Raw genomic sequence first — 57,405 nt, 5'->3', positions numbered from 1 at the left:
CTGCGGCATCGGGCCGTCGGTGGCGGCAACCACGAGGATCGCGCCGTCCATCTGAGCGGCACCGGTGATCATGTTCTTGATGTAGTCCGCGTGACCCGGGCAGTCGACGTGCGCGTAGTGGCGCGCCTCGGTCTGGTACTCGACGTGCGCGATCGAGATCGTGATGCCGCGCTGACGCTCCTCGGGAGCCTTGTCGATCTGGTCGAAGGCCGAGGCCTCGTTCAGGTTCGGGTACTTGTCGTGCAACACCTTGGTGATCGCCGCGGTCAGCGTCGTCTTGCCGTGGTCGATGTGACCGATCGTGCCGATGTTGACGTGCGGCTTGGTCCGCTCGAACTTCGCCTTAGCCACTGGGGCTCCTCCTGGTTGGGTTTGTACTTGAACTCATGGGTGTGGGACGGGTGGTGCTGGACCGAGGGTCCGGATCGAGCTACTCGCCGCGGACCTTCTTGATGATCTCTTCGGCGATGTTCGACGGAACCTCGGCGTACGAGTCGAACTCCATCGAGTAGGACGCCTGACCGGAGGTCTTGGACCTCAGGTCGCCAACGTACCCGAACATCTCGGACAGGGGCACAAGGGCGTTCACGACCATGTCGCCGTGACGCTCCTCCTGCGCCTGGATCTGGCCACGGCGCGAGTTGATGTCGCCGATGACCGTGCCCAGGAAGCTCTCCGGGGTGGTCACCTCCACGGCGAACATCGGCTCGAGCAGCACCGGCTTGGCCTTGCGTGCGGCCTCCTTGAAGGCCTGGTTGCCGGCGATCTTGAACGCGAGCTCGGACGAGTCGACGTCGTGGTAGGCGCCGTCCTCGAGGGAGAACTTCACGTCGACCATGGGGTAGCCGGCGAGCACGCCGAACTCCATGGCCTCCTGGCCGCCCTGGTCGACCGAGGGGATGTACTCCTTCGGCACCCGGCCACCGGACACGTTGTTGACGAACTCGTAGCCCGCACCCTGACCGGTCTCGGGGTCGATGTTGGGACCGAGGTTGACGACAACCTTGGCGAACTGACCCGAACCACCGGTCTGCTTCTTGTGGGTGTAGGAGTGCTTCTCGACCGTGTTGCGGACGGTCTCGCGGTAGGCGACCTGCGGCTTGCCGACGGTCGCCTCGACGCGGAACTCGCGCTTCATCCGGTCGACGAGGATCTCCAGGTGGAGCTCGCCCATGCCGGCGATGATGGTCTGGCCGGTCTCTTCGTCGGCCTTGACCGTGAAGGTCGGGTCCTCGTCGGAGAGGCGCTGGATCGCGGTGCCGAGCTTCTCCTGGTCGCCCTTGGTCTTGGGCTCGATCGCGACCTCGATCACCGGGGCCGGGAACGTCATCGACTCGAGCACGACCTGGTTGTTGGGGTCGCAGAGCGTGTGACCGGTCTTGGTGTCCTTGAGACCCATGACCGCCACGATCTGGCCGGCGCCGACCGACGCGATCTCCTCACGCTTGTTGGCGTGCATCTGGTAGACCTTGCCGATCCGCTCCTTGCGGCCGTTGACCGAGTTGACCACGGTCGAGCCGGCCTCGAGCTTCCCGGAGTAGACGCGGACGTAGATCAGCTTGCCCAGGTGGGGGTCGGAGGCGATCTTGTAGGCGAGGCCGGAGAACGGCTCGTCGTCGGACGGCTGGCGAACGATGACCTCGTTCTCGTCCTTGACCGAGTGGCCCTGGATGCCGTCGATGTCGAGCGGCGACGGCAGGAACTTCACGACCGCGTCGAGCAGGGGCTGGACGCCCTTGTTCTTGAACGCGGTGCCGCACAGGACCGGGTTGAGCTTGTCGGCGAGCGTGGCGCGACGGATCGCGGCCTCGAGCTCCTCGACGGTGAACTCACCCTCGTCGAGGAACTTCTCCATGATCTCGTCGTCGGCCTCGGCCAGCGTCTCGAGGAGCTTCTCGCGGTACTCCGCTGCCTGCTCGGCGAGGTCGGCGGGGATCTCCTCGACCTCGTAGTCCTCACCCATCGTGGTCTCGCCACGCCAGGTCAGGGCACGCATGCCGACCAGGTCGACGACACCGAGGAAGTCGGACTCGGCGCCGATGGGCAGCTGGAGCACGAGCGGGGTGGAGTTGAGGCGGTCGACCATCATGTCGACGCAGCGGAAGAAGTCCGCGCCGGTGCGGTCGAGCTTGTTGACGAAGCACATGCGGGGGACGGAGTACTTGTTGGCCTGACGCCACACCGTCATCGTCTGCGGCTCGACGCCGGCGACGCCGTCGAACACCGCCACGGCGCCGTCGAGGACGCGCAGCGAGCGCTCGACCTCGGCGGTGAAGTCCACGTGGCCGGGCGTGTCGATGATGTTGATCTGGTGGTCCTTCCACCAGCAGGTCGTCGCGGCGGACGTGATGGTGATGCCGCGCTCCTGCTCCTGCTCCATCCAGTCCATCGTGGCGCCACCCTCGTGGACCTCACCGATCTTGTAGGTGATGCCGGTGTAGAAGAGGATGCGCTCGGTGGTGGTGGTCTTGCCGGCGTCGATGTGCGCCATGATGCCGATGTTGCGGACCTTGTTGAGGTCGGTGGTGATGTCGACAGCCACGTCTGTGTCTCAGTCCCTCGAAGTAGTGGGGTTGTGGGGGTGAGAGGCCGTACGCCGCGCAACGCGGGTCGTACGGCCTCTCGTCCTCACCAGCGGTAGTGGGCGAAGGCCTTGTTGGACTCGGCCATCTTGTGGGTGTCCTCGCGCTTCTTCACAGCGGCACCGAGGCCGTTGCTCGCGTCGAGGATCTCGTTCATGAGGCGCTCGGCCATGGTCTTCTCGCGACGGTCGGCGGCGTAGCCCACGAGCCAGCGCAGGGCCAGCGTGGTGGAGCGGTTGGCCTTGACCTCGACGGGGACCTGGTAGGTCGCACCGCCGACGCGGCGGGACTTGACCTCGATGGCCGGCTTGACGTTGTCGAGCGCGCGCTTGAGCGTGACGACCGGGTCGGTGCCGGTCTTGTCGCGGCAGCCCTCGAGGGCGGTGTAGACGATGCGCTGGGCAACGGCCTTCTTGCCGTCCTGCAGGACCTTGCTGACGAGCTGGGTGACCAGCTGCGAGCCGTAGACGGGGTCAGAGACGAGAGGGCGCTTGGGAGCGGGACCCTTGCGAGGCATTACTTCTCCTTCTTCGCGCCGTAACGGCTACGGGCCTGCTTGCGGTTCTTGACACCCTGGGTGTCGAGCGTGCCGCGGATGATCTTGTAGCGGACACCGGGAAGGTCCTTCACACGGCCGCCGCGCACAAGCACGATCGAGTGCTCCTGCAGGTTGTGACCGACACCCGGGATGTAGGCGGTGACCTCGACGCCACTGCTCAGGCGCACGCGGGCGACCTTGCGGAGGGCGGAGTTCGGCTTCTTCGGGGTGGTCGTGTAGACGCGGGTGCAGACGCCACGGCGCTGCGGGGATCCCTTCAGGGCAGGCGTCTTGGACTTCGACACCTTGTCCTGGCGGCCCTTGCGGACCAGCTGGTTGATGGTGGGCACCTGGTGGTTCCCTCTCTCTGTCTTCTCGTCTCGGACCGGCGCGGTGCCGGACTCGGGTGTGTTGCCTTCGTGCGTGTGCCTGTTCGCTGGCTGGCTGGCCGTCTCAGAGACTGAGCAACGGTGTGCGAGCATGCGCATGGGTCTGGTCGTGCCAGACACAAGGAACGAGGCTACTCGGGCGCCACGACCGGGTCAAAATGCCGCGGGAGCCGCTTCGGCGGCCCGTCCGCCGGTCGGGACGTCACGCTCAGCCCGCGCTCGCTCCAGGCGCAGGAACACCAGCGCGGAGATCGCCACGCCGGCGATGGTCAGCAGCCCTCCGCCCAGCAGCGTCCAGCGGGCGCCGTACTCGTGACCGATCCAGCCGATGATGGGCGCGCCCACCGGCGTGCCGCCCATGAAGATCATCAGGTAGAGCGCCATCACGCGGCCGCGGACCCCGGCGTCGGTGTGCAGCTGCATGTAGGTGTTGGCGCTGGTGATGAAGGTCAGCGCGGTCAGCCCGGTGATCGGGGCGAGGAGGGCGAAGGTCAGGTAGGTCGGCATCAGGCCGGCCAGCACCACGGTGGCACCGAAGAGGAGTGCGGAGCCCACGACGAGGCGGTGGCGGACGTGGGGCCGGCGCGCCGCGAGGAGGGCGCCGGTGAGCGAGCCGACTGCGAGGAACGAGCCGAGCAGGCCGAACTCCTCGGGTCCCTTGCCGAAGACCTCGGTGGCCATCAGGGCGGAGGTGATCTGGAAGTTGAGGCCGAAGGTGCCCGCGAAGAAGACCAGGCTCAGCACGAGCACCAGGTCGGGGCGGGCGCGGACGTAGGCGATGCCCTCGCGGATCGCGCCGGGGCCACGGTTGGCCGGGGCGGCGTCGATCCGGCTGACGTCGAGGTGGCGCAGCGACCAGATCGGAGCGGCGTACGAGACCGCGTTGAGGAGGATGACCCATCCGGTGCCGACCGCTCCCCCGCCCAGTGCGGCGATGAGCACGCCGGCCAGGCCGGGACCGACCAGGCGCGCGGCGTTGAAGCTGGCCGAGTTGAGGCCGACCGCGTTGGTGAGGTCGCCCGGGTCGACGATCTCTGAGACGAAGGACTGGCGCGCGGGGGCGTCGAAGGCCGACGCCGAGCCGAGCAGGAAGGCCAGGATGTAGACGTGCCAGACCTCGGCGGTGCCGGTGACCGCGAGCACACCGAGCACGGCGGCGGGCAGGGCCATGCCGAGGTTGGTCAGCTGGAGCAGGCGCTGCTTGGGCATCCGGTCGGCGACCAGGCCGGCGATCGGGGTCAGCAGGAGGAACGGGAGGAACTGCAGGCCGGTGGTGATGCCCAGCGCTGTGGCACCGGTGCCGGCGGCGAGCTCGAGGACCAGCCAGTCCTGGGCGACGCGCTGCATCCAGGTGCCCGTGTTGGACACCACGCCGCCCGCGGCGTAGCGGCGGTAGTTGGCGTTGGCGAGGGAGCGGAACGTGGGACTCGTGGTGACTCCTCAGTCAGTCAGTCAGTCGGTCAGGGCAAGTCGGGCGAGGATCGGAGCGGCCTCGCGCAGGGTGGCCCGCTCGGCGGGCGTGAGGTGGCGCAGCTGCTGGGCGAGCCAGGCGTCGCGGCGCTGCCGGTCGGCGAGGACCGCGGCGCGACCCGCGTCGGTGAGCGAGACGACCACCTGGCGGCCGTCGGTCTCGTGCGGGCGGCGCTGGACGTAGCCGTCGGCCTCCAGGCAGTTGACCGTGCGGGTCATCGACGGCGGCTGTACGCGCTCGGCGCGGGCCAGGTCGCCGACCGTCTGCTCCCCCAGGCGCACGAGCAGCCCCAGGACGACCATCTGCCCGATGCTCAGGTCGTTGTCGGGGTGGCGCTCGGAGACCAGGCGTCGGCGCATGCGCATCACGGCGGCGCGGAGCTCGGAGGCGAGCCCGGCGTCGGTGCGGAGGTCAGCAGTCGGCATGGTAGTTAGCATAACTCATTACCTGTGCTAACCATTCCCGACCGGGCACCTTCTCGCGCCAGTACGGGGAAGTGCCCGGTCGGTCTCAGGTGAGCCAGGAGGTGAGCGGGTCGATCGCGAAGTAGACCAGGAAGAGCGCGGCGACGATCCACAGGAGCGGGTGGACGTCGCGGGCCTTGCCGAGGACGAGCTTGATCAGGACGTAGGCCAGGAAGCCGGCGCCGATGCCGACACTGATCGAGTAGGTGAAGGGCATCAGCACGATGGTGAGGAAGGCTGGGATGGCGATCTCGAGGTCGTCCCAGTCGATGGCCTTCACCTGCTGCATCATCAGGAAGCCGACCAGCACCAGTGCGGGGACGGCCGCCTCCGACGGGATCGCCTCGACGACCGGCGCGAGGAACGTCGTCAGCAGGAACAGCAGGCCGGTCACGATCGACGCGAGGCCGGTGCGGGCGCCCTCGCCGACGCCGGACGCCGACTCGATGTAGGACGTGTTGGAGGAGACCCCCGCGGCCCCGCCGGCGATGGCGCCGACCGAGTCCACGATGAGGATCCGCTGCGAGTGGGGTGGGATGCCGTCCTCGTCGTTGAGGCCGGCCTCGGCCCCGATCGCGGTCATCGTGCCCATCGTGTCGAAGAAGTCGGCGAGCAGCAGGGTGAAGGCGAGCAGCACGGCGGCCAGCACGCCGACCGAGGAGAACGCTCCGAAGAGGGAGAACTCGCCGAGGGTGCCGAAGTCGGGCACCTCGACGAAGCCGTTGAGCTCGGGGACGTTGAGCGACCAGTTGCCCGGCCCGTCCTGGGCGACCGAACCGAGGTCGAGGGCGGCCTGGACGACGAACGCGAGCACCGTGGTGGCGACGATCGAGATCAGGATCGCCCCGCGGACGCGACGTACCCAGAGCGCGACGACGAGGATGACGCCGATCGCGAAGACGAGCACCGGCCAGCCGGTCAGGGTGCCGCCGTTGCCGAGCTGGACCGGGACGGTCGTCTGGAACGCGTCGGGGATGCGGGTGACGAACCCCGCGTCAACGAAGCCGATCAGCGCGATGAAGAGGCCGATACCGACCGAGATCGCGATCTTGAGCTGCTGGGGCACGGCGAGGAAGACGGCCTTGCGGAAGCCCGTGAGCACGAGGACGAGGATGATGAGCCCCTCGAGCACGATCAGGCCCATCGCGTCCTCCCACGTCGACCGAGTGGCGATGGCGTTGGCCACGAACGCGTTGAGGCCGAGCCCCGTCGCGAGCGCCAGCGGGAAGTTCGCCACCGAGCCCATGAGGATCGTCAGCACGCCGGCGACGAGCGCGGTGCCGGCCGCGATCACCGGGAGGTTGGACCCGTCACCGGGTCCACCACCGAGGAACGCCCCGGTGGAGTCCGGGACGAATCCGAGGATCAGCGGGTTGAGGACCACGATGTAGGCCATCGTCAGGAACGTGACGACACCGCCGCGGACCTCGCGCCCGACGGTGGAGCCTCGCTCGGTGATCTTGAAGAATCCGTCGAGGCCGCTGGCCCGGCCCGGTCGCGGTGCGGTCTGGGTGTCGTCGCTCACGAAACGGAGTCTGGCAGAAGACTGCCGCGTCCCATGCTCGCGCCACGGCTCGCGTGTAGCGTTCTGGACGTGGACCTGGGCGACGAGCAGCCGACGAAGCACGAGATCGGCAACCGCACCTTCATCGTCGCGCAGGTGGAGCCACTCGACGTCGACGGCGTGCGCACCACCGAGGTGGGGACCGCGCTGTGGCTGCTGGGCTTCCTCGGCCTGCTGCCGTTCTGGGGCGCCCTGGAGGACAGCGGTCGTACGTGGTGGCTGTGGACCTGCCTCGCGGGCTTCGGCCTCGGGCTCTGCGGGCTCGAGTACTGCCGCCGCAGGCGCAAGGAGCGCGCTGCCCAGCAGGCGCGCCCATGAGCACGCCGCGGGGACCCCGCATGAGCACCCCACGACGTTCTTCTCCTCCGCTGCGCTCCCCCGAACAACGCCGCGGGGACCCCGCATGACCCTCCCGCCGACTCGATGGGAGCTCGCCGGCGAGGCCAACCGGGGCTACGGCGAGACCTTCGCCCAGCGCGTGGCCGAGGGCGCGGACATCGATGGTGAGGCCCGGTTGGCGGACGCGCTGGCCCCGCGGGGGGCACGCGTGCTCGACGTCGGCTCGGGCATGGGCCGGGTCGCCGCCGCCCTGCAGGCCCGCGGCCACCGGGTCGTCGCCACCGAGCCGGACCCCGCGCTGCGCGCCCAGTCGCGGGCGACATACCCCGACCTGGATGTCCTCCCCCACCAGGCGCTCGAGCTCGACCCGGCCGAGCTCGGCTCCTTCGACCTCGTGGCGGTCGTCGGCAACGTCATGCTCTTCCTCGGCGAGGGGACCGAGCGCCGGGTGCTGGAGCGCGTGCGTGACCTGCTCGCCCCGGGTGGTCGGGTGCTCGTCGGGTTCCACCTGACCCCGATCAAGGCCGGCAGCCGCACCTACCCGGCCGACGAGTTCGTCGCCGACGTGACGGCCGCCGGGTTGCGCGTCGTGCACCGGTTCGGCAGCTACGAGCTGCACGAGCCTGCCGACGACTACGCCGTCTGGGTGCTCACGCGGGACTGACCGCGGCTGTGCGGCTCAGATCGTCTCGAGGTCGTCGTCGGTGAGGGTGTCGAAGGCGTGGTCGGGCATCGGCAGCGGCTGCTGCTTGCGCGCGAGCTTGACCTCCGAGTGTGCTCCGCAGCCGTGGTCGAGGCTGACGACCCTGCCGTCGTCGTTGGCGTTGCCGTTGGCGCAGACGCCGAAGGTCTCCGACAGCGAGCCGTTGAGCCGCATCAGGAACCCGCACGTCGTGCAGGTGTCGGGTGCGCTCTTCGCCAGCGGCGCGTCCGGTCCGCCGTCACCGGCGTACCACCGCTCCGCGGCCATGTCGATGCCCTCGCGGCTCAGGGTCCGCACGCGCCCCAGGCCGAGGTCCTCGGCCACGCGGCGCACCTGCGCCTTGGCGTCGGCGTCCATCGGAGGATCCAGCGGGTCGTCGCCGAAGAGGTAGGTGGGGACGAGCCGGACGTCCTCGTCCTCCACGGGCAGCAGATCGCCGGGCGACAGGTCGCCGGGCTGGAGCCGCTCCTTGTAGGGGACCCACGGCGGGGCGACGATCGCGTCCTCGCCGGGCAGCAGCACGACCTCGTTGACCGTGGGGTCCTTGGCGCGCTTGGCACGGGTCAGCGTCACCGACCAGTACCAGCCCGGGTAGCCCGGGCGCAGGCAGGCGAAGTGGTGCGTGACGAGGCGTTCCCCCTCGGCGCGGGCGCCCAGGTGCTCGCCCACCTCCGACGGCTCGGCGACCTCGAGGACGACGTCCCGTGCGAGGTCGACGGCCTTGGCGAGGGCCGAGTCCGGCTTGCCGGCGCGCGGCACGAGAGAGATCACGCGTGCATCATCGCAAACAGTCGGTGATCCTGTCCCGTCGGGACGGCAGGCGGGACGTCGTACGCGTCGTGTCGGGCCGGTAGTCCAAGATGGTGCCCGTGACCCACGACCGCCCCGACCCGTCCCCGGGGCAGCAGTCGGAGCGGTCCGCCAGCACGCGTTCCCAGGTCTCCTCCGGCGTACGCCGCTCGCTGGCGGGTGCCGCCCGCGGGATCCGCGCCGCCGGCCGCGGAGCGCGCGTGGCCGGTCGGGGCGCCGGCACCGCCGGCCACTACGCGGTCACCCAGGCGCGGCGCGCGGCGCGAGCCGAGGGCGCCGGTGACTCCGGCCTGTCCCGGCTGATCGAGCTGCACGCCTTCAACGCCGCCGGTGACGCCGCGGTGGCGATCTCCCTTGCCGGCACGCTGTTCTTCCAGGTACCCACCGGCGAGGCGCGGGGCCAGGTGGCCCTGTTCCTGGGCCTGACGATGCTTCCGTTCGCCATCGTGGCACCGCTGATCGGACCCTTCCTCGACCGGTTCAGCCACGGCCGCCGCTGGGCGATCGGGGCCACCATGGCGACCCGTTGCTTCCTGTGCTGGGTGCTCGCCACGGCGGTCGTCACCGAGTCGGGGTGGCTCTTCCCGGCGGCGCTCGGCTGCCTGGTGGCGTCCAAGGCGTACGGCGTCACCCGGGCGGCTGCCGTGCCGCGCCTCCTGCCCCCCGACCTGACCCTGGTCAAGGCCAACGCCCGGGTCTCCCTCGCCGGTGTGGTCGGCGCCGGCATCTCTGCGCCGCTCGCCATCCTCGCCTCGACGTTCGGGCCGGAGTGGTCGCTGCGCTACGGGTTCGTGGTCTTCGTGCTCGCGACCATCTGGGCGATCCGCCTGCCCGAGAAGGTGGACGCCAGCCAGGGCGAGGGCGAGCTGGTGCTGACCGGCTCGACGACCCCCACCAGCACGGGTCGTCGGCCTCGCACGCGGATCCCCGCGGCGGTGGCGTTCGCGCTGCGCGCCAACTGCGGGCCACGCTGGCTGTCGGGCTTCCTCACGATGTTCATGGCCTTCCTGCTGCGCGACAACCCGATCGGCGACTGGAGACCCGAAGTGCTCCTGGGCCTGGTGATCGGCGCCGCCGGGGTCGGCAACACCCTCGGCATCGCCGTCGGCTCCATGCTCCGGCGGCTCAACCCTGCCCTCACGGTGGTGCTCGCCCTGCTGGCCGACGCGGTCGTCGCCGTGGTGGCCGCCCTGTTCTACGGCCTGCCAACGCTCGTGCTGCTCGGCCTCACCGCGGGGCTGGCGCAGGCGCTGGCCAAGCTGTCCCTCGACTCGACCATCCAGCGCGACGTGCCCGGCCGGATCCAGGCGAGCGCCTTCGCCCGGTCCGACACCACGCTCCAGCTGGCGTGGGTCATCGGCGGCTTCGTCGGCATCGCGATGCCTCTGATGCCGCAGCTGGGCCTGGGCGTCGCCGGTGCCGTGCTGGCGGCGTGGGCGACGTTCGTGCTGGCCACCCGGCCGCGGCACACGCCGTCGCGTGCACCCGGTCGGTCGACCTAGATCTCGAGCTCGTCGGCGAGGGCGCGCAGCACCTTCGCCGTGCCGCGGGCGGCGGCGCGCTCGGGGTGCCGGCCGCGGCGGTAGGTCTCCTCGACGCCCTCGAGCATCTTGATCAGGTCCTCGACGATGGTGACCATCGCCTCCGGCTGCTTGCGCTGCGCGTTGCGCTGGTTGCGGGTGACCGAGGCGGGCGCGTCGACGACGCGCACCTGCAGTGCCTGGTCGCCACGTCGACCCTGGGCGATCCCGAACTCGACCTTGGTGCCTGCCTTGAGCGTCGCGATGCCCTCGGGCAGGGCGTCAGAGTGGACGTAGACGTCCGGGCCGTCCTCCTGGGACAGGAAGCCGAAGCCCTTCTCCGCGTCGAACCACTTCACCTTGCCACTGGGCACGGGTCTTCTCCACTCAACTCAGCTCACGACACCACGTGGTTTCACGGGCGCGGCACAGGATAGGCGTCCGCCCCTACTCGCCACCAACAGGTTGTGCCGCCCGCCGTTGATCGGCGGCACCACTGCTGCCACCATGGGCGCGGGAGCTCGGCAGCACGGCAGGTGCGAAGGAGGTGGGGGGACCATGCGGGCACGAACTGGGGGGCAGATCCTCGGCTGCGGCCTGCTCGCGCTCGCGCTCACCCTGCCGACCACCGGTGTCGCGCTGGCCGACGACGCTCCGTCCGGGCCGGTCGCCACGCCGCCCCTGACGCTCGTCACGCTCCACGGCGCCGGGAGCGCGGCCGGCGGCAAGGACGCCGCCCAGCTGCTCGCCCGCCAGGACGCGCTGCTGCAGGCTATCGGCGCCGACGAGCCCGTCTACCGCTGGACCACCGCACTCAACGGCTTCGCCGCTCGGCTCACCGCGAGCCAGGTCTCCCTGCTCGACGACCAGCCCGGCATCGCGGCGATCGAGACCGACCAGGTCCGTCCCCTCGCCGGACGTACGTCGCTGGCGGCGGTCCGCGGCGTCTCCACCAGCCCGCGCCTCCGCGGTGGGGCGGGCGTCGTGATCGGCGTGGTCGACTCCGGCATCGCCCCGCAGTCCCCCGCGTTCGCCGAGGTCCCCGGGCTGGGCCGCGACCCGCGCGACTTCGCGGGCGCGTGCGCCGAGGGCGAGGGCTGGACCGGCGAGGACTGCACCCGCAAGATCGTGGGCGCCCGCTGGTTCGTCGACGGGTTCGGGTCGGAGCTGATCCGCTCGTCGGAGTCGCTGTCGCCCCTCGACGCCCTCGGGCACGGCACCCAGGTCTCCTCGGTCGCCGCCGGCAACGCCGGGGTGAGCGTCCGGGTCGACAACCGCGACGCCGGCCACTTCGGCGGCGTCGCGCCACAGGCCCGGATCGCCGCCTACAAGGCGTGCTGGGGCGCACCAGACCCCTCCGACGACGGGTGCTCGACCGCGGACGTGGTGTCCGCAGTGGACGCCGCGGTGGCGGACCGGGTCGACGTGCTGAGCCTCGCCCTCGCCGGCGGCGGAGGCATCGACACCCTCCAGCGCGCCCTGCTCGGTGCTGCCGAGGCCGACATCGTCGTCATCGGTGCGGCCGGCAACGCCGCCGGCGCCGCCTATGCGGCGCACGCCGGTCCGTGGGTCACGACGGTCGGTTCCGCCGTCGGGCGGATGTCGCGAGGGCGGGTCAGCCTCCCGGGCGGTGGCTCCTTCACCGGCGGCGGACGCCCCGTCCGCGTGCAGGGTCGCGCGGTGCTCGCGCAGGACGCCGCGGCCCCCGGGGTGTCGCGGCACGCGGCCGGGCAGTGCCGCAGTGGCGCCCTCGACTCCCGGCAGGTCGCCGGGCGCATCGTGGTGTGCCGCCGCGGCGGCATCGCGCGCATCGACAAGTCCGAGTCCGTCGCCCAGGCCGGCGGACGCGCCATGGTGCTGGTCAACCTGCGTCCCGGGTCCGTCTCCGCTGACTTCCACGCGGTCCCGACCGTCCACCTCGCCGCCACCGCCGGCCGCCAGCTGAGCCGGTGGGTGGCCCGCCACCCCCGCGCGCGCCTGCGGATGTCCCGCGTGACGGGCGACCCCGGCACCCGCCGTACGGCCCCCTGGAGCGCGTCTGGTGACCCGCGCGGGCCGGCCCTCAAGCCCGACGCCGTCGCCGACGGCGATGCCGTCCTCGGCGCCGTGCCCGACTCGACGGGCCGCAGCTGGGGGGTCTTCAGCGGCAGCTCGGCGGCCACGGCCCACGCGAGCGGCCTGGCTGCGTTGCTGCTGGGCGAGCGAGACCGGCCTGCTGCCGTGGTCCGCTCCCTGCTCGTCACCTCCGCGCGCCCGATCCGGGGTGCGTCCGTGTTGGCCCAGGGATCGGGCGCTCTTCCCGGCCGTGCCCCGACCGGACACCTGGCGCTGGACGTGGCCGCCGACGCCTGGCGCCGCGCCCTGCGCACGCACCGCCTCGCCGACCTCAACGCCAGCTCGATCCTGCTGTCGGCCCGGCAGACCACGGCGGTGCGGACGGTGACCAACGTCGGCCCCCGTGCCGAGTACTTCTCCGTCACGGCCCGCGGTTTCACCTCCCACCGCGTCACCGTCCGCCCGCTCGCCGTACGCCTGGCGCCGGGGCAGTCGGCCCGCTTCACCATCACGGTCTCCGGGCCCACGACTCCCGGACGCCTCGACGACGGGGAGCTCGTGTGGCTCGGTGCGCTCGGCGGGGTCACCCGGGTCCCGGTCGCGCTGACCCGCTGAGGCCGCTGACCCCACTGACGAGACGGGCCGCCGTCCCCGAGGGGACGACGGCCCGTTCCAGGCGGTCGAGGTATCAGTCGCTCAGCACCCGGTCGTGGCGCAGCGAGGTCGCCTTGGTCTCCTTGGCGAAGAGCACCGCGACGATGGTGATCACCGACGCGATGGTCATGTAGACCGCCACCTTCGAGACGTTCTCGGTGCCCGAGCTGGCGTCGCCGAGGAGATCGATCGCGATGATCGGGGCAAGCGCGCCGGCGAAGATCGAGGCGAGCTGGTAGCCGACCGATGCTCCGGTGTAGCGCACCGACGTGCCGAAGAGCTCGGAGAAGAACGCGGCCTGAGGGGCGTACATCAGGGCGTGCAGCATCAGGCCCACGACGATCGCCAGGATGATCTTGGTCTCCGAGCGCGACGCGATCAGGTCGAAGAAGATCCACGACCACGCGGCGACGCCGACGGCACCGGCGAGGTAGAGCGGACGTCGCCCGACCCGGTCACTCAGCGCACCGACCAGCGGAATCGTCACGAAGTGCACGATCGAGCCGATCAGGAGGGCCTTGAGGATCAGCGGCTTGTCGTCGGCCGTGCCTGCGTAGAGGGTCAGGAACGAGATCGAGATGATCGTGAAGAGGTAGTAGGAGATGTTCTCCGCCATCCGCATGCCCATGGCCACGAAGACCTCCTTCGGGTACTTGCGGAAGACCTCGAGCAGCGGCACGTGCGCCTGGTCCTTGGCGGCGAGCTCGCTCTTGGCGTCGGCGAACACCGGTGACTCCTCGATCGAGAGGCGCACCCACAGGCCCACGCCCACCAGCACGGCGCTCAGGAGGAACGGCACGCGCCACCCCCAGGACTCGAACGCCGAGTCCGACTGCACCGCGGCCAGCACCCACAGGACCCCGGTCGCGAACAGGTTGCCCAGCGCCACGCCGGCCTGCGGCCACGAGGACCAGAAGCCACGCTTGGAGTCGTCCCCGTGCTCCGCGGCCATCAGGACGGCACCGCCCCATTCGCCGCCCACCGCGAAGCCCTGGAGGAGGCGGCACAGCAGGAGGAGCAGCGGCGCCGCGACGCCGATGGACGCGTACGTCGGCAGGAGGCCGATCGCGAAGGTCGCCACCCCCATCAGGAACAGCGAGAAGACGAGCATCTTCTTGCGGCCGACCTTGTCGCCGAAGTGCCCGAACACGATGCCGCCGAGCGGACGCGCGACGAAGCCGAGGGCGTAGGTGCCGAAGGCCAGCAGCGTGGCCGTGGCGGGCTCGCTGTCCGGGAAGAACAGCGTGCCGAAGACGAGCGCCGCGGCCGAGCCGTAGAGGAAGAAGTCGTACCACTCGACGGCGGTGCCGATCAGCGACGCGAAGACGACCTTGACGATGTTGGTGCGCTCGGGGCCTGCGCCCGGCGCGCCGGTCCCGGTCGTGGTGGAGGTGTCGGTGGACATGGTCGAGCCTTTCATCGGGGGTGACGGTGGGGCGATGTGGGGAGGTTGTGTGGGTCAGGCGGCGCTCCAGCCGCCGTCGAGGATCAGGGAGGAGCCGGTCATGGAGGTGGCGGCGGGGCCGCAGAGGAAGGCGACGGCGTCGGCCACCTCCTCCGGCTCCACCAGGCGCTTGAGGGGCGTGCGGGCGAGGAGCACCGTGTCCAGCACCTCGTCCTCGGCGATGCCGTGGGTGCGGGCCTGGTCGGCGAGCTGGCCCTCGACGAGGGGGGTGCGGACGTAGCCGGGGCACACCGTGTTGCTGGTGACGCCCTTGTCGGCGCCCTCGAGCGCGAGGACCTTGGAGAGCCCCTCGAGCCCGTGCTTGGCGCTGACGTAGGCGGACTTGTACGCCGATGCCCGGTGGCCGTGGACGCTGGAGACGTGGACGATCCGGCCCCAGCCCCGGGCGTACATGCCCGGCAGGACGCGCCGGGCCAGCAGGAAGGGGGCGTGGAGCATGAGGGCGTGGATGGTGCGGAACTGCTCGGGGTCGAAGTCCTCGACCGGCGCGACGTGCTGGACACCGGCGTTGTTGACGAGGATGTCGACGTCGAGGTCCAGCGACTCGATCTCGGCCTGGTCGGTCAGGTCGGCGACGTGCGCGGTGCCGTGCACCTGGGCGGCGACCTTCGCCACCCCCTCCTCGTCACGGTCCACGAGGTGGACCTCGACACCGCTCGCGGCGAGCCGGGCGGCGACCGCGGCGCCGATGCCGCTGGCGGCTCCGGTCACCAGCGCGCGTCGCCCGTCAAGGGCGGGTGCAGCTGTTGGGATGCGGGTCATGGGCATCACCGTAAGGAGCCGAGTGACGGACAGCACATGGCCCGCGGGGCCATAGTTCTGCCTTCCTCGTGTGCTCTCGGCACAGGGCTGCGTCAGTCCGCCTGGAGCCGAGCCAGCCTCAACGCGAGCTGGAGGTCGAGGGCACGACCCGGGTCGCGCCACCCGGCACCCAGGAGCTCGCCGATCCGGTCCAGGCGCTGGGTCACGGTGTTGGGGTGGACGTGAAGCGCGGCGGCGGTCTCCTTGAGGTGACCGCCGCTGGCGAACCACGCCTCGAGGGTGTCGACGAGCCCCGTGCCCCGGCGCGCGTCCCAGTCACGCACCGGACCGACCATGGCCTCGACGAAGGCCGTGACGTGCTCGGGCTCGTTGTCGCCGAGCAGCAACCGGGCGACACCGAGCCCGGCCGGGTCGCTCACCTCGCCGCGGCGGCCGAGGCGCACGAGGGTGTCGAGGCAGCGACGGGCCTCGCCGTGGGCAGCGACGAGCCGGTCCTCGTGCAGCGCGTCGCTGGTGGCGGCGACGCCGACCGTGGCCACGCCGCCGACCCCCGCGACGACCGACTGGAGCTCGGCACCGACGCGGTGCGGATCCTCGCTGGGCACGACCACGACCACTGCGCCGCGGTGCTCACCGGCCAGGCCCGACATCCGGCGCGCGAGAGCCACCGCCGCCCGGCTCGCGCGGTGCCGGTCGGCCCCGTCGACGGTGGCCGCGGCCACGACCACCGGGCCGTCGAGGCTCGCGCTGTGCCGGCGTACGCGATCGCGCAGGCGCTCGCGGGCCTCGGCGTCGGCCTCGAGCAGGTCGACGAGGAGCTGTCCGCCGAGGCGCTCCTCGGCATCGGTGACGGAGCGGGCGAAGAGCAGCACGAGCGCCGTGACCAGCGCCCCGCGCTCGAGCGTGCGACGCCCCGCCAGGTCCAGCGGCTCGTCGCGGCGCAGGACCAGGGTGGCGACGTGCTCGGTGCCGGCGAGGGCAGCGGCCACCAGCCCGGACTCGATCACCACCGAGCGACCCGACGAGGCTGCAGCCATCACGGCATCGGTCCACGCCAGACCGGGGTCCTCCCCCGCCTGCAGCTCGCCCGCCGGTGTCCAGATCGAGACGTCGCCGTCGAGCACCGAGGACAGCACCTGCACGACCTCCGCGACGCCGCCGCCACTGATCAGCAGGTCGGTGAGCCGGTCGTGCGCGAGCGCTGCGGCATCGACCGCCTCGGTGTGCCGGGTGAGCGACCGGTTGGCCTCGTCCAGCTCGGCGAACAGGCGCGCGTTCTCCAGCGCCACCACGGCGTGGGCGGCGAACGAGGTGAGCAGGCTGACCTCCGCCTGGGGGAAGCGGCGTACGGAGCGGTGCACGGCCAGCAGCGCGCCGATGACGACGCCGTCGAGGACCAGCGGGACCCCGAGGATCGCGCGGATCTGCTCGCCGGCCACCGCCTCGTCGATGTAGCCCTGGTGCACGAAGCGCTCGTCGGTGGCGTAGTCCTCGGTGAAGTAGGCGGCTCCGGTCTGGGCGACCAGGCCCAGCAGCCCGGTGCCGAGCGGGAGCCGCAGGGTCTGGAACTCGCGGGTCAGGGCACCGTCGGTGACCTTCATGTAGGACGCGCCGTCGCCCTCGTCGTTGAGCGAGAGGTAGGTCATGTCGCAGTGCAGCAGCTGGCGGGCGCGACGCACGATCGCGGCCAGGATGGTGTCGACGTCGCGGATCGCGGTGAGGTCCGAGGCGGTCTCGTAGAGGGCCGAGAGCTCGGCCTCCCGCGACCGCATCCGGGTCATCAGGTCGCGCAGGCGCAGGGCGACGTCGTACTCATCGCGGACCATCGCGGCCTCGTCCGCCCCGAGCCCGCGCTCGGTCTGCGCGAGGTGCTCGTCGAAGGCAGCCAGGGGCGCCTCGTCGTAGAGCAGGTCGAGGAAGGTCGCCACGGGCACATCCTGCCGTCCCGTCCGGCCGTGCGCACCGGTGGTGCGCGACCGCTGCGCCAGATCCCGGCCTCAGGCCTCGCGGGTGATGGTCATCTCGCGGTCGCCGTAGACGACCTTGTCACCGTGCACGAGCGCGGCCGGCTTGCCCGGTGCGAGCTGCCGCGAGACGCCGTGGCGCACGAGCACGGTCCCGTTGGTCGAGCCCCGGTCCATCACGACGATCGTGCCGTCGGACGCAGGCCCGAACTGGGCGTGCGTCTTGGAGACGGACATGTCGGCCGAGGACAGCGGGATCAGGTGCGCCACCTGCTCGCCGGTGCGCGCCTCGGGGCGCCGCCCGACCAGTGCCAGACCGGCGATCACGAAGCTCTCGCCGTTGTCGAAGTGCACACGCCAGCGGGGCGGTGTCGCCGGCACGCGCGCTGCGGGCAGCGGCACCTGGTGCGGCATCTGCGGTGGACGCTGCTGCTGGGGCGGCGGGGCCTGGGAGGGCATCGGGGCGGGAGGGCCGGGCTGCTGCTGGGGCGGCGGGGCCTGGGAGGGCATCGGGGCGGGAGGGCCGGGCTGCTGCATTGCGTGCTGCGGCGGGGGCGGCGGACGGGGATCGTGCCGTGGCGGAGCCATCTGTGTGGGCGCCTGGGCCTGCGCCGGCACCTGCGGCTGCGGCTGCGTGGGCGGTCCGGGTGGCGCGGCGAGGTCCGCGGGCACGGGCTGGCGGCGCACGGAGTGCTCGGTGCGCTCGGGAGTCCTGACCGCCTCGACCTGCGGTGCGGGGATGAGTCGCATCGCGGTGAGGTTCACGATGTGGCGCGGCCCGTCGTCGGCGTCGCCGTCAGCCACGTCCTCGACTGGGCGTACGTCGACCACCACCGTCCTGGTCAGGTGGTCGTGCCAGCCGCGGCGCTGGCGGCCGCGGTCCTCGACCGCGGTCCAGGCCAGGGTGGCGATGCCGATGCCGAAGGTGGGCAGGCCCGAGGCGCCGAGCACGAACGAGCGCAGCAGGGCCGGGCCCACGCCGATCGGGGTGCCGGCACCGTGGTGGACCACCCGCAGCCCGCACATCGCCTTGCCGGGCGAGCTGCCGCTGACTCCCAGGGCGATCGCGAACACCAGCCAGAGCAGCACCATCGCCCCGCCGACGACGCCCACCACGGTCCAGACCTCGTCGGAGACGAGGACCACCGTGAGGACCCCGGTCGCGGCCAGCAGGCTCCAGGCGAGCAGGCGGTCGATGGCGAAGGCGGTGAACCGTCGCTCGAGCTGGGCGATCGGATAGGTGATGGCGTGCGGCGGCTGGGTCACGGCGGTGAGGGTGCTCAGGGGTTCGTGACCTGGATGGTGACCCCGTCACCGAGGTCGAGGACGGCGCCGGGGATCAGGCTGACGGCGATGCCGGGCTTGAGCTCCTCCGCGTCGAGGCCCGGCTGGGCCAGCACGGTGCCGTTGGTCGAGCCCAGGTCGGTCGCGATCGCGGAGCCGTGGTCCGCGCCGGCGCCGGGTCGGATCTCCAGGTGGGTCGAGGAGATCTCCTGGTGGGGACTGGCCACGGTCACCACGTGCGGCTGGTCGTGCGATGCGAAGCGCCGGGCCTCGGGGGCGCGCCCCACGAGCACGGTGCGGTCGACGGCGACGACGTCCCCGGTCGAGAAGACCAGCGACGCGACGGGCTGCGACACCACATCGGGAGCGATCTCCTGGCCGGGGATCGGCGGCCGGTCGAAGTCGACGGCCGGCGGCCCCGCCATGGTCTGGCCGTCGCGGTCGGTCCAGTCGTCCTGGACGGCCGGGGTCTCTCCCGTCGGCGTCGGGTCGTCCTCGGGCTCGCCGAAGGTCAGCGGCGCGGCGGCCACGGGCTCCGGCGTCGGTGTCGGCGTCGGCGTCGGCGTCGGATCGGGCGTCGGTGTCGGCGTCGGATCGGGTGTCGGCTCCGGCTCGGGCACGACCGACAGGACCGGTTCCTCCTGCGCGACGGCCGGGGCCTCCGGGGGCACCGGAGGGGCGGTCGCGGCGGGCAAGGACGGCGTACCGAACTCCACGACCGAGACCCGCGAGAGGCCGGGGGTCAGGAGCTGCTCGGCCGCGCCGTCACCGGTCAGGGTGATGCGGATGCTGGTGACGCCGGTGACGAGCCGCTCCGCCCAGGCGGTGCCGGGGGTGGCGCGTACGATCTCGTCGCCGGTCGTCGAGGAGACGGCTGCGCTGGGCGCGCCGCGCACGATGAGACGGGTCGCGTCGTCGTCGTGGGCCACCAGGGCGAAGTGGTCGAGCGAGGACAGGCCGCCGGCGAGCAGGGCGTCGAGGACGGCGTCGGCGTCGGCGCCTGCATCGGTCAGGTCCCACAGCTCGGCCACGCGGCCGCGCTGGCTGCCCGGGAGCACGACCGTGACCCGCTCGCCGACCACGGCGTACCAGTCCCCCGCCGCGAACCTGGCCTCTGTGCTCACAGTCGTCCCCCAAGCTTGGATTCGAGACTCTCCAGCTGGCGCTGGGAGTCATAACTGGCGTCCTTCACCAATCCCACCACATCCACGACGACCGCTGTCGCGTTGTCGCGACCGCCGGCCGCCACCGCCGCCCGGACCAGCTCGTCGGCGGCGTCGCGCGGGTCGGCGACGGTCTCGAGGATGTCCTGGATCTCCTCGTCCTCGATCATCCCGGTCACGCCGTCGCTGCAGAGCAGCAGCCGCTCGACGGATCCGAGGGGCAGCAGGAAGAAGTCGGGATCGATGCCCTCGGGACTGCCCAGGGCACGCGTGATGACGTGCCGCTCCGGGTGGACGGCCGCCTCCTCGGCGGTGATCTGGCCGGAGTCGATCAGCTCCTGCACGACCGAGTGGTCGACGCTGATCTGCTCGAGCCGGCCCTCGGTGATGCGGTAGATGCGGGAGTCACCCAGGTTGGCCAGCAGCCACTTGGGCACGCCGTTGTCGTCGACCAGCACCGCGACCACGGCGGTGGTGCCGGCGTGCCACCCGGGCGAGAGCGCGCGATGGGCGTTGCCGTAGTCGACGATCCGCGCCTGCGCCCGCGCGAAGGCGTCGGCGACGTGCTCGGCGCCCCGGGCGGGGTCATAGGCCCCGGCGAGGCGTTGGAACTCCTCGACCACCATCTGGCTGGCCACGTCGCCGCCGGAGTGCCCGCCCATGCCGTCGGCGACGACGAAGACCGGCGGGGCGACCAGGAAGGCGTCCTCGTTGACCTTGCGCACGAGGCCGACGTCGCTGGACGCCCCGTGGTGCAGATCGACATTCCTCATGCCCGGCCCTCTTCGCCCCGTGTCGAGATGTGGGGCGGCGGCACCGACCCGGCGAGTAGCGTAAGAGGGATGTCCAGTCGAGGGCGGGCGACACCCGCGCGAACTCTTGCCGACCAGCTCCGGGGCTGGCCGGACGAGCGGCTCGTGGCGCTGCTCAGGGCCCGTCCAGATCTCGCCACACCCGCCCCTCAAGATTCGTCGCAGCTCGCCTCACGGGCCGCCACACGTTCGTCGATCCACCGCTCCCTCGACGGCCTCGACCGTCTGGAACTTTCCGTGCTTGATGCCCTGCTGGTTGCAGGTCAAACCACCTCGGAGGGTGTGATCTCGATCGTCCGGGCCGACGAGGCCCGTACGGCGCGCGCGCTCCAGCGGCTGCTCGACCTCGCCCTGGCATGGGAGGTACCGGGCGGCATCCGGGCCCTGACCGGGGTCGCCGACGCGATGCGCGGCATGCCGGCCGGCATCAGCGGGCTCCGCCCGAGCAGTCCCGAGCCGGCCTCCCCCGAGGAGGTCACCGCCCGGCTCGCCGGGCTCAGCCCGGCAGCCATGGCACTGCTGCGCCACGTCGACGCCCACGGCGGGGAGGGCACCACGGGGTCGGCGCGCCGTACGGTCTCGCCCGACCAGGCGGCGACGCCCGCCGAGGAGCTGATCAGCCGCCGGCTGCTGGTGCCGCGCGAGGGACACACCGTCGTCCTGCCGGGCGAGGTCGGCCTGGCCCTGCGCGGTGGACGCACGACGACCGAGCCGGTGGACCAGGTGCCGGAGCTGGCCACGAGCTCTCGCGACGCCGCACTCGTGGCCCGCACCGCGGCGGGCGCCGCGTTCGACGTCGTACGCCGGGTGGAGCTGCTGCTGGACCACTGGGGCGTGCAGCCGCCGAGCGTGCTGCGCAGCGGCGGGCTGGCCGTCCGCGACCTCAAGGCCGTGGCCCGCGAGCTGCATGTCGACGAGGAGGGTGCGGCACTGATCGTCGAGGTGGCGCTGGCCTCCGGGCTGATCGCCGAGGGCGCCGAGCCCGACGGCACCCCTGCCTGGCTGCCGACCGACGAGTTCGATGTCTGGTCGGGGCGGTCGACCTCCGAGCGGTGGGCCCGGCTGGTCGACGGCTGGCTGGCCAGCAGTCGCGTGCCGTCGCTCGTCGGCTCGCGCGACGCGGCCGGGAAGTCGTGGAACGCCCTGGCCCCCGAGCTGTCCTCCGGCCTCGCCCCCGAGGCGCGCCGGCTGGCCCTGCGCGTCCTGGCCGAGCTGCCCGAGGGCGAGGTGCTCGCCGCCGGCACCGGCATCGCGTCGGTGGTGCAGCGGATCGGCTGGTTGCGTCCGCGCCGGCCAACGGTGTTCTCCGACCTGGTCACCGCAGCGCTCGGCGAGGCCGCGGTGCTGGGCGTGAGCGGCGCCGGGGGCCTGCCGCCCAGCGGCCGCCTCGTGGCCGCGGACGACCTCCCGGGAGCCGCGGCCGCCATCGACCCCCACCTCCCGCGACCCGTCGAGCAGGTCCTGCTGCAGGCGGACCTCACCGCGGTCGCGCCCGGGCCGCTGGAGACCGAGGTGGCTCGACGGCTCCACCTGCTCGCCGACGTCGAGTCGCGCGGCGGGGCCACGGTCTACCGCTTCTCGTCGGGCTCGTTGCGCCGCGGCTTCGACGCCGGCTGGTCGGCTCTCGAGGTGCGCGACTTCCTGACGTCCGTCTCGCAGACCCCGGTCCCCCAGCCCCTCGAGTTCCTCGTCGACGACGTCGCCCGAACGTTCGGCTCGGTGCGGGTCGGGCACGCGGAGGCGTTCCTGCGTGCCGACGACGAGGCGGCGCTGGCCGCGCTGGTCCACGACCCGCGGGCCCGGACGCTGGGACTGCGACTGCTCGCGCCGACGGTCGCGATCGCCACCTCGCCGCTCGACGTGCTGCTGCCGCGACTGCGCGAGCTCGGCGCGGCACCGGTGGTCGAGGCGGCCGACGGGACCGTGCGGGTCAGCCGGCCCGACCTCAGGCGGGCCCGCACCCGCCGGGGCCGCCGTCCCGCCGGTGCGGTCGAGGCTCGGCAGGCCGCCCAGGTGCAGGCCGTCGCCACCGCGATCCGCGCCGGCGACCGCGCCGAGTCCTCACGACCCTCGAGCGCCGAGGCGACGACCCCGTCCGGGGCACTGGCCGCGCTGCGGGACGCGATCGAGACGGGCAGCACGGTCGTCATCGGCTACGTCGACAACCACGGCGCCAACGGCGAACGGGTCGTCGACCCGCGACGGCTCGACGGCGGACGGCTGTCGGCCTTCGACCACCGCGCGGACGACGTACGCGAGTTCGCGGTGCACCGGATCACCGGCGTCCGGCAAGCCTGAGCGCGCCAGATCTCACGTCCGTAGAGTGGCGACGTGGACTTCATCCGTTACGCCGAGCGCGCCGCCGCGCTCGTGAACGCCGAGCTGTCGGACGAGGCGGCCCTGCGTGAGCACCTCGCGGACCGCTCGTGGCTGCACCGCTCGGTGGTCCTGGCCGACGTGACGTCCCTGCAGTCCTTCCAGGCCGAGCTGCGCCCGGTGTTCGAGGCCTCCGACGTCGACGACGTACGCCTGGTCGTGGGCTCGCTCAACGACCTCCTCGCCAGCCACCCGGTCACGCCGATGATCTCCGACCACGACCCCGACCACCTCCACATGCACGTGGCCAACCGGGCGGCGTCGGTGGCCGAGCTGCTCATCGGTGAGGCGCTGATGGGCCTGGCCACCCTGGTGTGCGACCTCGGCGCGACCCGCCTCGGCATCTGCTCCGAGCCGCGGTGCGACAACGTCTTCGTCGACACCTCGCCCAACCAGTCGCGTCGCTACTGCTCGGACCGGTGCTCGTCGCGGGCCAACGTCGCGGCGTTCCGCGCCCGCCAGAAGGCCGCGTCGGCCCGCTGAGCCGCCTCTCCCGGTCGCGACCGACGGCCGCGCGGGGGCCGTCCGTAGTATTGCCGGGTGAATGACGGTCCCCTCATCGTCCAGTCGGACAAGACGCTCCTGCTCGAGGTCGACCACCCCGCGGCACCGGAGGCGCGCAAGGCGATCGCCCCCTTCGCCGAGCTCGAGCGCTCGCCCGAGCACATCCACACCTACCGCCTCACCCCCCTCGGCCTCTGGAACGCGCGCGCAGCCGGCCACGACGCCGAGCAGGTCGTCGACGCGCTGCTGACGTGGTCGAGGTACGCCGTCCCGCACGCGCTGCTCGTCGACGTCGCCGAGACGATGGGGCGCTACGGCCGGCTCCGGCTGGAGAAGCACCCGGTCCACGGGCTGGTGCTGTCCTCGCTCGACCGGCCGGTGCTGGAGGAGGTGCTCCGCGCCAAGAAGATCGCCGGCATGGTCGGCGCCCGGCTCGACGACGACACCGTCGCGGTCCACCCGAGCGAGCGCGGCAACCTCAAGCAGGCCCTGCTCAAGCTCGGCTGGCCGGCCGAGGACTTCGCCGGCTACGTCGACGGGGAGGCCCACGACATCGACCTCGCCGAGGACGGGTGGACGCTGCGCCCCTACCAGCGCGCGGCCGCCCAGTCCTTCTGGGACGGTGGCTCCGGCGTGGTCGTCCTCCCCTGTGGGGCCGGCAAGACCCTCGTCGGCGCGGCCGCCATGGCCCACGCCCAGGCCACCACGCTCATCCTCGTCACCAACACTGTCAGCGCGCGCCAGTGGAAGGACGAGCTGGTCGCGCGCACGTCGCTGACCGCCGACGAGATCGGCGAGTACTCCGGCGCGGTCAAGGAGGTCCGGCCGGTCACCATCGCCACCTACCAGGTGCTGACGACCAGGCGGAAGGGCATCTACCCGCACCTCGAGCTGCTCGACGCCCGCGACTGGGGGCTCATCGTCTACGACGAGGTGCACCTGCTGCCCGCGCCGATCTTCCGGATGACCGCCGACCTCCAGGCCCGCCGGCGCCTCGGCCTGACGGCGACCCTGGTCCGCGAGGACGGGCGCGAGGGCGAGGTGTTCTCCCTGATCGGGCCCAAGCGCTACGACGCCCCGTGGAAGGACATCGAGGCCCAGGGCTACATCGCGCCGGCGGACTGCGTCGAGGTGCGGGTCACCCTGCCGGACGGCGAACGACTGGCCTACGCCACCAGCGACCCCGACACCCGCTACCGCCTCGCCTCGTGCACCCACGCCAAGATCGACGTCGTACGCCGTCTCGTGCGCCAGCACGCCAGCCAGCCCACCCTCGTGATCGGTCAGTACATCGACCAGCTCGACGAGATCGCCGAGATGCTCGACGCACCGGTGATCAAGGGCGAGACCCCGGTCAAGGAGCGCCAGCGGCTCTTCGCCGCCTTCCGCTCCGGCGAGATCGGCCTGCTCGTGGTCAGCAAGGTCGCCAACTTCTCCATCGACCTGCCCTCGGCCGAGGTCGCCATCCAGGTCAGCGGGTCGTTCGGGTCGCGCCAGGAGGAGGCGCAGCGGCTCGGGCGGCTGCTGCGACCCAAGACCGAGGGCCGCAGCGCACACTTCTACACGATCGTCTCCCGCGACACGGTCGACGCCGACTTCGCCCAGAACCGGCAGCGGTTCCTCGCCGAGCAGGGCTACGCCTACCGCATCATCGACGCCGGCGACCTGACCCCCGACCCGAGCTGAGGCCCGCCGGGCCGAGAGCTCAGCCCATCGTGCTCGTGTCGATCACGAACCGGTAGCGCACGTCGGAGGCCAGCACGCGCTCGTACGCCTCGTTGACCTGGTCGGCGCTGATCACCTCGACCTCCGAGGCGATGCCGTGCTCGGCGCAGAAGTCGAGCATCTCCTGGGTCTCGGCGATGCCGCCGATCATGGACCCGGCGAAGGAACGGCGGTTCGTCAGCAGCGAGAAGACGTCCAGGCTGAGGGGCTCGGCCGGGGCACCGACGTTGACCAGGGCGCCGTCGACCGCGAGCAGGCAGAGGTAGGCGCTGACGTCGATCGGGGCGCTGACCGTGTTGATCACCAGGTCGAAGGAGCCGGCGAGCGCGTCGAACGTGCCGGGCTCGCTGGTCGCGAAGTAGTGGTCCGCGCCGAGGCGCAGGCCGTCCTCCTGCTTCTTCAGCGACTGCGACAGCACGGTGACGTCGGCGCCCATGGCGTGGGCGATCTTGACGGCCATGTGGCCGAGCCCGCCGAGGCCGACGACGGCGACCTTCCTGCCCGGGCCCGCGTGCCAGTGCTTCAGAGGCGAGTACGTCGTGATGCCGGCGCACAGCAGCGGCGCGGCGGCGGCCGGGTCGAGGCTGTCGGGCACCGAGACGACGTAGTCGGCGTCGACGACGACGTGGGTGGAGTAGCCGCCCTGGGTGGTGGTGCCGTCGCGGTCGGTGGCGGCATAGGTGCCGACCATCCCCCGGGCGCAGTACTGCTCGTCACCGCGACGGCAGTTGTCGCACTCGCCGCACGAGTTGACCATGCAGCCCACGCCGACGCGGTCGCCGGTCCGGTGGCGGGTGACCGAGGAGCCGACCTCGGTGACGGTGCCGACGATCTCGTGGCCCGGCACGACGGGGAAGGGCTGCGGACCCCAGTCGCCGTTGACGGTGTGGATGTCGGAGTGGCAGATGCCGGCGTACTCGATGGCGATGAGCACGTCGTTGGCGCCGACCTCACGACGCTCGATGGTGGTCGGGGCCAGCGGCTGGCCGGCGGACGGTGCTGCGTAGGCGTTGACGCGCATGCTGAAGTCTTCCTTCGTCTGGTGAGGGGTGGGGTGCGGAGCCCGGGCGGTGGGCGCCCGGGAGGTGACTAGGCCTTGCCGACCCGCCGGAGCTCGTCGGCCAGGGCCCGCGCCTCGACGGAGAGCTCCTCAGCGCGAATCGCGTCGCCGGCCTGGACGGCCTGCCAGTAGGCGATCTTGAGCTGGACGTAGCGCTGGCGCAGGGCCAGCGCCTCGGCCTCGGTCGCCAGCCTCCGCTGCTGCTCGGCAAGGAGCTGCTCCTGGTCGGCGGCGGCCTCGGCGCCCAGCCGGTTGTTGGCCATGTACTGGCGCATGTCGCCCACCGACATCCCGGTCGCGGCGAGGCAGGCCACCCACATCAGCTGGTCGAGGTCGCCCTCGTCGTAGACGCGGTGCTTGCTGCTCGCTCCGCGGCTGATCGGGCTGATGACCCCGATCTGCTCGTAGTAGCGCAGCGTGCTGGCCGGCAGCCCGGTCAGGGCTGCGGCCTCCTTGATGGAGTAGCTGCGGGGAACGGTCGAGGCGGTCACGTCATCGACGGTAGGAACTTCGAGTACTCGAAGTCAAAGGTCCCCTGGGTCACAGCGTCGTGCCGGCACCCAGCGAGTCGAGCACCGCGCCGAGCTCGCGCGGATGGCGCACCAGCACCACGGGCGGCACGCCCGGATCCGCGGCCCACGCACGCATCCGGCTCCGCTTGCGGGCGAAGGACTGGAAGTGCCAGCGGATGATCGAGTCGCGGCTGACCATGTTGCGCCACGTCTCGACGTTGCCGTTGCAGCGCGGCTGCTGCGTGATCGCCCCCGACACCGTGCGGCGCACGAGCCGCCAGAGCGACAGCCACCTCGGGTAGTCCAGTCCGATCACGAGCTCGGCGCGTGGGAGGACGAGGTCGAGCCACGCGCCGTACGACGAGTCGAGGACCCACCGCTCGCCGCGGGTGATGTCCCCGATGATCCGTCGCTGCTCGTCGCCGTCCACCGGCACCCACCCGGGCAGCCAGGTCAGCTCGTCGACGAGCGTCAGCGGCAGGCCCGTGACGGCGGCGATCTGCGCGGCAGCCGTGCTCTTGCCGCTCCCGGTGACGCCGTAGACGAGGATGCGATCGGGCGGGGGCACAGAGGTCCTCTCGTCGTCGGCGAAGCCTGCTCGTGGCGGGTTCGAGCAAACCACGACCGTGTGCCCGTACGGGCTAGCCTCGACGGCGTGAGTCTCCGCCAACGCCTCGGCGCCGAGCTGTTCCGCAAGGTCGCCGGACCCAACGGCCAGCAGGCGCGGCAGCGCGTGCACGGGTCGCCGGGCCCGCGGTGGTTCGAGCCGGGCTCCCCCATCGGCCGGGTCCACGGTGACGCCTCCATGTTCGTCGGCGGCATCCGCGCGATCATGCTGCAGTCCCTCCATCCCTCAGCGATGCAGGGCGTCGCCGACCACTCCGGCTACCGCGGCGACATGTGGGGCCGCCTGGCGCAGGTCTCCACCTACATCGCCATGACGACCTTCGGCCCGGAGGAGCACGCCCTGCAGGTCATCGGCGCCGTCCACCGCGCCCACGAGTCGGTGGTGGGAACAATGCCCGACGGGACGCCGTACGCCGCCAACGACCCCCACCTGCTCGGCTGGGTGCATGCCGCGGAGATCGACAGCTTCCTGATCGCGCACGACACCCACGGGCACCGCCCGCTCGTCGGCGCCGAGCGGGACGAGTACGTCGCCCAGACCGCCCACGTCGCGCGACTCGTCGGCGTCACCGACCCGCCGACGACGGAGGCCGGGCTGCGCGCGACGCTGGCGGCGTACGAGCCGGAGCTGCGCGGCACGCCCGCCGCCCGCGACGCGATCAGCTTCCTCATCTGGCACCCCGACCTGCCGCTCGCCGCGCGTCCGGCCTACCTCTCGCTCGTGGCCGCCGCGGTCACGCTGGCCCCCGAGCTGGCCAAGCGTGAGCTGGGGCTGCCCCACCTGCCGGTGCTGGAACGGACGGCGGGCCGGGCCCTGGGGTCCGTCGCGACCGGCGCCATCCGGTGGGCGATGGCGCCCGGGCACGCCGAGGCACGCGCCCTCCAGCGGACGGCGGCGCGGTGAGCCTCGCGGACCGCTGGCCTCTGCCGAACCACCTCGACCTGCGCGACGAGCTCCTGGCGGCCTGGGACCGTGCCGGCTACCACGACCTGCTCCACCTCACCGAGGTGCTCGACCGGCTCGACCAGCTCGCGGACGCCGGCGCGGACGTCGACACGACCGTGGTCCTCGCTGCGTGGTTCCACGACGCCGTCTACGACGGCGGACCCGACGACGAGGAACGGTCCGCCCAGTGGGCCGAGCGCGTGCTGCCCCCGGACCACGCCACCGAGGTGGCGCGGCTGGTGCGGATGACGGCGCACCACCGGCCGGCCGACGACGACCCGGCGGGCTGCGCCCTCAGTGACGCCGACCTCGGCATCCTGGCCGCACCGAGGGAGCGCTACGACGCGTACGTCGCGGGCGTGCGCGCCGACTTCTCCCACGTCGGGGACGACGACTTCCGCGTCGGGCGCTCGGCCGTGCTCAGCGACCTGGCCGCCAAGCCCCACCTCTTCCACACCTCGCAGGGCCGTGAGCTCTGGGAGGCATCGGCGCGCGCCAACCTCGATCGCGAGCTGCGCGAGCTCGATCGGCGGTGAGCCTCAGTGGTCGGCGAGCTGGAGGTAGACGGTGAACCGGTCGTGCCGGTAGCAGGTGCGAGAGACCTCGACGATGCGTCCATCGGACACGGCTCGCCGCGCGTGGCGCAGGACCGGGTCACCTTCCGCGATCTCGAGGACGGTCGCCTCCTCGGCGCTGGCCCGGTCGGCGCTGATCGAGTCCTCGACCTCGGTGGGTCGCAGGCCACGGGCGGCGAGTGCTTCGTAGAGGCTGGTCGGCGTGCCGTGCTGCAGGAAGCCCGGCAGCAGCACCTCGTTGAGGTAGGCGTCCTCGACGCAGACGATCGCCTGGTCGGCGCGACGCAGTCGGCGCCAGTGCAGGACCGGGTCGCCCGGCGAGATGTCGAGCGCGCGGGCGACGCCGGGGCCGGCCTGCTCGACGCGGGCCAGCAGGGTCTGGGACTCGGGGAGCATCCCGCGGCGGCGGATCTCCTCGGTGAAGGAGGTGAGTCGCCCCGCGGCCTTGGGCGGCTGCGCCACGAAGGTGCCGCGCCCGGGGATCCGCTCGAGGAGTCCCTCGGCGACAAGCGCGTCGAGCGCCTGTCGTACGGTCATCCGCGCCACGCCGAACCGCGCCACAAGCTCGCGCTCGGACGGGGCGGCGGCCCCGGGCGGCTGGGCTTCGATGAGGCTTCGGACGTGCTCACGGACCTGCACATGCTTGAGCGCCCGCTGTCGCGGTACGACGAGATCGACCTGGTCCATACCGGTCAGGCTAGAACTGGGCTGGACCGGTGTCCCCGGATTGACGAAGACTGTGGTAAAGCCTTGTCCCTTTCTTGACAATCGAACGAGTGTTCGACCCACGGGTTATACTGGGTCTCGTGGACTTCCAGACGTCCCTCTTCGCCGACGTGACCGCGACCGCCGCGGCGCTCGCACCTGAGCGCCGCCGCCTGTCCCGCGGCGCGTGGATCGACGTCCAGCGCAACTGGCTGGGCGAGCCCGACGACGTCTTCACCGCCCTCGTCGAGCGGGTGCCGTGGCGCTCGGAGCGCCGTGAGATGTACGACTCGGTGGTCGACGTCCCGCGCCTGGTGCACACCTACCTCGCCGACGACCCGTTGCCGCACCCGGCGCTCGCGCAGGCCCGCACCGACCTCAGCGACCACTACCTCCCCGAGCTCGGGGAGCCGTTCGTGTCCGCCGGGTGCTGCTACTACCGCGACGGCCGCGACTCGGTCGCCTGGCACGGCGACACCATCGGCCGCGGCCGCGCGGCCGACACGATGGTGGCCATCGTCAGCGTCGGCGACCCACGCCGGCTCCTGCTGCGACCGCGAGGAGGCGGATCGTCGATCGCGGTGACGATGGGCCACGGCGACCTCCTGGTCATGGGCGGCTCGTGCCAGCGCACCTGGGAGCACTCCGTGCCCAAGGTGGCGCACGCCGGACCCCGCCTGTCCGTGCAGTTCCGCCCGCTCAACGTGTTCTGAGCCGGGGCGACCTCACCTCCGCAGCAGCCGCCGGACGATCGCGAGGCCGGCGAGCGCTGCCACCGCGTGCTTCCAGTAGGACCTCACCACCACCGGCAGCACGGCGCTGCCCAGGTCGAGCGCCTCCACTGGCGCCGGGGCCTGCTTCGGCGGTGGCTGAGCAACCTTCTCTGCGTCCGGTCCGGTTGCTGACACACCGCCCGACGGCGCGCTCCCATCGGGCGGTGGCTGGGCAACCGAGTCGGCGCCCGACTCGGTTGCCGACTCACCGCCCGAGGGTCCGGAAGCGGTCAGCCTTTGCTCGAGGCAGGCCACGAACTGGCCCAGCAGCTTGTCGGAGACGTCCTGCATCACGCCCCGCCCGAACTGCGCGGGCTTGCCGGTGATCGCGAGGTCGGTCTCCACCGAGACGTCGGTCGCGCCTGCCGCATCGCTCATCGACACGGTGACCTTCGCGCCTGCCGTGCCGTTGCCGCGCTTGTCCTTGCCCTTGGCGTCCACGACGAAGCGGTGGGCCGCCGGGTCCTTCTCCACGAAGGTCCCGGAGCCGTTGTACTGCAGGGCGATGGGACCGAGCTTGACCTTGACCGAGCCGGCGAAGGACTCCTCGTCGGCCTCGGTGACCTGGGCGCCGGGGAAGCACTCCGCCACCGACGCGATGTCGTTGAAGTGCGCCCAGGTCTCCTCCACCCCGATCGGGACGGTGAACCGGTGGCTCAGCTCCACGGCTACGCGCCCGCGGCCTTGAGCACGGCCCGGCCGGTGAGCACCCGTGCCAGGTGCTTGCGGTAGTCGGACGCACCGTTGAGGTCGGTGGGCGGGTTGGTCCCCTCGGCCGCGAGCTGCGAGGCCTCGCGGACGCCGTCCTCGGTCGCACTGGCGCCGGCCAGGGCGGCCTCCGTCGCCCGCGCGCGCAGCGGCGTCGAGCCCATGTTGGTCAGGCCCACACGCGCCTCGTCGATGGAGCCCCGCACCGTCGCGGCGACCGCCACGATCGGCCACTGGTGCGCGACGCGTACGAACTTCTCGTAGTGGGCCCCCCACCCGGTGTGCTTGGGGATGCGCACCTCGGTGAGGATCTCGTCCTCCCCGATCGCGGTCTCGAAGAGGTCGACGAAGAAGTCGTCCGCCTCGACCGTACGACTGCCGCCGGGGCCGGCGATGACGAACTGGGCACCGAGTGCGAGCGCCGGCGCCCCGAGGTCGCCCGCCGGGTCGGCGTGCGCCAGCGCACCGCCGAAGGTGCCGCGGTGGCGGATCTGCGAGTCGGCCACCTCCGCCACGGCCTTGGAGATGAGCAGCGCGTGCTCCCTGACCAGGGCGTGCTCGCGGACGTCGTGGTGCGTGGTCATCGCCCCGATGACGATGGCGTCCCCGTCGTCGCGGATCCCGCGCAGCGAGTCGATGCCGCCGAGGTCGATCACGACCTCGGGCGCGTTGAGCCGCATCCGCAGGACCGGGAGCAGGCTCTGCCCGCCGGCCATGATCTTGGCCTCGTCGCCGTGCTCGCCGAGCGCGGCCAGCGCCTCCTCGACCGACGTGGGCGCGAGGTAGTCGAACTTCACGGGGATCACTGGCCCGCTCCTTGTCCTGCAGTGGGGTCCTGGTTGGGGGCGTCTTCCTCGAAGTGCGGCATCGCCGACTCGGGCGTCGGCGCGTCCCCGTCGTGGGCATGGATCGCGCGCCACACGCGCTCAGGGGTGCACGGCATCTGGATGTCGTCGACCCCGAGGTGGCGTACGGCGTCGACGACCGCGTTGACGACCGCCGGCGTGGAGGCGATCGTGCCCGCCTCGCCGACGCCCTTCGTGCCGAGCGTGTTGGTGGTGCAGACGCTGGGCTCCTCGGTGTGGAGGACGTCGAAGGAGATCGTGTCGGCCGAGGTGGGCAGCAGGTAGTCGACGAACGAGCCCGTCACCAGCGTCCCGGCGTCGTCGTGGACCGCCTCCTCCCAGAGGGCCTGGGCGATGCCCTGCACCAGCCCGCCGTGCACCTGCCCGGCGACGATCAGCGGGTTGATGATGTTGCCGATGTCGTCGCAGCAGGTGTACTTCCGCATCGTCACCGCACCGGTCTCGGTGTCCACCTCCATCGCGCACAGGTGCGTGCCGTGGGGGTAGTTGAAGTTCACCGGGTCGTACGTCGCCTCGGCGTCGATGCTCAGCTCCATGTCCTCTGGGTAGTTGTGCCCGGTGAAGGTCGCCGTGGCCAGCTCCTGGATGGCAATGCCCTGGTCGGTGCCGCGGACGGTGAACCTGCCGCCGCCGTAGTCGAGGTCGTCCTGGCTGGCCTCGAGCAGGTGCGAAGCGAGGTGCCGGGCCTTGTCGATGACCTTGTCGACCGCCTGGACCAGCGCCTCGCCGCCGACCACCAGCGAGCGTGAGCCGTAGGTGTCGAGTCCCCTGTGCGCGACCTGGGTGTCGCCGTGCAGCACCTCGACGTCCTCGAACGGGACGCCGAGCCGGTCGGCGACGATCTGGCTGAACGCCGTCTCGTGCCCCTGCCCGTGGGCGCTGGTGCCGGTGACGACCTCGACCTTGCCGGTCGCCAGCAGCCGCACGCTGGCGTGCTCCCAGCCCCCCGCGCCGTAGTCGAGGCTGCCGAGCACCCGGCTCGGCGCCAGGCCGCACATCTCCGTGAACGTGGAGACGCCGATGCCCAGCTGGACCCGGTCACCCCGCGCGCGCCGCTCCCCCTGCTCAGCGCGGAGGGCGTCGTAGCCGAAGACCTCCTTGGCCCGCGCGGTGGCCGCCTCGTAGTTGCCCGAGTCGTACTCCAGCCCGGCCACGGTGGTGAACGGGAACTCCTCGTGGGTGATCCAGTTGCGCTCGCGGATCACCAGCGGGTCGACGCCGACCTCCGCGGCGAGCTCGTCCATCAGCCGCTCGACGGCGTACGTCGCCTCGGGGCGCCCGGCACCCCGGTAGGCGTCGGTCCAGGTGCTGTTGGTCAGCACGGTCTGGCACTCGAAGCGGTAGGAGGGGAACTTGTAGATGGCGTTGAACATGAAGGCGCCGAGCACCGGGATGCCGCCGCCGACGAGCGAGACGTAGGCGCCGAGGTCGGCGTCGAGGTGCACCTTGAGGCCGGTGACCTTGCCGTCCTTGTCGGCCGCCAGGCTGAGGGTCTGGACCTGGTCGCGGCCGTGGTGTGCTGACACCAGGCTCTCGCTCCGCGTCTCGGTGTACTTCACCGGCTTGGACAGCCGGCGCGCCACCGCCCACGCGATCCACTCCTCCGGAGTGGTCTGGAGCTTGCCGCCGAAGCCACCGCCGACGTCGGGCGCGATGACCCGGATCTTCGACTCGGGCACTCCGGTCGTGGCGGCCAGCGCGAACCGCAGGATGTGCGGGATCTGGGTGGCTGACCACATGGTGAGCTGCTCGCCGGTCGGGTCCACCACGACGCTGCGCGGCTCCATGAAGGCAGGGATGAGGCGCTGCTGGCGGTACTCGCGCTCGATCACGATGCCGTCCGTGCGGGCCTGCTGGATCGCTGCCTCGACATCACCGCCGGTGCCGGCCTCGCTGGAGTCGAAGACCCAGAGGGCGGACTTGTTGGTGCCGAGGTCGGGATGGGCGAGCACCGAGTCCTCGAGGGCGTTCTTGATGCCCAGCACGGCCGGCTGCTCGTCGTACTCGACGTCGACGAGCTCGGCCGCGTCGCGGGCCTCGGCGGCGCTGCGCGCCACCACCACGGCGACGATCTCGCCGGCGAAGGCGACCCGGTCGGCGGGCATCGGCGAGTGGGGCGGCGTCTTCTGGTCCGGCGTGATCGGCCAGGCGTTGATGCACGCGCCCAGCTCGTCGCCGAAGTCCCTGCCCGTCAGCACCGCGACCACGTTGGTCGCGGCCTTCGCGGCCTCCACGTCGATCGAGGTGATGGCTGCGTGGGCGAACGGGCTGCGCACCATGGCCAGGTGCAGCATCCCGGGGAGGGTGATGTTGTCGGTCCAGCGGGTGCGACCGGTGATCAGCCGCTGGTCCTCCTTGCGACGCCGGTCCTTGCCGATCTCGGCGGCGGGACGCTCCTGGGTGGCGGTCATGCGGGGTCCCCTCGGTGTTGTTCGGGGGAGCGCAGCGGAGGAGAAGAACACCGTGGGGTGCTCATGCGGCACCTCCCCCGGCTGCGTGGAGCACGCTCTTGACGATGTTGTGGTAGCCGGTGCAGCGGCAGAGGTTGCCCTCCATGCCCAGCCGGACCTCTTCCTCGGAGGGGTTCGGGTTCTCCTTGAGGAGGTCGACGGCCTGCATGATCATCCCCGGGGTGCAGAACCCGCACTGGAGCCCGTGGCACTCGCGGAAGGACTCCTGCACCGGGTGCAGATCACCCTCGACGGTGTCCGCGAGGCCCTCGATCGTCGTCACGGTGCGGCCGCCTGCCTGCACGGCGAGCACGTTGCACGACTTCACGCTGGTGCCGTCGAGATGGACGGTGCACGCCCCGCAGTTGGAGGTGTCGCACCCGATCACGGTGCCGGTCTTGCCGAGCTTCTCGCGGAGGTACTGCACGAGCAGCATCCGCGGCTCGACGTCGTCGGAGACCGCGGCCCCGTCGACAGTGAGTTCGATCTTCATCAGGCGGCTCCGGTGTGAGGTGGATCACGTGAGGCCGAAGTTAGGCTGCCAGGGTTGGCGAACGGTTGGGGGCAGGCAGTCCGCGAGCGAGGAACGAGCTCGCGGACTCGGCTTGGTCAGCGAGCGGACGCCAGCTTGCCCTTGAGCAGCGGCGCCACCGGGTGGTGCGTCGGGAGCGATGCCAGGCACACCTCGACCACCGCGGTGTCGTACGGCGCCAGGTCGCTGTAGCGCAGCACGGCGTCGGGGTCGGGGTCGGCAAGGAGCGCTTCGCGCACGCTGACCGCGAGGTAGTCGCCCATCTGGACCAGGGCGGGCGACTCGGTGCCGGGCAGCAGGTCGCCCCCGTAGGCCCGCACCGCCGCACGCACGTCACCGCGGCGCAGCAGCCGCTGGACCTCCTCGACGTCCGTCTCGACCGGCATGGTCAACCGGTAGGGGCGCGAGGACAGCTGGCCGGCCAGCGCGGCGCGGAGGTGCGACACCTCAGCCTTGAGGGTCGAGGTGGTGACCGCGGCGTCGCCGTAGAGCAATGCGTGGAGGTGCTCCACGGACAGCCCTTCCGGGTGCAGCGCGAGCAGCGCGAGGATCTCGGTCTGGCGCCGGTTCAGGAGCAGGCGCTGCCCGTCGAGCCACACCTCGGCCGTGCCGAGCAACGTCAGCGTGAGGCCCGGTTCGGCGGGGCCGGCACTCCCCGTGAAGGTCGTACGCCGGTCACTGGGCAGCGCGGCCTCGATGAGTCGCGCCATCACGCGGGCCGTGGCCAGGCCGATCGGGTGGGTGCGGTCCCAGGTGGTCGACAGGTCGATCACACCCAGCGAGCGCCCGGTCACCGGGTCGAACACCGGAGCGGCCCAGCACACCCAGTTGTGCACGACCTCGGCGTAGTGCTCGGCGCTGAAGACCATCGAGGGGGCTCCGGTCCGACCGGCGATGGCCAGCGCGTTGGTGCCCACGCTCCGCTCGTCCCAGCGCCCGCCGGGCACGAAGTTCACCGTCTCGGCCTTGCGGCGCATCACCCGGCCGCCGTAGGTCCAGAGGATCCTGGTCTGCTCGTCCGTGACGGCGATGACCAGGTCGCCGTCCTCTGCTGTGCGGCGCAGCTCGTCCTGCACGCGCGCGACGGCGGTCTGGAGCGGTGAGCTGTTCCAGAACTCGGCCGTGTCGCCCTCGTCGGCGAGGGGAGCGTGCATCACCGCGGGTGACACGACTCCGGAGAGCTGCCAGCTGTCGAGGATCTCCGGGCGGACGGCCTCGCCCTCGTGGGCGCCGTCGGCCACGAACTGCGTCCACGCGCGAACGGCCTTCACACGGCGTTCGTGCAGGTCATCGGCGGTCATGGCGGCTCCCACTCGTCCCGGCCAACCTAGCCCGGCCGGGGCGCCCACAACAGAGACTTCGGGACCCCGGGCTCAGTCGTCGTGGTGGATCCGGCCCTGCGTCGAGGCGAGCCGCTCGCCCGACCCGCCCCACTGCCGCGCGACGATCTCGGCAGCGATGGACACGGCGGTCTCCTCCGGCGTGCGCGCTCCCAGGTCGAGGCCGATGGGCGAGGAGAGCAGCGCGAGCTCGTCGGCGGAGAGGCCCGCCTCGACCAGGCGTTCCATCCGCTCCTCGTGCGTGCGCCGCGAGCCCATGGCTCCGATGTAGCCAGGACGCACCTCGTCGTCGAGTCGCAGGGCGACCTCGAGCAGGGGTACGTCGAACTTCGGGTCGTGGGTGAGCACCGCCAGGACGGTGCGCCGGTCGATGCGGCCCGCGTCGAGCTCGTCCTGGAGGTAGCGGTGCGGCCAATCGACGACGACCTCGTCCGCGCCCGGGAACCTCGACGTGGTGGCGAAGACGGGCCGGGCGTCGCACACGGTCACGTGGTAGCCGAGGAACGAGCCGACCTTGGCCACGGCCGCCGCGAAGTCGATCGCACCGAAGACCACCATCCGGGGTTTCGGCGCGAAGCCCCAGACGAACACCCGCATGCCCTCGCCCCGGCGCTCACCGTCGGGACCGTAGGTCAAGGTGGCGTTGCTGCCGGCCGCCAGCAGACCGAGGGCGTCGTCGTGCACGGCAGCATCGGCACGTGCGGAGCCGAGACCACCCTCGGCCGCCGCGTCCGGGCGGATGACCAACCGCCGGCCCACCCACGCGGCGTCCGGGTGCTCGATCACCGTCGCCAGGGCCACCGGACGCCCGGCCTCGATGTCGGCGGCGATCCCGCCGAGCTGGGGGAAGGTGTCGCGCGAGACCTGCTCGACGAAGACGTCGAGGATGCCCCCGCAGGTCAGGCCGACCGCGAAGGCGTCGTCGTCGGAGACGCCGTAGCGCTCGAGCACCGGCTCGCCCGAGGCGACCACGGACTCGGCCAGGTCGTAGACCGCACCCTCGACGCAGCCGCCGGACACCGAGCCGACCGCGGTCCCGTCCGGTCCGACCAGCATGGACGCGCCGGGTGGCCGTGGAGCGGAGCGGAAGGTGGCGACCACGGAGCCCACGCCGACCGTCTCGCCCGCCTCCCACCACTGCATCAGCTCGGGCAGCACGTCACGCACGCGCGATCACCTCCGTCAGGTCGGCGAAGGTCGCCAGCGAGTGCCCCGCGAGGAAGTCGTCGCAGTGCGGCAGTGCGGCCACGACGCCACTCTGGAGCGGCTCGTAGCCCTCCTTGCCCCGGTGCGGGTTGACCCAGATGACCCGGTGCGCGATCCGCTGCAGCCGCGCCATCTGCTCGCCGAGCAGGTCGGCGTCACCGCGCTCCCACCCGTCGCTGAAGACCACGACCACGGCGCCGCGAGCCAGGCCGCGCTGTCCCCACCGGTCGAGGAACACCCGCAGGGTCTCGCCGAGTCGCGTGCCCCCTGACCAGTCCGGCACCACGTCGCCGGCGGCGACGATGGCCCGGTCCGCGTCAGGCGAGCGCAGCGCGCGGGTGACGTGGGTCAGTCGCGTGCCGACCGTGAAGGTCTCGACCGTCCCACCGGTGCTGCGCGCCGACTGGGTGAGTCGGTGGGCGAGCCGCAGCAACGCGTCGGCGTACAGGCTCATCGAGCCGCTCACGTCGACCAGCAGCACCACGCGGCGCGGCTTGGTGCCGCGTCGGCGCCAGGCGATCTCGCCGGGCTCCCCCAGGTGGCGCAGGGAGTTGCGCAGGGTGCGGGAGGCGTCCACCTCGCCGCGGTGCCACCTCCGGTGGCGGGCCGTACGACGACTCGGCGGGCGCAGTGAGAGACGGGCGAACATCCCCGCCAGCCGTCGCCTCTCGGCCGCGTCGAGCGAGGCGACGTCACGGTGCCGGAGGACCTCCGCCGCCGAGGCCGCCGCCCGGACCACGTCCTCCTCGCCATCGTCGCCGTCACCGCCGTCCGCCTCGGTGTCCGGCAGCAGGTGGGCCGTCGCCGGTCGTGGGGTCTCGCGGCGCTGCGCCCGAGGCAGGCCGTCGCGCGGGTCGAACCAGGCCTCGAACACCCGGTCGTAGCGGGCGAGGTCGTCGGGCGACCCGCAGAGGGTGGCGCGACCGGCCCAGTAGGTCGCCTGCCGGTCGTCGGCCCCCACGGCCGCCACCGCGGCCAGGAAGCCTTGGGCCCGGTCCTGGGTGACCGCGACACCTGCCGCGCGCAGGGCGCGGGCGAACCCGAGCAGGATCTCGTCGGCGGATCGCACCATCTCGCTCTTCTGAGTGGGGTCGCTCATCGCGACAGCATCCGGTCGAGTGCGGCCTTCACCCGGTCGGCGTCCTCGCGATACTTCAGCAGGGCGCCCAGCGTCGCCGCCGCGGAGGCGAGGTCGAGCTCGGCCGTGCCGAGGTGGGTGAGGGCGCGCGCCCAGTCGAGCGTCTCGGCCACACCCGGGGGCTTGAGCAGGTCGTCACGCGAGCGCAGCTGCTGGACCACCTCGACCACCTGACGGGCCAAGGTCTCGCTGACCTCGGGAGCTCGCGAACGGACGATCTCCACCTCGCGCGCGAGACCCGGGTGGTCGATCCAGTGGTAGAGGCAGCGCCGCTTCAGCGCGTCGTGCAGCTCGCGGGTCCGGTTGGAGGTCAGCACCACCAGCGGCGGCTCCGGCGCGGTCACCGTGCCGAACTCGGGGATGGTGACCTGCCACGTCGACAGCACCTCCAGCAGGAACGCCTCGAACTCGTCGTCGGCACGGTCCACCTCGTCGACCAGAAGCACTGCCGGCGCCTGGCGCAGCGCGGCGAGGACCGGGCGCGACAGCAGGAAGCGCTCGTCGTACAGGCTCTTCTCCGCCTCGTCGGAGTCGACCTGGCCGGCCGCCTCTAGTGCCCGCAGGTGCAGGATCTGGCGAGGGAAGTCCCAGTCGTAGAGCGCCTGGCTGGCGTCGATGCCCTCGTAGCACTGCAGCCGCACGAGCGGCAGCCCCAGGCTCTGCGCGAGTGCCTCGGCCAGGGCGGTCTTGCCGGTCCCGGGCTCGCCCTCCAGCAGCAGCGGTCTCTGCATCCGCGAGGCCAGGAACACGACCGTGGCCAGCTCCTCGTCGGCGAGGTAGCCGGTCGCGCCCAGCCGGGCGGCCACGTCAGCGGCAGAGTCCATGCCGTCAGGCTACGACCCGGGACGTTGGCCGGACGTTGGGTCAGTACGCGTGGTCCACGTCCGCGCCGGTGGCGAGGTCGCCGCACTCGACGAGGAGGACCTCGTGGGCCGCCAGGTAGTCACGGGCACCACGGTCCCCTGTCGCGACCTCGATGACGCCGGCCCAGTGGTCGCGGCCGATCAGCACCGGGTGGCCCGGCACCCCGTCGTACGCCGCCCGCGCGAGGTCGCGGGGCCCGGTGGCCGTCGCCAGCAGCCGGGCCACGACGGCTGCGTCGACGTCGGGGAGGTCGACCAAGGAGACGAGGGCGGTCTCGTGGGAGGTCGAGGCAAGCGCGGCGAGGCCGGCGCGGAGTGAAGCGCCCATACCCTCGGCCCAGTCGTCGGCGCGGATCCTCGAGACCGACATCGGCAGCAGCGCGGCGGCCTGCTCGGCCTCGGCGCCGAGCACGACGACGATCTCCGAGCACGGCCGGAGCGCCTGGACGGAGCGCAACAGCCACGAGGTGCCGTCGTCGTCGCGCGCCAAGGCCTTGGGACCGCCGTAGCGCTCACCGGCCCCGGCGGCGAGCAGGAGGCCGACCGTCATGGGGTCACCGTACGGCCCGTCGGAGCGATCCCCGGCCGCGCGTTCAGGCGCGCGTGGCCACCGTCAACAGGACGGCCGCGTCCGTGTCGGCGTGCAGGTCGTGGCGGTGCGGAGGAATCGTCAGCCAGTCGCCAGCGCTGCCGTCCCACGTCTCGTCGCCCGCGGTGAGCCGCACCGTGCCGACGAGGACCTGCAGGGTCGCCTCGCCCGGGGCCTCGTGCTCACCGAGGGAGCGTCCTGCGGCCAGTGCGATCAGGGTCTGCCGGAGATCGTGCTCGTGCCCGCCGAAGACGGTGACCGAGGACCGTCCGCTGCTCGACCCGCGGGCGGCAGTGAGCTGGCTGTCGGCCAGGTCCGTCAGGGATGTCGTCTGCATGGATCAGTCTCCTCAGGTGGTGGGTACGTCGGCTGCCGGGCTGGGCTCGTCGGCGGTCAGGAAGGTCGGGATCTGCCGGTGGGCGGCGTCGACGGTGTCCCAACCCGTGGCGCCGAGGGTGACCACGGAGACAGGGAAGATGCCGAGGTTCTCCCGCTCGACGTGCGTCTCGAGCTCCAGGAGCAGGGCAAGGACGTCACGGTCGAAGTCGGGGTCGAGGCCGTCGAGTGCAGCGAGGGCGGCGTCGAGGCCCCGGTGCTCGCCCTCGAGCTCCTTCACCTCGTCAGCCCAGTCCCCCTGGTCGCGCAGCGCCGTGAAGATGCCCTGCTCCTCCCGGCGGACGTGCGGGTCAAGGTGGGTCACCAGGTGCCGCAACCGGGTGACTACCTCGGTCGTGTCCCCGGAGCGCAGGGCCGTGCGCACCTCGTCGGCGTCCACCAGGATCACGTCGTGCTCCTCCATCAGCTCGGCGACCATGGGCACCTGGCGGCAGCCGCAGTACTCGCACACCTCAGCCCACCCGGTCCCACCCGCGCCGGGACGGCGTGCTGCCGGGCTGGCCCGGTCGGGAGTCGCGGGAGCGGTAGACGATGTAGGGCCGCGTGAGGTAGCCGAGAGGGGCGCTGAAGACGTGCACGAGCCGGGTGAACGGCCAGAGGGCGAAGAGCCCAAACGCCACCAGTGCGTGCAGCTTGAAGCCCACCGGCGCCTCTGCCATCAGCTCCGCATCCGGCTGGAAGGCCAGGAACGAGCGGTACCAGACCGACACGCCCTCGCGGTAGTTGTACTCCCCGCCCAGGCTGAAGATCGAGCCGGCGATCGTGTTCCACATGCCGAGCACGATGGCCGCGCCGAGGAAGACGTACATCACCTTGTCCATGACGGTGGTGGCCGAGAACACCGGGCCGACGGTGCGGCGCCGGTAGATCAGGATGACCATGCCGACGAGCGCCATCACCCCGGCGACGAGGCCGCCGCCGACCGCGGCGTAGTGGTAGAGGTGGTCGTCGATGCCGACGGCGGCGGTCCACGACCGCGGCACCAGCAGCCCGATCACGTGCCCGCCGACCACCCCGAGCATCCCGAAGTGGAACAGCGGGGACCCGAGCCGCAGCAGGCGGTCCTCGTAGAGCTGGGAGGACCGCGTGGTCCACCCGAACTTGTCGTAGCGGTAGCGCCACAGGTGCCCGACCACGAAGACCGCCAGGCACAGGTAGGGGACGATGACCCACAGGAGGGTGCTCATCTGGGGGCTCCCACGGGGATGGTGGCGGGCGAGATCAGCGGGGCGCCGTAGCCCTCCAGGCCGACTTCCTCGGCGGGCGGACCCTCCTCGACGAGCCGACGCACCGCATCGGCTTCGTCTCCCTTCAGGTCCGGCATCGTGTCGCACAGGGCGAGCAGCGCCGCGGCCCACGGCGATCCGGTGGTGCCGTCGTCGTTGCGCCAACCGGTCAGGGCGAGCCGCAGCATCTCCACCGCCGCCCGGTGGTCGGTCAGCAGCTGCCACGCTGCCTCGGCGTCCACCGTCGCGCCGAACTGGAGCACAGCGCAGAGGTGGTCGGGGAGCTCGCCCGTCGCGTCGTCCCACTCGACTCCGGCAGCGCGGTAGGTCTCCTTGAACTGCACCAGCGCCATGCCGCGACGCCTCGTGTCGCCGTAGGCGAAGTAGGTGAGGTAGAGCGCGCACTTCCGCGTGTGGTCGAAGGTGGCGACGTAGTCCTGCTGCAGCGCGCGCAGCTCGGTGCGCCGGAGGTGCGCGAAGAGGGGCGCGAGGTGGGCGTTGTCCGGCACCAGGGACTCGATGACGTCGACCGACGACACGAGCTCCGCCGTGGGGTACTCCAGCAGCACCGACACGGCCGCCCACACGGGTCGTACGGCGTCGGGCCTGGTGCGCGTGCGTGCGAACGCGAACATCAGTCCTCCTTCCGCGCCGGGAAGAGGCCCTCGGGGGCACCCTTGCCGTCCCAGTTGAGCAGGTTGACCCGCGAGGCCTTGTCGCCCGGGGACGCGAGCGTGTCGGACGTCTGCCGGTCCTGGAGCATCCGGAAGTTCTCGACCGCGACGGGTGTCGGGTAGCCGGAGCCTTCCCCGAACAGGTCCTGCTGGCCGCCGCCCTGGTCCGCGACGGGACAGTCGGTGGCCAGCTCCTCCAGCGCGTGTGCCTGCTCTGCGTGGGCCGAGGGGATGACGTAGCGCTCGTCGTACTTGGCGATAGCGAGCAGGCGGAACATCTCGTACATGTCCTCCCCCGACATGCCCACGGCCGCGGGGATGGACTCGTCCGGCTCGCGCCCCAGGTTGATGTCGCGCATGTAGGAGCGCATCGCGGCGAGCTTCTTGAGGACGCGGGTGACGGGCTCGGGGTCGCCCGCCGTGAACAGGTTGGCGAGGTACTCCACCGGGATGCGGAGGGCATCGATCGCCGCGAAGAGGTTGCCGCGTTCCTCCGCGTCCTCGCCCGTGTCCCTGATGACGTCGACGACCGGCGAGAGCGGCGGGATGTACCAGACCATCGGCATCGTGCGGTACTCCGGGTGCAGCGGCAGCGCCACCTCGTAGCGGTTGATCAACGCCCACACCGGCGACTTCCGTGCCGCCTCGATCCAGTCGGCTGGGATGCCGGCCGCCTCGGCGGCACGCTGCACGTCGGGGTCCTCGGGGTCCAGGAAGCAGGCACGCTGGGCGTCGTACAGGTCGTGCTCGTCCTCGATCGACGCCGCCTCGAGCACCTTGTCGGCGTCGTAGAGCACCAGACCGATGTAGCGAAGCCGCCCCACGCAGGTCTCCGCGCAGACGGTCGGGATCCCGACCTCGATCCTCGGGTAGCAGAACGTGCACTTCTCGGCCTTGCCGGTCTTGTGGTTGAAGTAGATCTTCTTGTAGGGGCAGCCCGAGACGCACATCCGCCACCCGCGGCACCGGTCCTGGTCGACGAGGACGATGCCGTCCTCCTCCCGCTTGTAGATCGCGCCCGACGGACAGGAGGCTGCGCAGGAGGGGTTGAGGCAGTGCTCGCAGATGCGCGGCAGGTAGAACATGAAGGTCTGCTCGAACTCGAGCTTCACCTTGTCCTCGATCCCGCGGAGCATGACGTCACGTGCGGCGTGCTCGTGCGATCCGCCGAGGTCGTCGTCCCAGTTGGCCGACCACTCCACGTTCATGTCCTTGCCGCTGATCAGGCTCTTCGGCCGGGCGACCGGGAACGTGTCCGTCTGCGGGGAGCTGAGCAGCGTCTCGTAGTCGTAGGTCCACGGCTCGTAGTAGTCCTGGATCGAGGGGAGCTTGGGGTTGGAGAAGATCGTGAGGAGCTTCTTGAGTCGTCCGCCGGCGCGGAGCGCGATCCGGCCGTTGGGCTTGCGCACCCAGCCGCCCTGCCACTCCTCCTGGTCCTCGTAGGTCCGGGGATAGCCCAGGCCAGGCCGGGTCTCGACGTTGTTGAACCAGACGTACTCGGTGCCGGCGCGGTTGGTCCACGCCTGCTTGCACGTGACCGAGCACGTGTGGCAGCCGATGCACTTGTCGAGGTTCATCACCATCGCCATCTGCGACATCACGCGCATGTCGGTGCCTCCTCGGTGGTTGAGGTGCGAGCGGAGCGAGCCTCGAAACCCATCAGTACTCCACCTTCGCGGTCCGTCTGCGGATCATCGTGACCTCGTCGCGGTTGTTGCCGATCGGGCCGATGTAGTTGAAGAAGTAGGCGAGCTGGGCATAGCCACCGACCAGGTGGTTGGGCTTCATCAGGATCCTGGTGAGGCTGTTGTGGATGCCGCCGCGCTTGCCGTCACGCTCGGTCAGCGGGACGTCGATGAGCCGGTCCTGTGCGTGGTGCATGTAGACCGTGCCCTCGGGCATCCGGTGGCTCACGATCGCCCGGGCGGCCACGACGCCGTTGCGGTTGACCATCTCGATCCAGTCGTTGTCCTTGATCCCGACCTTGGCCGCGTCGCGGTCGGAGACCCACACTGACTGACCGCCCCGTGAGAGCGACAGCATGAACAGGTTGTCCTGGTACTCGCTGTGGATCGACCACTTGTTGTGCGGCGTCAGGTAGCGCACGGACACCCCGAGCTCGTTCTGCTCCCCGATCGGTGCCTCCCCGAACAGCGCGGTCATGTTGAGTGGCGGCCGGTAGACCGGCAGCATCTCCCCCATCCCGATGAACCAGTCGTGGTCGACGTAGAACTGCTGCCGGCCCGTAAGGGTGTGGAACGGCTTCTTGCGCTCGATGTTGATCGTGAACGGCGCGTAGCGACGCCCTCCCGACTCCGAGCCCGACCACTCGGGCGACGTGATCACCGGCACCGGCGCCACCTGGGTGTCGGCGAACGTGATCTGCTTGCCCTCGTGCTCGGCGGCCAGGTCGGCCAGGCGGGTGCCGGTGCGCTTCTCCAGGAACCGGAAGCCCTGGGTCGCGAGGTGTCCGTTGGACACCCCGGCCAGGTGGAGCATCGCGTCGGCCATCTGCACGTCGGTCTCGACCTTCGGCTGGCCGTCGCCGGCGCCACCGTGGACGACGCCGTTGCGGGTCCGGAGGATGTCCACCTCGCGCGCGACGTCGTACGCGACGCCCTTGGTCAGCATGCCGACCTTCTCCAGGAGCGGGCCGATGGACGTCATCTTCTCGTAGACCTGGGTGTAGTCGCGCTCGACGACCGCGATGACGGGCATGGTCTTGCCGGGGACCGGGTCGCACCCGTCCGGGTGGTCGGGACCCAGCTTCCAGTCCTTGACCACGCCGTGCTCGGTGGCCATCGCCTCGGCGGTGTCGTGCCACAGCGGCTTGGCCACCACGTCCTTGCGCGTGCCCAGGTGGTCGACGGCGAGCTCGGAGAACTTCTTGGCGATCACCTTCCAGGTGTCCCAGTCCGACTTGGTCTGCCACGGCGGGGCGATCGCGGGGTTGAACGAGTGGATGAACGGGTGCATGTCTGTCGTGGACAGGTCGTGCTTCTCGTACCAGGTGGCCGCCGGAAGGACGACGTCGCTGAAGATCGTGCTGCTGGTCATCCGGAAGTCGAGCGTCGTGAGCAGGTCAAGCCGGCCCTCAGCCGCCTTGTCCGCCCACACGACGTCCTTCGGACGCATCTCGGGCGGGGCCTCCACGGCAGTCGCTGCGGAGTCGGTGCCGAGCAGGTGGCGCAGGAAGTACTCGTTGCCCTTGGCGGACGACCCCAGCAGGTTGGAGCGCCACAGCGACAGGATGCGCGGGTGGTTGTCCTCGTGCTCGGGGTCCTCCACGGCGAAGCGCAGGTTGCCCGCCTTGAGCTCGCTGGCGACGTACGCCGGCGCCTCCATCCCGGCCGCCTCGGCGTCATCGGCCAGCTGCAGGCTGCTGCGGTCGAACGTGGGGTACGACGGCGACCAGCCGAGCCTGACCGACTGCGCCAGCAGGTCCATCACCGACTTCCCCGCGAAGACTCCCGTGCCGGAGTCCAGGTCGTCGGCGGTGAAGGTGTCGTAGCGGTACTGGCTGGTGTTGACGTACCAGTACGCCGTCTGGTTCATGTGCCGCGGAGGGCGGTGCCAGTCGAGCGCGAAGGCCATGTGCTGGAAGCCCATGATCGGGCGGATCTTCTCCTGGCCCACGTAGTGCGCCCAGCCCCCGCCGTTGCGCCCCTGGCAGCCGGTGATGGTGGTGAGCACGAGCATCGCCCGGTAGATCTGGTCGGAGTGGAACCAGTGATTGACCCCCGCGCCCATCAAGATCATGCCGCGACCCTCGGTGTCGATCGCGTTCTGCGCCCACTCGCGGGCAAGGCGCTCGACCTGGGCGGCGGGGACACCTGTGTGGGTCGCCTGCCAGGCCGGGGTGGACGGGCCTGCGGGGTCGTCGTAGCCGGTCGGCCACTCGCCGGGCAGGCCGTCGCGGGGCACGCCGTACTGGGCCAGCATCAGGTCCAGGACCGTCGTCACGAGCCGGTCCCCCACTCGGGCCACCGGTACGCCGCGGCGATGGTGGCGGACCTTGCCGTCGGGCTCGTCGAATCGTGGCAGCTCGACCTCGACCGACTCGCGAACCCCGTCGTACATCGTGAGGGCTGGGTCGATGTCGCCGAGCTCGAGGTTCCACTTCCCCAGTCCCTCATCGCCGAAGCGGTGCCCGATGGCGCCCTGCGGGATGCGGACCTCTCCCGTGCCGGCGTCGATGACCGCCGGCTTCCACATGGCGTTCTCCGCGCCGCCCTCGGGATGGTCGAGGTCCCCGGCCACGAGGTACTTGCCGGGTCGGTAGACCCCGTCGGCGGTGCGCTCGAGGCAGATGAGGTGGGGAAGGTCGGTGTACTGCTTGTTGTAGTCGTTGAAGAACGCGACGTTCTTCTCCACGAAGAACTCCTTGAGGACCACGTGGCCCATGGCCATGGCGAGCGCGCCGTCGGTGCCCGGAGCGGTCGTCACCCACTCGTCGGCGAACTTCACGTTCTCGGCGTAGTCGGGTGCGACGGCGACCACCTTCTGACCCCGGTAGCGCGCCTCGGTCATCCAGTGGGCGTCCGGCGTGCGGGTCATCGGGACGTTGGAACCCCACATGATCAGGTAGCCGGCGTCCCACCAGTCCCCGGACTCGGGCACGTCGGTCTGGTCGCCGAACATCTGCGGTGACGCGTTGGGAAGATCGGCGTACCAGTCGTAGAAGGAGAGCATCGGGGCACCGATGAGCTCGAGGAATCGCGAGCCGCTGGCGTAGGAGACCGGGGACATCGCGGGAATCGGCGAGAACCCGGCGATCCGGTCGGGACCCCAGCGCTTGACGGTGTAGACGTGCGCCGCGGCGACGATCTCGGCCACCTCGTCCCAGGACGCGCGGACCAGGCCGCCCTTGCCCCTCGCCTTCTTGTACGCCCGCGCCTTCTCCTCGTCCTGCACGATCGAGCCCCAGGCGACCACCGGGTCGCCGTACTGCTGCTTGGCCGCGCGGAACAGGTCGAGGAGCACGCCCCTGACGTAGGGGTAGCGGACCCGGGTCGGGCTGTAGGTGTACCAGCTGAATGCCGCCCCACGGGGGCAGCCACGTGGCTCGTACTCCGGACGGTCCGGTCCGGCGCTGGGGTAGTCCGTCTGCTGCGCCTCCCACGTGATGATCCCGTCCTTGACGTATACCTTCCACGAGCAGGAGCCCGTGCAGTTGACCCCGTGGGTCGAGCGGACGACCTTGTCGTGGCTCCAGCGGTCACGGTAGAAGACGTCCCCCTGGCGGCCACCGTGCTTGTGCAGCGTGCGCAGGTCGTCACTCACCTCGGCCTTGGTGAAGAAGCGCCGCCCGCCGATCAGGGCCTTCTGCAACTGGTTCTCGAGGTCGGTCACGAAGGACGCCCTTTCAGTCCGGTGGTCTGGTAGGTGGCGGCGGCGGCGACTGCTGCCGAGGCGGTGCGTCGTACGACGAGGAGGGTGAGGACGAGGGTCAGCGCCGAGGTGACCGCCAGCAGCCAGAGGCCGACCGCGTAGGACTCGGTCTGGCCGTAGAGCCACCCCATCAGCAGAGGTGGGACGAAACCGCCCAGGCCACCCGCGGCACCTACCAGGCCGGTGACGCCGCCGACCCGGGCCGGCTCGGTGCTCTGCGCGATCAGCGCGAATGTGGCGCCGGATCCGGCGCCGAGCGCTGCCGCCATCACCAGGAAGGCCACGGTGCCCAGCGTGAGGTTGCTGCCGCTCGCGGAGGTCACCGGCGGGTTCTGGGCCGCGGCTGCCGCGCACGCTGCTACGACCCCGAAAGAGGCGGCGAGCACCGGGACGGAGCCGAGGCGGTCCGAGAGCCAGCCACCGATCGGGCGCATCACCACCGCCACCACGACGAAGCCCGCCATCCGGTTGGCCGCATCGGCCGGCTCGAGACCGTGGGCGGTCTTGAGATAGGTGGGCAGGAAGACGGAGAACGCGACATAGCCGCCGAAGGCGACGGAGTACAGCACACAGGCCTGCCAGGTGATCGGCAGGCGGGCGTTCGCCACCAGCCGCGACGCGAGGCTGGTGGTGGGTACGACGCGACCGGGCGCGTCCCGCATGAACAACCACGCGACGACGGCGTACACCGCCAGCACCGCGGCCGTGATCAGGAACGGCGCCGTGCGCCCGTTCTCCTGGGAGAGCGGCACCGTGGTCAGCGCGCTGATCGCGGTGCCGCCCATGCCGGCGCCGAAGACCCCGATGGCCAGTCCACGCCGGGCCGGCGGGAACCATGCGTTGACGAAGGGGACGCCGACCGCGAAGGCAGTGCCGGCGATCCCGAGGAAGAACCCTCCGAACAGCATGAGCGCGTAGGAGTCGAGGGCGAAGAAGGCGAGGAAGAGGACCGGCACGATGGTCACGCCGGACACGATCGGGAACATGACGCGACCTCCGAAGCGGTCGGTGAGCGACCCCACGATGATCCGGCCGAGTGAGCCGACCAGCACCGGGACGGCGACCATCAGGGCCACCTCGGACTGGTTCAGCTGGCCCAGCGGGCTGGCCGCTCCCTGCTTCAGGTAGAGGGCGCCCAAAGGACTGATGAGCGCCCATGCCCAGAAGTTCACCGCGAAGCCGAGGGTCGCGAGTGCCAACATCACCCAGGGATTGCCGTCGCGAGGAGCGGAGGCGGATGCAGAGCTGGTGCTCATCGTGTGTGCTCCTGAACCGGAGGAAACCGTGCGAACAGCACAGAATTTATTACGATGTCCCCGTGAAAAATATGCCCACGAGCAACGGACTGGCAAGGGGCCGTGCATCCGTGCTCGATGCGCTGCGCAACCAACCCGATCCGGTGGGCGTCGACGCGCTGGCACAGGCCATGGCACGCCATCCCAACACGGTGCGCGAGCAGGTGAACTGGCTCGTCGAGCACGGCCACGTCACGCGGATCCGGCAGCCCCGCGAAGGCCGCGGCCGGCCCGCCTGGCTCTATCAGGCGCGGGGCACCCGGCCCGGCGACGCGGAGTACGTCGAGCTCGCGGCAGCCCTGGCCTGGCGGTTGCAGGACGCGTCCCCGGACACCCGCGCCGAGGCGATGGCCGCTGGTCGGCGTTGGGGCTCCGACCTGGTCGACCGGAAGGGATCGCTGGCCGACCCGTCGCCTGAGGCTGGGCGGCGCTGGACGGTGGAGCTCATGGAGGAGCTCGGTTACGCCCCCGAGGCGGACGAGGAGGCACGCGACGTCGTCCTGCACCGCTGCCCACTTCTGCAGGCTGCGCACCGGTTCCCCGATGTCGTGTGCGCCGTCCACCTCGGCATGGTCCAGGCGGCACTGGAGCGCAACGGCGCCAGCCCTGCAGACGCGGAGCTGACCCCCTTCAGTGCGCCGGGCGAGTGCCGCCTGCGCCTCGGGCCCTGATCACGGAGGTCCGCGGGGTCAGCTCCCGAACGCCTCGTCGTACAGCGCCTGCAGCTCGGAGTTCTGCTCCGCGGTGAACCCGCACAGGGTGACCCGGTCGCCGTCGGCACTCACGAGATAGGACTTCCCCTCCTGGAAGTCGACGGCCATCAGCAGGTCCTCGAGGCTCTCGCTCGGCGCGTTGACCGTCACGGTCGAGGCCTCTCCGTCGCCGGCGTACCACTCGTCCACCGACAGGGTGGCCGTGCCGTCGTCGAGCGAGGTGACGGTGCCGGCGAAGGCGGTGTCGAAACCGGCGAGGGTCTCGGCGTTGGGCACCGCACACTTCCCGCCCGTGGATCCGTCGGCGGTCAGCGCCACGGCGTCGGACCCCGAGTCGGGCTCGGACTCGGACCCCGGATCGGAGGTGGCGCCGTCGGAGTGCTCGGCCCCCTGGTCAGCATGGTCCGCCGGCGCGGACTCCTGCCCGCAGGAGGACAACGCGGCCGCCGCGACGAACGCGAGGACGAGAGGGCGAAGTCGACTGGTGTTCACGATTCCTCCTGAGGTGCGGGAGGGGTCCGGCCCCTCACCTGGTCGGACGGCCAGGGCGCCCGGGAGGTTCCGGCAAGGACTCATCGGTCCCGCACAGGCGCGTCCGTGCGGTCCTCGCCCTCCTCCTCGTCGATGCGCCGCCTGATACGGGCCATCCCCGGGATCTTCGCGAGCATGTCGTTGAGCTCGCGCGTGACCGTGAGCAGGTCGTGCACGTCGGGCGCGACGGACCCGAGGGTGGCAAGCACCGGGAGCACGTCGTTCTCGACCCGCTGGGTCAGCTCGGGCAGGTGGTCGACGAGGGAGACCATGGCCGCCACCTCGTCGGGATGGGTGGTGTCGGCCAGCGTCTCGAGCGTCGGCTGGAGCGTGATCAGCGAGGGTGCCAGCGCGTCGACCAGCTCGGTCGCCCGGACGACCTGGACCTCGGCAGTGTCGACGACGACCTCCGCCCGCGCGACGAGGGCGGCAGCCTCCTCGGTCACCTCGCGGACGCGCACGACCGCGGCGGACGCCCCCTCGAGAAGAGCCTCGGCCCGGTCCAGCAGCGCCAGCGCCCGCGGGACTGCGCCGAGCAGGGCTTCCACCTGCTCGCCGCCTCGCTCCAAGGCGGAGAACACGTCACGGGGGCCGGGCACGGGGAGGCGCATGTCCCCTTCCTACCAGTGGCAGCCACCACGAGCGGCTCACACCGGTCCAAGATGCAGCAGGGCCCCCGCCGGAGCGGGGGCCCTGCTGGTTGATCGAGCGACTCGATCCTTGTCTGACGTGCGTGTCAGACGAGGATCAGAAGTCCATGCCGCCCATGCCGCCCATGTCGCCGCCGCCGGGCATGGCGGACGCCTTCTCGGGCTTGTCGGCCACGACGGCCTCGGTGGTGAGGAACAGCGCGGCGATCGACGCGGCGTTCTGCAGCGCCGAGCGGGTGACCTTGGCCGGGTCGATGATGCCCTCGGCGATCATGTCGACGTAGTCACCGGTCGCGGCGTTGAGGCCGTGACCCGCCTCGAGGTTGCGCACCTTCTCCGCGACGACGCCACCCTCGAGACCGGCGTTGATCGCGATCTGCTTGAGCGGCGCCTCGATGGCGACCTTGACGATGTTGGCACCCGTGGCCTCGTCGCCCTCGAGGTCGAGCTTGCCGAAGGCGACGTTGCCGGCCTGGACGAGCGCGACGCCACCGCCGGCGACGATGCCCTCCTCGACCGCAGCCTTGGCGTTGCGGACGGCGTCCTCGATGCGGTGCTTGCGCTCCTTGAGCTCGACCTCGGTGGCCGCGCCGACCTTGATGACGGCCACGCCGCCGGCCAGCTTGGCGAGGCGCTCCTGGAGCTTCTCGCGGTCGTAGTCGGAGTCCGACTTCTCGATCTCGGCGCGGATCTGGTTGACCCGGCCCTCGATCTGGGCCTGGTCGCCGGCACCCTCGACGATGGTGGTCTCGTCCTTGGTGATGACGACCTTGCGGGCCTGGCCGAGCAGCTCCAGACCGGCGGACTCGAGCTTGAGGCCGACCTCCTCGGAGATGACCTGGCCGCCGGTGAGGATCGCGATGTCCTGCAGCATGGCCTTGCGGCGGTCACCGAAGCCCGGCGCCTTGACGGCGACGGAGCGGAAGGTGCCCTTGATCTTGTTGACGACCAGGGTCGACAGCGCCTCGCCGTCGACGTCCTCGGCGATGATCAGCAGCGGCTTGCCGGACTGCATGACCTTCTCGAGCAGCGGCAGCAGGTCCTTGACCGTCGACACCTTGGAGTTGGCGATGAGGACGTAGGGGTCCTCCAGCACCGCCTCCATGCGCTCGAGGTCGGTGGCGAAGTAGGCGGAGATGTAGCCCTTGTCGAACCGCATGCCCTCCGTCAGCTCGAGGTCCAGCCCGAAGGTGTTGGACTCCTCGACCGTGATGACGCCTTCCTTGCCGACCTTGTCCATCGCCTCGGCGATGATCTCGCCGACGGTGGTGTCAGCGGCGGAGATCGACGCGGTGGACGCGATCTGCTCCTTGGTCTCGACGTCCTTGGCCATGGTGAGCAGCTGCTCGGACACGGCGGACACGGCGGCCTCGATGCCGCGCTTGAGACTCATCGGGTTCGCGCCGGCTGCGACGTTGCGCAGACCCTCGCGGACCATGGCCTGGGCCAGGACGGTGGCCGTCGTCGTGCCGTCACCGGCGACGTCGTCGGTCTTCTTGGCGACCTCCTTGACCAGCTCGGCGCCGATCTTCTCGTAGGGGTCCTCCAGCTCGATCTCCTTGGCGATCGAGACACCGTCGTTGGTGATCGTGGGAGCGCCCCACTTCTTCTCCAGGACGACGTTGCGGCCCTTGGGGCCGAGGGTGACCTTGACCGCGTCGGCGAGGGTGTTCATACCCCGCTCGAGCCCGCGGCGGGCCTCTTCGTTGAAAGCAATCAGCTTCGGCATACTCTTCGCGTTTCCTGTCGAATGAGTCTGTGGTGGAGACACCAGGCGGGCTGCCCGCGACGGACGATCCGCTCCGCCGGCGATCCATTCACGTCAGCTTCTGCGGACCTCAGCGTCACCTGGGTCGTTGTCACTCTCGTAGGGAGAGTGCCAACGTCATGTTTAGCACTCGACCCCCGAGAGTGCAAACGGGTCCAGGCGTCGGATCACTGCGGCAGCTTGACCAGTCGGACGCCCGTGGACACCTGTGCGACGGCCGTCTTGAAGATGTTGGCCAGCTCGCTCCCCTGCGCCGCACAGAAGTAGTAGTCGCCGTCGGCGTTCTCCGCCGCTCGCGAGGTGGTGGAGTCGCACGCGCTGGCAGCGCTCGCCGCACCTGAGTCACTCGGTGAGGCGGCCGCGGCCAGAGCATCGCGGGTCCACATGTTGCTGGTGGACCCGTCCGTGCAGTTCGCCGAGGTGGCTTCCCCGAAGCCGATCGTGATCACCAAGATCTCCGCCGCCTTGGCCTTCGCGGCGACCTCCACGAGGTTCTGGCACCCCCGCTGGCCGTTGGCCGTGTTGTCGACCTGAAAGCCAGCGGCGACGTCGTCAGGATCTCCCAGGTCAGTGACTCCACCGTTGAAGACCTCGAAGGGGCGGCCGTCGGTCTCGAAGACGATGACCTTGCGCACGGCGCCCGGACGCGCCGGCAGGCTCGAGAGATTGTTCTCCGAGGAGTAGAGAAGCTTGCGCGCTGCCCCCTTCATGGCCGAGGCGAGATGGGTGCCGTACGCGCCGTTCGAGGCCCCCTTGCTGGGGTTCGCCGGCTCGCCCTTGGCGCAGTCGAGCCCCCGGACGACGGGATCGGTGCTCGAGGTGCGCTTGCCCGAACCGGTGCCGGTGACATAGGTACGGCTGAAGTCGGTGGGGACCCACAGCCCATTCTTCATGCCCTCCGCCTGGCCGGCCCGGCCGCCCCTAGTGGGGGGTGGCCCCGGTGCCGTAGGGCACGCGCCCGTGGACACGGACTTGCTGATGGTGCCGAGCGCGACGTAGTGCATGGTCGGGTCCATCGTCAGGAGCGTGCTCTTGATGGCGTCCATCATCGTGTTGCGGTTGGTGTCGGACATGCTGACGGTCCGGTCGGCCATGAAGACCACGTCGAGCGGGTTCGGCGCCTCCTGGCCGCACGACCCCTTGCAGGCGGCGGACGCGACGGACCCGGTGGAGCCCTCGCTGCGGCCGAAGATGTTGGCGAAGCCGAAGTCCACGTCCTTCTCCGCCACGACCTCGACGGTGTTGCAGATGGTGGTGAGGCTCGGCGCGCAGGGGATCTTGCAGATCTTGGTGTTGCATCGCAGGTCGGGGTAGCGCGAGGTCGTGTACGGCGCCGGGCCGGGGTTGCAGGTGCTGGGGATCTGGTCCGTACGCACGCTCGTGCCGGCGCCGGTCGAGGCGACCAGGCACCACAGCCGGATCTGCGGGTTCTGCTCGGTGAAGTCGTAGGTCAGGTCGGGGTCGTTGGCCAGCGCCATGTCGCGCGCGGCCTTCATCGCGGTCGCCCCGTCGCCGGGCATCGTGTAGGCACCCGCGTGCGCGGCCGCGTCGACCGCGTCGTGCAGCTTCTGCCGCTCCATCGCGAGCATCGAGATGTCGATGGCGATGGCGGCCGCGCCGAAGAGGACGACCGAGAGGATGACGGTCATGAACGCGACGGCGCCGTCCTCGTCGCGCCGCCGGGACGACGCCCGCATCACTCGATCCTCATCTTGTTGGTCTTGGCGACCGAGAGCTTGTTGGAGACGAGACCGCCGATGGGGGTGAGCCAGTCGCTGGTCGCGGTGACCGTGACCTCGGCGATGCCACCCGACTCCATCCCGGCGTTCCAGCTGGTGCAGGTCGTCGTGCCGTCCGGCCTCTTGCATCCGACCGTGATCGTGACCGTGCCCGGGAGGTCGGCCGTGCCGCGTGTCACCACGGCCCGGATCTCGCTCTCGGTGGCCCCCAGGCTGGCCTCGCGCACACCCTCGCGGGCGGCGTGGTTGACCATCGCGTAGCGGTTGATCGCCAGGCCGAAGTCGACGATCCCGAACACGATGAGGAGCAGGATCGGTACGACGAGGGCGAACTCCACCGCCGACGCTCCGCGCTCTCCGCGGCGTCGTGATTTGGGCATGCCTTTTTCCTCCCGCGCACATGCGCCGCCCGAGTCGCCTCGAGAGCACACAGCAGTTGTGTGTTCCTCCGGCCCCAGTGCCGGACAGCGATCCGACCGCGCCCCCAGCGCAGTCGGATCGCGCGAAACCTAGCGCAACTGCGGGTTACGCCGGGCGCGCCTGCCCAGAGGTCTAGACCGTGGCGCCGGCGGACCGACGACCGGCAGCCTCCAGCAGGTCCGCGAACGGCGCGGCGTTGGCCGGGGACACGTCCAGGTAGAGCCCGGGCTCGATCAGCTCGAGCTCGCTGACGACCCAGTCGCCCTCCCACTGCAGCAGGTCGACGCGGAGGTAGTCCACGGGCCGGCCGAAGCGCTCGCACGTGACGTCGTACGCCCGGAGCGCCAGCTCGCCGACGTCGCCCATGTCCGCAGCCCGCACCCGTCCGCCGAACTCCTCGTTGACGCGTACGTCGTCCGCACCGGGCTGCTTGTCGAAGCGCTGGGAGAGCTGCCCGTCAAGGACGTAGACGGAGACCTCACCGTGGGTGCGGATCGACTCCACGAGCGGCTGGACCACCCATGGTCCGTCGACCTCCGGGTAGTCCGGCAGGCTCCGCACCGGCCGCCCCAGCCGTGGGTCCTCCGGGTCGGTCACGACGATCAGCCCGGCGCCGCCCGCTCCCACGCGCGGCTTGACCACCGCGGTGCCGAAGCGGGCGACGGCCTCGGCGAGGCCTGCCCGGTCGTCGGCGAGGACGGTCGGCACCGCCGGCAGGTCGCCCAGCTCGGCGAGGTAGCGCTTGTCGTGGTTCCAGGTGAAGACGTCGGCGCCGTTGAGCAGCCTCGCCTGGTCGAGCGAGGCCGCCCACGCGAGGAACTTGGTTGGCCGGGTGACGTAGTCCCAGGTCGAGCGCACCGCGACCAGGTCCGCCGCGGCCCAGTCGACGTCGTCGTCGTCCCAGCGGGCCCAGGCGAAGTCCACGCCGCGCTCGCTGAGCTCGGCGTCGAGGACCGGCGCGCCGGGCTCGCCCTGCGGCAGGTCGCCGCTGGTCGCCAGCAGGACCCTCATGCGGTGTTCATGGCGGTGTTCATGCCCCGGGCAGCTCGGAGGAGCCGTGGAAGGTGTGGGCGGTGTCGTCGCGGTTGGTGCCCTCGCGGTTGTCGCCCTTCTCGATGATCACGAGGTTGTGGTAGCAGTGCACGGCTCGGACCCACTGGTCGGTGTAGGTGGGCTCGTAGCCCTCGACGAGGAACTCCTCGTGGTTGAGGCCGTCGATGAGGTCCTTGACCAGGTCCATCGACGTCCCCGGCGCCTTGGGGTCGAGCTCGCCACCCCAGGCGGGCCAGTAGGAGGTCTGGGTGTCCTCGATGCAGTAGATCGCGCCGTCGGGCAGCAGGGGGAACAGGATGCGGAAGGACTCCCGCACGTGCGCAGGGATGTGGCTCCCGTCGTCGATCACGACCAACGGCGCGCCCTGCTCCTCGATGATGCGGTGCAGGATCGCGGGGTCGGTCTGGTCACCGAGGTAGGTGTGGATGTGACCCCGGGTCAGCCAGGTCTTGTCCTCGATGTCGAGGCCGACGATCGTCGCCTTGGGGAAGAACCAGCGCCACATCTTCATCGACGCGCCGCTGCGGCGGCGCTTCTTGTAGCCACCGATGCCGAGCTCGAGCAGCGTGAAGGACTCGCGGCGCAGGTGCTGGAGGTGGCGCTCGTAGTGGGGGGTGTACTTGTGCACGCCCCACTTGTCGGTGCGGAACTCGATGGCGAGCTCGGTCAGGTTGCTGGCCAGCAGGCGACGTCGGCGCTCCGCCTTGGCCCTGTCCCTGTCCTGGGCGGGGTCGGACCGCTGAGGCTGCAGGCCAGGCTCGGTCTGCATGCGGCCGGCCTTCTGGGCGGCCTTCTTGACTGCCTCGCCGGCTCGTCGAGCAGTGGTGCGCACCCGCGAACCCTAGCCTGACCCACTCACCCCCGGGACGTGGTGCCCGAACGGCACCTCCTGCACCACACCCAGCGCTGCCAGCACCGAGGGCAGCATGGCCTTCGCGGTCCGTTTGTAGCCGTGGGCGCTGGGGTGGAACCGGTCGAGGCTGAACATCTCGTCCGGGTTGGAGATGAAGAACGGGCCCACGACGCGCGCGAGCGACACGACCCGCGCGCCGCGTTCGAGGGCCGCTGCGCGCTGGGCGTCGGCGAGCTGCCGCGAGGCCCTGGAGCCGAGCGCCCGCAGCGGTTGCGGCACCGGCCTCAGGGCGCCCAGGTCCGGGCAGGTGCCCACCACCACCTCGGCACCCCGAGCCCGCAGGTCGTCGATCGCCTCCGCCAGGTGTCGTACGGAGTCGGCGACCGGTACGCGGTGCGTGACGTCGTTGCCGCCCACCACGACCACCGCCACGTCGGGGCGGTACGAGGCGGGCAGCGTGGCGAGCTGGGTGCCGAGCATGCTGCTCTCCGAGCCGACCACCGCGGCGGTCCGCAACCGCACCGACCGCTTGGTGTCCCGGGCGATCCCGCGCGCCAGCCGTCCACCGAGGGTGTGCTTGGCACGCTCCGCACCGAGTCCGGCGGCGATGGAGTCGCCCAGGACCAGCAGGTCGACCGGCTGTCCGTACTTCTTCTTCCAGT

At 71.3% G+C, this 57,405-nt stretch carries 54 protein-coding genes (2 of these 54 cut by a window edge); 11 read left to right on the top strand and 43 right to left on the bottom strand.

Going from position 1 to position 57,405, the window contains the following annotated elements:
• The 7 genes from tuf to J3P44_RS20270 form a co-directional block, all read right to left on the bottom strand.
• Positions 1-351 carry the 5' portion of an elongation factor Tu gene (gene tuf / locus J3P44_RS20300; RefSeq protein ID WP_255892291.1) on the bottom strand. Its footprint begins 843 nt before the window's first position, so 351 of the gene's 1,194 nt are visible here — the first part of the coding sequence; it begins with the start codon at positions 349-351; its stop codon lies off the left edge, out of view.
• 79 nt (positions 352-430) lie between these two features.
• Entirely contained in the window at positions 431-2,491 is a 2,061-nt protein-coding gene (fusA, locus tag J3P44_RS20295) for an elongation factor G (RefSeq protein ID WP_372496684.1), read from the bottom strand.
• A 137-nt stretch (positions 2,492-2,628) separates the two neighbouring features.
• Positions 2,629-3,099 carry a 30S ribosomal protein S7 gene (gene rpsG, locus J3P44_RS20290; protein ID WP_255892289.1) on the bottom strand — a complete coding sequence of 157 codons (471 nt, stop codon included), beginning with the start codon at positions 3,097-3,099 and terminating at the stop codon, positions 2,629-2,631.
• On the bottom strand, positions 3,099-3,470 hold the full coding sequence (gene rpsL / locus J3P44_RS20285) for a 30S ribosomal protein S12 (RefSeq protein WP_056599611.1): 372 nt from the start codon (positions 3,468-3,470) through the stop codon (positions 3,099-3,101). The genes rpsG and rpsL overlap by 1 nt, the downstream gene beginning before the upstream one ends.
• A gap of 192 nt (positions 3,471-3,662) precedes the next feature.
• On the bottom strand, positions 3,663-4,880 hold the full coding sequence (locus J3P44_RS20280) for an MFS transporter (RefSeq protein ID WP_372496673.1): 1,218 nt from the start codon (positions 4,878-4,880) through the stop codon (positions 3,663-3,665).
• An 81-nt stretch (positions 4,881-4,961) separates the two neighbouring features.
• Positions 4,962-5,405 carry a MarR family winged helix-turn-helix transcriptional regulator gene (locus J3P44_RS20275; RefSeq protein ID WP_255892288.1) on the bottom strand — a complete coding sequence of 148 codons (444 nt, stop codon included), beginning with the start codon at positions 5,403-5,405 and terminating at the stop codon, positions 4,962-4,964.
• A gap of 85 nt (positions 5,406-5,490) precedes the next feature.
• The gene (locus J3P44_RS20270) at positions 5,491-6,969 is read right to left on the bottom strand and encodes an NCS2 family permease (protein ID WP_255892287.1); all 1,479 of its coding nucleotides are present in this window, start codon (positions 6,967-6,969) and stop codon (positions 5,491-5,493) included.
• Positions 6,970-7,038: 69 nt separating this feature from the next.
• On the opposite strand from J3P44_RS20270, the gene J3P44_RS20265 reads away from it, so the two are divergent.
• Positions 7,039-7,326 carry a DUF2530 domain-containing protein gene (locus J3P44_RS20265; protein ID WP_255892286.1) on the top strand — a complete coding sequence of 96 codons (288 nt, stop codon included), beginning with the start codon at positions 7,039-7,041 and terminating at the stop codon, positions 7,324-7,326.
• Between the two features lie 85 nt (positions 7,327-7,411).
• Positions 7,412-8,011 carry a class I SAM-dependent methyltransferase gene (locus J3P44_RS20260; protein WP_255892285.1) on the top strand — a complete coding sequence of 200 codons (600 nt, stop codon included), beginning with the start codon at positions 7,412-7,414 and terminating at the stop codon, positions 8,009-8,011.
• 15 nt (positions 8,012-8,026) lie between these two features.
• Here J3P44_RS20260 and J3P44_RS20255 read toward each other — a convergent pair whose 3' ends face one another.
• Positions 8,027-8,821, bottom strand: coding sequence for a DUF3027 domain-containing protein (locus tag J3P44_RS20255; RefSeq protein WP_255892284.1), 795 nt, complete (start codon positions 8,819-8,821; stop codon positions 8,027-8,029).
• A gap of 98 nt (positions 8,822-8,919) precedes the next feature.
• Here J3P44_RS20255 and J3P44_RS20250 point away from each other — a divergent pair, with 98 nt between their 5' ends.
• Positions 8,920-10,362 (top strand): MFS transporter, encoded by a 1,443-nt coding sequence (locus tag J3P44_RS20250; RefSeq protein ID WP_255892283.1) that lies wholly within the window; start codon positions 8,920-8,922, stop codon positions 10,360-10,362.
• On the opposite strand, the gene J3P44_RS25225 is transcribed toward J3P44_RS20250, so the two are convergent.
• A complete protein-coding gene (locus J3P44_RS25225) occupies positions 10,359-10,754 on the bottom strand; it encodes a cold-shock protein (protein ID WP_308212285.1) in 396 nt (131 codons plus the stop codon). The genes J3P44_RS20250 and J3P44_RS25225 overlap by 4 nt on opposite strands.
• Before the next feature lie 184 nt (positions 10,755-10,938).
• Here J3P44_RS25225 and J3P44_RS20240 point away from each other — a divergent pair, with 184 nt between their 5' ends.
• A complete protein-coding gene (locus tag J3P44_RS20240; RefSeq protein ID WP_255892282.1) occupies positions 10,939-13,050 on the top strand; it encodes a S8 family serine peptidase in 2,112 nt (703 codons plus the stop codon).
• 73 nt (positions 13,051-13,123) lie between these two features.
• On the opposite strand, the gene J3P44_RS20235 is transcribed toward J3P44_RS20240, so the two are convergent.
• The 6 genes from J3P44_RS20235 to J3P44_RS20210 all read right to left on the bottom strand — a co-directional run bounded on the left by J3P44_RS20235 (position 13,124) and on the right by J3P44_RS20210 (position 20,500).
• The gene (locus tag J3P44_RS20235) at positions 13,124-14,494 is read right to left on the bottom strand and encodes an MFS transporter (RefSeq protein WP_255892281.1); all 1,371 of its coding nucleotides are present in this window, start codon (positions 14,492-14,494) and stop codon (positions 13,124-13,126) included.
• Between the two features lie 54 nt (positions 14,495-14,548).
• On the bottom strand, positions 14,549-15,316 hold the full coding sequence (locus J3P44_RS20230; protein WP_255892280.1) for a 3-hydroxybutyrate dehydrogenase: 768 nt from the start codon (positions 15,314-15,316) through the stop codon (positions 14,549-14,551).
• Between the two features lie 92 nt (positions 15,317-15,408).
• Complete coding sequence (locus J3P44_RS20225; protein ID WP_255892279.1) at positions 15,409-17,244, bottom strand: helix-turn-helix domain-containing protein; 1,836 nt, start codon at positions 17,242-17,244, stop codon at positions 15,409-15,411.
• A gap of 69 nt (positions 17,245-17,313) precedes the next feature.
• Positions 17,314-18,546: an RDD family protein gene (locus tag J3P44_RS20220; protein ID WP_255892278.1), complete on the bottom strand. Its 1,233-nt coding sequence runs from the start codon at positions 18,544-18,546 to the stop codon at positions 17,314-17,316.
• A gap of 14 nt (positions 18,547-18,560) precedes the next feature.
• The gene (locus tag J3P44_RS20215) at positions 18,561-19,688 is read right to left on the bottom strand and encodes an FHA domain-containing protein (protein WP_255892277.1); all 1,128 of its coding nucleotides are present in this window, start codon (positions 19,686-19,688) and stop codon (positions 18,561-18,563) included.
• Entirely contained in the window at positions 19,685-20,500 is an 816-nt protein-coding gene (locus J3P44_RS20210) for a PP2C family protein-serine/threonine phosphatase (protein ID WP_255892276.1), read from the bottom strand. Before J3P44_RS20210 ends, J3P44_RS20215 begins: the two co-directional genes overlap by 4 nt.
• A 276-nt stretch (positions 20,501-20,776) precedes the next feature.
• Between J3P44_RS20210 and J3P44_RS20205 the strand changes: the two genes are divergently transcribed.
• From J3P44_RS20205 to J3P44_RS20195, 3 genes are read left to right on the top strand one after another with little or no spacing between them, the layout of a single operon-like run.
• Entirely contained in the window at positions 20,777-22,837 is a 2,061-nt protein-coding gene (locus J3P44_RS20205) for a helicase-associated domain-containing protein (RefSeq protein WP_308212284.1), read from the top strand.
• 33 nt (positions 22,838-22,870) lie between these two features.
• Positions 22,871-23,398, top strand: a complete 528-nt coding sequence (locus tag J3P44_RS20200) for a CGNR zinc finger domain-containing protein (protein ID WP_255892275.1) — start codon at positions 22,871-22,873, stop codon at positions 23,396-23,398.
• Positions 23,399-23,455: 57 nt separating this feature from the next.
• Positions 23,456-25,105, top strand: coding sequence for a DNA repair helicase XPB (locus J3P44_RS20195; RefSeq protein ID WP_255892274.1), 1,650 nt, complete (start codon positions 23,456-23,458; stop codon positions 25,103-25,105).
• 19 nt (positions 25,106-25,124) lie between these two features.
• On the opposite strand, the gene J3P44_RS20190 is transcribed toward J3P44_RS20195, so the two are convergent.
• The 3 genes from J3P44_RS20190 to J3P44_RS20180 form a co-directional block, all read right to left on the bottom strand.
• A complete protein-coding gene (locus J3P44_RS20190; RefSeq protein WP_255892273.1) occupies positions 25,125-26,165 on the bottom strand; it encodes an NAD(P)-dependent alcohol dehydrogenase in 1,041 nt (346 codons plus the stop codon).
• Positions 26,166-26,233: 68 nt separating this feature from the next.
• Positions 26,234-26,695 (bottom strand): MerR family transcriptional regulator, encoded by a 462-nt coding sequence (locus tag J3P44_RS20185; RefSeq protein ID WP_255892272.1) that lies wholly within the window; start codon positions 26,693-26,695, stop codon positions 26,234-26,236.
• Between the two features lie 49 nt (positions 26,696-26,744).
• Positions 26,745-27,284, bottom strand: coding sequence for a P-loop NTPase family protein (locus tag J3P44_RS20180; protein WP_255892271.1), 540 nt, complete (start codon positions 27,282-27,284; stop codon positions 26,745-26,747).
• 87 nt (positions 27,285-27,371) lie between these two features.
• On the opposite strand from J3P44_RS20180, the gene J3P44_RS20175 reads away from it, so the two are divergent.
• Together J3P44_RS20175 and J3P44_RS20170 are read left to right on the top strand one after the other, a co-directional pair.
• A complete protein-coding gene (locus J3P44_RS20175) occupies positions 27,372-28,247 on the top strand; it encodes an oxygenase MpaB family protein (RefSeq protein WP_255892270.1) in 876 nt (291 codons plus the stop codon).
• A complete protein-coding gene (locus tag J3P44_RS20170; RefSeq protein ID WP_255892269.1) occupies positions 28,244-28,825 on the top strand; it encodes an HD domain-containing protein in 582 nt (193 codons plus the stop codon). Before J3P44_RS20175 ends, J3P44_RS20170 begins: the two co-directional genes overlap by 4 nt.
• Positions 28,826-28,828: 3 nt before the next feature.
• Here the strand turns inward: J3P44_RS20170 and J3P44_RS20165 are convergent, their stop codons facing one another.
• Positions 28,829-29,551, bottom strand: a complete 723-nt coding sequence (locus J3P44_RS20165; RefSeq protein WP_255892268.1) for a GntR family transcriptional regulator — start codon at positions 29,549-29,551, stop codon at positions 28,829-28,831.
• Positions 29,552-29,670: 119 nt separating this feature from the next.
• Here J3P44_RS20165 and J3P44_RS20160 point away from each other — a divergent pair, with 119 nt between their 5' ends.
• On the top strand, positions 29,671-30,282 hold the full coding sequence (locus tag J3P44_RS20160) for an alpha-ketoglutarate-dependent dioxygenase AlkB (protein ID WP_255892267.1): 612 nt from the start codon (positions 29,671-29,673) through the stop codon (positions 30,280-30,282).
• 12 nt (positions 30,283-30,294) lie between these two features.
• Here J3P44_RS20160 and J3P44_RS20155 read toward each other — a convergent pair whose 3' ends face one another.
• From J3P44_RS20155 to J3P44_RS20080, 16 genes are all read right to left on the bottom strand, one after another.
• The gene (locus tag J3P44_RS20155; RefSeq protein WP_255892266.1) at positions 30,295-31,008 is read right to left on the bottom strand and encodes an SRPBCC family protein; all 714 of its coding nucleotides are present in this window, start codon (positions 31,006-31,008) and stop codon (positions 30,295-30,297) included.
• Positions 31,009-31,010: 2 nt separating this feature from the next.
• A complete protein-coding gene (locus J3P44_RS20150) occupies positions 31,011-31,856 on the bottom strand; it encodes an FAD binding domain-containing protein (protein ID WP_255892265.1) in 846 nt (281 codons plus the stop codon).
• The gene (locus tag J3P44_RS20145) at positions 31,853-34,327 is read right to left on the bottom strand and encodes a xanthine dehydrogenase family protein molybdopterin-binding subunit (RefSeq protein WP_255892264.1); all 2,475 of its coding nucleotides are present in this window, start codon (positions 34,325-34,327) and stop codon (positions 31,853-31,855) included. Before J3P44_RS20145 ends, J3P44_RS20150 begins: the two co-directional genes overlap by 4 nt.
• Before the next feature lie 61 nt (positions 34,328-34,388).
• Positions 34,389-34,859: a (2Fe-2S)-binding protein gene (locus tag J3P44_RS20140; RefSeq protein WP_255892263.1), complete on the bottom strand. Its 471-nt coding sequence runs from the start codon at positions 34,857-34,859 to the stop codon at positions 34,389-34,391.
• Between the two features lie 116 nt (positions 34,860-34,975).
• On the bottom strand, positions 34,976-36,199 hold the full coding sequence (locus J3P44_RS20135) for a transcriptional regulator (RefSeq protein ID WP_255892262.1): 1,224 nt from the start codon (positions 36,197-36,199) through the stop codon (positions 34,976-34,978).
• A 72-nt stretch (positions 36,200-36,271) separates the two neighbouring features.
• On the bottom strand, positions 36,272-37,405 hold the full coding sequence (locus J3P44_RS20130; RefSeq protein WP_255892261.1) for an XdhC family protein: 1,134 nt from the start codon (positions 37,403-37,405) through the stop codon (positions 36,272-36,274).
• A complete protein-coding gene (locus J3P44_RS20125) occupies positions 37,398-38,543 on the bottom strand; it encodes a vWA domain-containing protein (protein WP_255892260.1) in 1,146 nt (381 codons plus the stop codon). Before J3P44_RS20125 ends, J3P44_RS20130 begins: the two co-directional genes overlap by 8 nt.
• Positions 38,540-39,406, bottom strand: coding sequence for an AAA family ATPase (locus tag J3P44_RS20120; RefSeq protein WP_255892259.1), 867 nt, complete (start codon positions 39,404-39,406; stop codon positions 38,540-38,542). The genes J3P44_RS20125 and J3P44_RS20120 overlap by 4 nt, the downstream gene beginning before the upstream one ends.
• A gap of 40 nt (positions 39,407-39,446) precedes the next feature.
• Entirely contained in the window at positions 39,447-39,995 is a 549-nt protein-coding gene (locus J3P44_RS20115) for a nucleotidyltransferase family protein (protein WP_255892258.1), read from the bottom strand.
• A gap of 43 nt (positions 39,996-40,038) precedes the next feature.
• Complete coding sequence (locus tag J3P44_RS20110; protein WP_255892257.1) at positions 40,039-40,371, bottom strand: cupin domain-containing protein; 333 nt, start codon at positions 40,369-40,371, stop codon at positions 40,039-40,041.
• Positions 40,372-40,383: 12 nt separating this feature from the next.
• Positions 40,384-40,881, bottom strand: coding sequence for a hemerythrin domain-containing protein (locus tag J3P44_RS20105; protein WP_255892256.1), 498 nt, complete (start codon positions 40,879-40,881; stop codon positions 40,384-40,386).
• Position 40,882: 1 nt separating this feature from the next.
• Positions 40,883-41,617 (bottom strand): respiratory nitrate reductase subunit gamma, encoded by a 735-nt coding sequence (narI, locus tag J3P44_RS20100; protein ID WP_255892255.1) that lies wholly within the window; start codon positions 41,615-41,617, stop codon positions 40,883-40,885.
• Complete coding sequence (gene narJ, locus J3P44_RS20095; RefSeq protein WP_255892254.1) at positions 41,614-42,291, bottom strand: nitrate reductase molybdenum cofactor assembly chaperone; 678 nt, start codon at positions 42,289-42,291, stop codon at positions 41,614-41,616. Before narJ ends, narI begins: the two co-directional genes overlap by 4 nt.
• A complete protein-coding gene (gene narH, locus J3P44_RS20090) occupies positions 42,291-43,937 on the bottom strand; it encodes a nitrate reductase subunit beta (protein WP_255892253.1) in 1,647 nt (548 codons plus the stop codon). Before narH ends, narJ begins: the two co-directional genes overlap by 1 nt.
• 52 nt (positions 43,938-43,989) lie before the next feature.
• Positions 43,990-47,682 carry a nitrate reductase subunit alpha gene (locus tag J3P44_RS20085; protein WP_255892252.1) on the bottom strand — a complete coding sequence of 1,231 codons (3,693 nt, stop codon included), beginning with the start codon at positions 47,680-47,682 and terminating at the stop codon, positions 43,990-43,992.
• Entirely contained in the window at positions 47,679-48,977 is a 1,299-nt protein-coding gene (locus J3P44_RS20080; protein ID WP_255892251.1) for an MFS transporter, read from the bottom strand. Before J3P44_RS20080 ends, J3P44_RS20085 begins: the two co-directional genes overlap by 4 nt.
• A 62-nt stretch (positions 48,978-49,039) precedes the next feature.
• Here J3P44_RS20080 and J3P44_RS20075 point away from each other — a divergent pair, with 62 nt between their 5' ends.
• Positions 49,040-49,687 (top strand): helix-turn-helix transcriptional regulator, encoded by a 648-nt coding sequence (locus J3P44_RS20075; protein WP_255892250.1) that lies wholly within the window; start codon positions 49,040-49,042, stop codon positions 49,685-49,687.
• Positions 49,688-49,705: 18 nt separating this feature from the next.
• On the opposite strand, the gene J3P44_RS20070 is transcribed toward J3P44_RS20075, so the two are convergent.
• The 8 genes from J3P44_RS20070 to J3P44_RS20035 form a co-directional block, all read right to left on the bottom strand.
• Positions 49,706-50,221, bottom strand: a complete 516-nt coding sequence (locus J3P44_RS20070; RefSeq protein WP_255892249.1) for a hypothetical protein — start codon at positions 50,219-50,221, stop codon at positions 49,706-49,708.
• An 80-nt stretch (positions 50,222-50,301) separates the two neighbouring features.
• Entirely contained in the window at positions 50,302-50,871 is a 570-nt protein-coding gene (locus J3P44_RS20065) for a hypothetical protein (RefSeq protein ID WP_255892248.1), read from the bottom strand.
• Positions 50,872-51,007: 136 nt separating this feature from the next.
• On the bottom strand, positions 51,008-52,639 hold the full coding sequence (gene groL, locus J3P44_RS20060) for a chaperonin GroEL (protein ID WP_255892247.1): 1,632 nt from the start codon (positions 52,637-52,639) through the stop codon (positions 51,008-51,010).
• Between the two features lie 206 nt (positions 52,640-52,845).
• Entirely contained in the window at positions 52,846-54,375 is a 1,530-nt protein-coding gene (locus J3P44_RS20055; protein WP_255892246.1) for a TadE/TadG family type IV pilus assembly protein, read from the bottom strand.
• Positions 54,375-54,797, bottom strand: coding sequence for a TadE/TadG family type IV pilus assembly protein (locus tag J3P44_RS20050; protein ID WP_255892245.1), 423 nt, complete (start codon positions 54,795-54,797; stop codon positions 54,375-54,377). Before J3P44_RS20050 ends, J3P44_RS20055 begins: the two co-directional genes overlap by 1 nt.
• A 172-nt stretch (positions 54,798-54,969) precedes the next feature.
• Positions 54,970-55,848, bottom strand: coding sequence for an ATP-grasp domain-containing protein (locus tag J3P44_RS20045; protein ID WP_255892244.1), 879 nt, complete (start codon positions 55,846-55,848; stop codon positions 54,970-54,972).
• Positions 55,849-55,867: 19 nt separating this feature from the next.
• Positions 55,868-56,722: a hypothetical protein gene (locus J3P44_RS20040; protein WP_255892243.1), complete on the bottom strand. Its 855-nt coding sequence runs from the start codon at positions 56,720-56,722 to the stop codon at positions 55,868-55,870.
• Between the two features lie 9 nt (positions 56,723-56,731).
• Positions 56,732-57,405, bottom strand: partial view of an SGNH/GDSL hydrolase family protein gene (locus J3P44_RS20035; RefSeq protein WP_255892242.1) — the 3' portion only. It continues 163 nt past the right edge of the window; 674 of the gene's 837 nt are visible here — the last part of the coding sequence; the start codon falls outside the window, past its right edge; the stop codon is at positions 56,732-56,734.

Source organism: Nocardioides astragali (assembly GCF_024436375.1).
In the GTDB taxonomy this organism is placed as follows: Bacteria; Actinomycetota; Actinomycetes; order Propionibacteriales; family Nocardioidaceae; genus Nocardioides; species Nocardioides astragali.
Note: the sequence above shows the minus strand (reverse complement) of the source record. Positions and strands in the feature narration are given on the sequence as shown.

Excerpts from the sequence above, each read along its gene's own strand:
- J3P44_RS20050 (WP_255892245.1), bottom strand. The coding sequence starts at position 54,797 with ATGCCCAAATCACGACGCCGCGGAGAGCGCGGAGCGTCGGCGGTGGAG.
- J3P44_RS20110 (WP_255892257.1), bottom strand. The coding sequence starts at position 40,371 with ATGCAGACGACATCCCTGACGGACCTGGCCGACAGCCAGCTCACTGCC.
- J3P44_RS20275 (WP_255892288.1), bottom strand. The coding sequence starts at position 5,405 with ATGCCGACTGCTGACCTCCGCACCGACGCCGGGCTCGCCTCCGAGCTC.
- J3P44_RS20065 (WP_255892248.1), bottom strand. The coding sequence starts at position 50,871 with ATGCGCCTCCCCGTGCCCGGCCCCCGTGACGTGTTCTCCGCCTTGGAG.
- J3P44_RS20145 (WP_255892264.1), bottom strand. The coding sequence starts at position 34,327 with ATGACCGCCACCCAGGAGCGTCCCGCCGCCGAGATCGGCAAGGACCGG.
- J3P44_RS20080 (WP_255892251.1), bottom strand. The coding sequence starts at position 48,977 with ATGAGCACCAGCTCTGCATCCGCCTCCGCTCCTCGCGACGGCAATCCC.
- J3P44_RS20190 (WP_255892273.1), bottom strand. The coding sequence starts at position 26,165 with ATGCGCGTCAACGCCTACGCAGCACCGTCCGCCGGCCAGCCGCTGGCC.
- J3P44_RS20260 (WP_255892285.1), top strand. The coding sequence starts at position 7,412 with ATGACCCTCCCGCCGACTCGATGGGAGCTCGCCGGCGAGGCCAACCGG.
- J3P44_RS20165 (WP_255892268.1), bottom strand. The coding sequence starts at position 29,551 with ATGGACCAGGTCGATCTCGTCGTACCGCGACAGCGGGCGCTCAAGCAT.
- J3P44_RS20125 (WP_255892260.1), bottom strand. The coding sequence starts at position 38,543 with ATGAGCGACCCCACTCAGAAGAGCGAGATGGTGCGATCCGCCGACGAG.
- groL (WP_255892247.1), bottom strand. The coding sequence starts at position 52,639 with ATGCCGAAGCTGATTGCTTTCAACGAAGAGGCCCGCCGCGGGCTCGAG.
- J3P44_RS20055 (WP_255892246.1), bottom strand. The coding sequence starts at position 54,375 with ATGCGGGCGTCGTCCCGGCGGCGCGACGAGGACGGCGCCGTCGCGTTC.
- narJ (WP_255892254.1), bottom strand. The coding sequence starts at position 42,291 with ATGTTCGCGTTCGCACGCACGCGCACCAGGCCCGACGCCGTACGACCC.
- J3P44_RS20140 (WP_255892263.1), bottom strand. The coding sequence starts at position 34,859 with ATGAAGATCGAACTCACTGTCGACGGGGCCGCGGTCTCCGACGACGTC.
- fusA (WP_372496684.1), bottom strand. The coding sequence starts at position 2,491 with ATGGCGCACATCGACGCCGGCAAGACCACCACCACCGAGCGCATCCTC.
- narI (WP_255892255.1), bottom strand. The coding sequence starts at position 41,617 with ATGAGCACCCTCCTGTGGGTCATCGTCCCCTACCTGTGCCTGGCGGTC.
- J3P44_RS20120 (WP_255892259.1), bottom strand. The coding sequence starts at position 39,406 with ATGGACTCTGCCGCTGACGTGGCCGCCCGGCTGGGCGCGACCGGCTAC.
- narH (WP_255892253.1), bottom strand. The coding sequence starts at position 43,937 with ATGCGCGTGATGTCGCAGATGGCGATGGTGATGAACCTCGACAAGTGC.
- J3P44_RS20235 (WP_255892281.1), bottom strand. The coding sequence starts at position 14,494 with ATGTCCACCGACACCTCCACCACGACCGGGACCGGCGCGCCGGGCGCA.
- rpsG (WP_255892289.1), bottom strand. The coding sequence starts at position 3,099 with ATGCCTCGCAAGGGTCCCGCTCCCAAGCGCCCTCTCGTCTCTGACCCC.
- J3P44_RS20240 (WP_255892282.1), top strand. The coding sequence starts at position 10,939 with ATGCGGGCACGAACTGGGGGGCAGATCCTCGGCTGCGGCCTGCTCGCG.
- J3P44_RS20115 (WP_255892258.1), bottom strand. The coding sequence starts at position 39,995 with ATGACGGTCGGCCTCCTGCTCGCCGCCGGGGCCGGTGAGCGCTACGGC.
- J3P44_RS20230 (WP_255892280.1), bottom strand. The coding sequence starts at position 15,316 with ATGACCCGCATCCCAACAGCTGCACCCGCCCTTGACGGGCGACGCGCG.
- J3P44_RS20135 (WP_255892262.1), bottom strand. The coding sequence starts at position 36,199 with ATGACCGCCGATGACCTGCACGAACGCCGTGTGAAGGCCGTTCGCGCG.
- J3P44_RS20210 (WP_255892276.1), bottom strand. The coding sequence starts at position 20,500 with ATGAGGAATGTCGATCTGCACCACGGGGCGTCCAGCGACGTCGGCCTC.
- J3P44_RS20045 (WP_255892244.1), bottom strand. The coding sequence starts at position 55,848 with ATGAGGGTCCTGCTGGCGACCAGCGGCGACCTGCCGCAGGGCGAGCCC.